This window comes from Clostridium sp. YIM B02506 (assembly GCF_022324845.1).
Taxonomy (GTDB): domain Bacteria; phylum Bacillota; class Clostridia; order Clostridiales; family Clostridiaceae; genus Clostridium_T; species Clostridium_T intestinale.
Genome location: NZ_JAKGTG010000001.1, coordinates 173,015 through 230,685 on the forward strand (window position 1 = coordinate 173,015; position 57,671 = coordinate 230,685).

At 32.0% G+C, this 57,671-nt stretch carries 59 protein-coding genes and 1 pseudogene (2 of these 60 running past the window's edge); 15 read left to right on the top strand and 45 right to left on the bottom strand.

Annotated elements, in window-relative coordinates; translation table 11 throughout:
* Both leuC and leuD read left to right on the top strand, forming a co-directional pair.
* Positions 1-998: the 3' portion of a 3-isopropylmalate dehydratase large subunit gene (leuC, locus tag L1S49_RS00750; protein ID WP_238902139.1), read on the top strand. Its footprint begins 403 nt before the window's first position; the window shows 998 of its 1,401 coding nt (coding positions 404-1,401); its start codon lies beyond the left edge, outside the window; the stop codon is at positions 996-998.
* Between the two features lie 13 nt (positions 999-1,011).
* On the top strand, positions 1,012-1,623 hold the full coding sequence (gene leuD, locus L1S49_RS00755) for a 3-isopropylmalate dehydratase small subunit (RefSeq protein ID WP_238902140.1): 612 nt from the start codon (positions 1,012-1,014) through the stop codon (positions 1,621-1,623).
* A 90-nt stretch (positions 1,624-1,713) separates the two neighbouring features.
* On the opposite strand, the gene L1S49_RS00760 is transcribed toward leuD, so the two are convergent.
* The 3 genes from L1S49_RS00760 to L1S49_RS00770 all read right to left on the bottom strand — a co-directional run bounded on the left by L1S49_RS00760 (position 1,714) and on the right by L1S49_RS00770 (position 3,914).
* Positions 1,714-1,935: a hypothetical protein gene (locus L1S49_RS00760; RefSeq protein ID WP_238902141.1), complete on the bottom strand. Its 222-nt coding sequence runs from the start codon at positions 1,933-1,935 to the stop codon at positions 1,714-1,716.
* A 100-nt stretch (positions 1,936-2,035) separates the two neighbouring features.
* Positions 2,036-2,974, bottom strand: coding sequence for an FAD:protein FMN transferase (locus L1S49_RS00765; RefSeq protein WP_238902142.1), 939 nt, complete (start codon positions 2,972-2,974; stop codon positions 2,036-2,038).
* The gene (locus L1S49_RS00770) at positions 2,967-3,914 is read right to left on the bottom strand and encodes a LysR family transcriptional regulator (RefSeq protein ID WP_238902143.1); all 948 of its coding nucleotides are present in this window, start codon (positions 3,912-3,914) and stop codon (positions 2,967-2,969) included. The genes L1S49_RS00765 and L1S49_RS00770 overlap by 8 nt, the downstream gene beginning before the upstream one ends.
* 173 nt (positions 3,915-4,087) lie before the next feature.
* Between L1S49_RS00770 and L1S49_RS00775 the strand changes: the two genes are divergently transcribed.
* Together L1S49_RS00775 and L1S49_RS00780 are read left to right on the top strand one after the other, a co-directional pair.
* On the top strand, positions 4,088-4,690 hold the full coding sequence (locus L1S49_RS00775) for an NADPH-dependent FMN reductase (RefSeq protein WP_238902144.1): 603 nt from the start codon (positions 4,088-4,090) through the stop codon (positions 4,688-4,690).
* Between the two features lie 13 nt (positions 4,691-4,703).
* Positions 4,704-7,127: a flavocytochrome c gene (locus L1S49_RS00780; RefSeq protein ID WP_238902145.1), complete on the top strand. Its 2,424-nt coding sequence runs from the start codon at positions 4,704-4,706 to the stop codon at positions 7,125-7,127.
* 100 nt (positions 7,128-7,227) lie between these two features.
* Here the strand turns inward: L1S49_RS00780 and L1S49_RS00785 are convergent, their stop codons facing one another.
* From L1S49_RS00785 to L1S49_RS00805, 5 genes are all read right to left on the bottom strand, one after another.
* Entirely contained in the window at positions 7,228-8,139 is a 912-nt protein-coding gene (locus L1S49_RS00785) for a ketopantoate reductase family protein (RefSeq protein WP_238902146.1), read from the bottom strand.
* A 73-nt stretch (positions 8,140-8,212) separates the two neighbouring features.
* Entirely contained in the window at positions 8,213-9,232 is a 1,020-nt protein-coding gene (locus L1S49_RS00790) for a saccharopine dehydrogenase NADP-binding domain-containing protein (RefSeq protein WP_238902147.1), read from the bottom strand.
* A 56-nt stretch (positions 9,233-9,288) separates the two neighbouring features.
* On the bottom strand, positions 9,289-10,725 hold the full coding sequence (locus L1S49_RS00795) for a methyltransferase domain-containing protein (RefSeq protein ID WP_238902148.1): 1,437 nt from the start codon (positions 10,723-10,725) through the stop codon (positions 9,289-9,291).
* A 222-nt stretch (positions 10,726-10,947) separates the two neighbouring features.
* The gene (locus L1S49_RS00800; RefSeq protein ID WP_073019330.1) at positions 10,948-11,169 is read right to left on the bottom strand and encodes a DUF1659 domain-containing protein; all 222 of its coding nucleotides are present in this window, start codon (positions 11,167-11,169) and stop codon (positions 10,948-10,950) included.
* A gap of 103 nt (positions 11,170-11,272) precedes the next feature.
* Positions 11,273-11,701, bottom strand: coding sequence for a hypothetical protein (locus tag L1S49_RS00805; protein ID WP_238902149.1), 429 nt, complete (start codon positions 11,699-11,701; stop codon positions 11,273-11,275).
* 337 nt (positions 11,702-12,038) lie between these two features.
* On the opposite strand from L1S49_RS00805, the gene L1S49_RS00810 reads away from it, so the two are divergent.
* The 3 genes from L1S49_RS00810 to L1S49_RS00820 all read left to right on the top strand — a co-directional run bounded on the left by L1S49_RS00810 (position 12,039) and on the right by L1S49_RS00820 (position 12,979).
* Positions 12,039-12,266 carry a DUF1659 domain-containing protein gene (locus L1S49_RS00810; RefSeq protein ID WP_238902150.1) on the top strand — a complete coding sequence of 76 codons (228 nt, stop codon included), beginning with the start codon at positions 12,039-12,041 and terminating at the stop codon, positions 12,264-12,266.
* Between the two features lie 38 nt (positions 12,267-12,304).
* On the top strand, positions 12,305-12,517 hold the full coding sequence (locus L1S49_RS00815; RefSeq protein WP_238902151.1) for a DUF2922 domain-containing protein: 213 nt from the start codon (positions 12,305-12,307) through the stop codon (positions 12,515-12,517).
* A 120-nt stretch (positions 12,518-12,637) separates the two neighbouring features.
* Positions 12,638-12,979 carry a helix-turn-helix domain-containing protein gene (locus L1S49_RS00820; protein WP_238902152.1) on the top strand — a complete coding sequence of 114 codons (342 nt, stop codon included), beginning with the start codon at positions 12,638-12,640 and terminating at the stop codon, positions 12,977-12,979.
* 109 nt (positions 12,980-13,088) lie between these two features.
* Here the strand turns inward: L1S49_RS00820 and ugpC are convergent, their stop codons facing one another.
* A complete protein-coding gene (gene ugpC, locus L1S49_RS00825) occupies positions 13,089-14,195 on the bottom strand; it encodes a sn-glycerol-3-phosphate ABC transporter ATP-binding protein UgpC (RefSeq protein WP_238902153.1) in 1,107 nt (368 codons plus the stop codon).
* Positions 14,196-14,304: 109 nt separating this feature from the next.
* Entirely contained in the window at positions 14,305-14,952 is a 648-nt protein-coding gene (gene pgmB / locus L1S49_RS00830; protein WP_238902154.1) for a beta-phosphoglucomutase, read from the bottom strand.
* 102 nt (positions 14,953-15,054) lie between these two features.
* Here pgmB and L1S49_RS00835 point away from each other — a divergent pair, with 102 nt between their 5' ends.
* Complete coding sequence (locus L1S49_RS00835; protein WP_238902155.1) at positions 15,055-16,068, top strand: LacI family DNA-binding transcriptional regulator; 1,014 nt, start codon at positions 15,055-15,057, stop codon at positions 16,066-16,068.
* Positions 16,069-16,090: 22 nt separating this feature from the next.
* Here L1S49_RS00835 and L1S49_RS00840 read toward each other — a convergent pair whose 3' ends face one another.
* The 12 genes from L1S49_RS00840 to L1S49_RS00895 all read right to left on the bottom strand — a co-directional run bounded on the left by L1S49_RS00840 (position 16,091) and on the right by L1S49_RS00895 (position 31,955).
* Complete coding sequence (locus L1S49_RS00840) at positions 16,091-18,271, bottom strand: glycosyl hydrolase family 65 protein (RefSeq protein WP_238902156.1); 2,181 nt, start codon at positions 18,269-18,271, stop codon at positions 16,091-16,093.
* Positions 18,264-20,576 carry a glycosyl hydrolase family 65 protein gene (locus L1S49_RS00845; RefSeq protein ID WP_238902157.1) on the bottom strand — a complete coding sequence of 771 codons (2,313 nt, stop codon included), beginning with the start codon at positions 20,574-20,576 and terminating at the stop codon, positions 18,264-18,266. Before L1S49_RS00845 ends, L1S49_RS00840 begins: the two co-directional genes overlap by 8 nt.
* An 8-nt stretch (positions 20,577-20,584) precedes the next feature.
* Complete coding sequence (locus L1S49_RS00850; protein WP_238902158.1) at positions 20,585-21,466, bottom strand: carbohydrate ABC transporter permease; 882 nt, start codon at positions 21,464-21,466, stop codon at positions 20,585-20,587.
* A gap of 15 nt (positions 21,467-21,481) precedes the next feature.
* Positions 21,482-22,417: a sugar ABC transporter permease gene (locus L1S49_RS00855; RefSeq protein WP_238902159.1), complete on the bottom strand. Its 936-nt coding sequence runs from the start codon at positions 22,415-22,417 to the stop codon at positions 21,482-21,484.
* A 91-nt stretch (positions 22,418-22,508) separates the two neighbouring features.
* Entirely contained in the window at positions 22,509-23,924 is a 1,416-nt protein-coding gene (locus L1S49_RS00860; RefSeq protein ID WP_238902160.1) for an extracellular solute-binding protein, read from the bottom strand.
* A 265-nt stretch (positions 23,925-24,189) separates the two neighbouring features.
* On the bottom strand, positions 24,190-24,771 hold the full coding sequence (locus L1S49_RS00865) for a DUF2271 domain-containing protein (protein ID WP_238902161.1): 582 nt from the start codon (positions 24,769-24,771) through the stop codon (positions 24,190-24,192).
* 224 nt (positions 24,772-24,995) lie between these two features.
* On the bottom strand, positions 24,996-25,925 hold the full coding sequence (locus tag L1S49_RS00870; RefSeq protein ID WP_238902162.1) for an ATP-binding cassette domain-containing protein: 930 nt from the start codon (positions 25,923-25,925) through the stop codon (positions 24,996-24,998).
* Positions 25,915-26,994, bottom strand: coding sequence for an ABC transporter ATP-binding protein (locus tag L1S49_RS00875; RefSeq protein ID WP_238902163.1), 1,080 nt, complete (start codon positions 26,992-26,994; stop codon positions 25,915-25,917). Before L1S49_RS00875 ends, L1S49_RS00870 begins: the two co-directional genes overlap by 11 nt.
* Before the next feature lie 13 nt (positions 26,995-27,007).
* Positions 27,008-28,054 (bottom strand): oligopeptide ABC transporter permease, encoded by a 1,047-nt coding sequence (gene opp3C / locus L1S49_RS00880; RefSeq protein ID WP_238902164.1) that lies wholly within the window; start codon positions 28,052-28,054, stop codon positions 27,008-27,010.
* A complete protein-coding gene (locus L1S49_RS00885) occupies positions 28,047-28,988 on the bottom strand; it encodes an ABC transporter permease (RefSeq protein ID WP_238902165.1) in 942 nt (313 codons plus the stop codon). Before L1S49_RS00885 ends, opp3C begins: the two co-directional genes overlap by 8 nt.
* 120 nt (positions 28,989-29,108) lie before the next feature.
* Positions 29,109-30,746, bottom strand: coding sequence for a peptide ABC transporter substrate-binding protein (locus L1S49_RS00890; protein ID WP_073019291.1), 1,638 nt, complete (start codon positions 30,744-30,746; stop codon positions 29,109-29,111).
* Positions 30,747-31,196: 450 nt separating this feature from the next.
* Positions 31,197-31,955 (bottom strand): hypothetical protein, encoded by a 759-nt coding sequence (locus L1S49_RS00895; protein ID WP_238902166.1) that lies wholly within the window; start codon positions 31,953-31,955, stop codon positions 31,197-31,199.
* A 110-nt stretch (positions 31,956-32,065) separates the two neighbouring features.
* Here L1S49_RS00895 and L1S49_RS00900 point away from each other — a divergent pair, with 110 nt between their 5' ends.
* Positions 32,066-32,656 (top strand): TetR/AcrR family transcriptional regulator, encoded by a 591-nt coding sequence (locus L1S49_RS00900; RefSeq protein ID WP_238902167.1) that lies wholly within the window; start codon positions 32,066-32,068, stop codon positions 32,654-32,656.
* Positions 32,657-32,736: 80 nt separating this feature from the next.
* Here L1S49_RS00900 and L1S49_RS00905 read toward each other — a convergent pair whose 3' ends face one another.
* From L1S49_RS00905 to L1S49_RS00920, 4 genes are all read right to left on the bottom strand, one after another.
* A complete protein-coding gene (locus tag L1S49_RS00905) occupies positions 32,737-33,609 on the bottom strand; it encodes a PhzF family phenazine biosynthesis isomerase (protein ID WP_238902168.1) in 873 nt (290 codons plus the stop codon).
* A 135-nt stretch (positions 33,610-33,744) separates the two neighbouring features.
* Complete coding sequence (locus L1S49_RS00910) at positions 33,745-34,572, bottom strand: exodeoxyribonuclease III (protein ID WP_238902169.1); 828 nt, start codon at positions 34,570-34,572, stop codon at positions 33,745-33,747.
* Between the two features lie 263 nt (positions 34,573-34,835).
* Positions 34,836-35,435, bottom strand: coding sequence for a DUF2271 domain-containing protein (locus L1S49_RS00915; protein ID WP_238902170.1), 600 nt, complete (start codon positions 35,433-35,435; stop codon positions 34,836-34,838).
* Between the two features lie 163 nt (positions 35,436-35,598).
* Positions 35,599-37,545 (bottom strand): alpha-L-arabinofuranosidase C-terminal domain-containing protein, encoded by a 1,947-nt coding sequence (locus L1S49_RS00920; protein WP_238902171.1) that lies wholly within the window; start codon positions 37,543-37,545, stop codon positions 35,599-35,601.
* 193 nt (positions 37,546-37,738) lie between these two features.
* Here L1S49_RS00920 and L1S49_RS00925 point away from each other — a divergent pair, with 193 nt between their 5' ends.
* Positions 37,739-38,524: an AraC family transcriptional regulator gene (locus L1S49_RS00925; RefSeq protein ID WP_238902172.1), complete on the top strand. Its 786-nt coding sequence runs from the start codon at positions 37,739-37,741 to the stop codon at positions 38,522-38,524.
* Between the two features lie 24 nt (positions 38,525-38,548).
* Here the strand turns inward: L1S49_RS00925 and L1S49_RS00930 are convergent, their stop codons facing one another.
* Both L1S49_RS00930 and L1S49_RS00935 read right to left on the bottom strand, forming a co-directional pair.
* On the bottom strand, positions 38,549-39,427 hold the full coding sequence (locus L1S49_RS00930) for a HAMP domain-containing sensor histidine kinase (RefSeq protein WP_238902307.1): 879 nt from the start codon (positions 39,425-39,427) through the stop codon (positions 38,549-38,551).
* A 203-nt stretch (positions 39,428-39,630) separates the two neighbouring features.
* Positions 39,631-40,305 carry a response regulator transcription factor gene (locus tag L1S49_RS00935; protein WP_238902173.1) on the bottom strand — a complete coding sequence of 225 codons (675 nt, stop codon included), beginning with the start codon at positions 40,303-40,305 and terminating at the stop codon, positions 39,631-39,633.
* 166 nt (positions 40,306-40,471) lie between these two features.
* Between L1S49_RS00935 and L1S49_RS00940 the strand changes: the two genes are divergently transcribed.
* Together L1S49_RS00940 and L1S49_RS00945 are read left to right on the top strand one after the other, a co-directional pair.
* The gene (locus tag L1S49_RS00940; RefSeq protein ID WP_238902174.1) at positions 40,472-41,413 is read left to right on the top strand and encodes an ABC transporter ATP-binding protein; all 942 of its coding nucleotides are present in this window, start codon (positions 40,472-40,474) and stop codon (positions 41,411-41,413) included.
* On the top strand, positions 41,413-42,123 hold the full coding sequence (locus tag L1S49_RS00945; RefSeq protein ID WP_238902175.1) for an ABC transporter permease: 711 nt from the start codon (positions 41,413-41,415) through the stop codon (positions 42,121-42,123). The genes L1S49_RS00940 and L1S49_RS00945 overlap by 1 nt, the downstream gene beginning before the upstream one ends.
* A 131-nt stretch (positions 42,124-42,254) precedes the next feature.
* Here L1S49_RS00945 and L1S49_RS00950 read toward each other — a convergent pair whose 3' ends face one another.
* The 10 genes and pseudogenes from L1S49_RS00950 to L1S49_RS00995 form a co-directional block, all read right to left on the bottom strand.
* Complete coding sequence (locus L1S49_RS00950) at positions 42,255-42,587, bottom strand: TetR-like C-terminal domain-containing protein (protein WP_238902176.1); 333 nt, start codon at positions 42,585-42,587, stop codon at positions 42,255-42,257.
* 1,100 nt (positions 42,588-43,687) lie between these two features.
* Positions 43,688-43,921, bottom strand: coding sequence for a heavy-metal-associated domain-containing protein (locus L1S49_RS00955; RefSeq protein WP_016174972.1), 234 nt, complete (start codon positions 43,919-43,921; stop codon positions 43,688-43,690).
* 73 nt (positions 43,922-43,994) lie between these two features.
* Positions 43,995-45,848, bottom strand: coding sequence for a heavy metal translocating P-type ATPase (locus L1S49_RS00960; RefSeq protein ID WP_238902177.1), 1,854 nt, complete (start codon positions 45,846-45,848; stop codon positions 43,995-43,997).
* A gap of 44 nt (positions 45,849-45,892) precedes the next feature.
* On the bottom strand, positions 45,893-46,081 hold the full coding sequence (locus tag L1S49_RS00965) for a hypothetical protein (protein WP_238902178.1): 189 nt from the start codon (positions 46,079-46,081) through the stop codon (positions 45,893-45,895).
* A 300-nt stretch (positions 46,082-46,381) separates the two neighbouring features.
* The gene (locus L1S49_RS00970) at positions 46,382-47,131 is read right to left on the bottom strand and encodes a Crp/Fnr family transcriptional regulator (protein ID WP_238902179.1); all 750 of its coding nucleotides are present in this window, start codon (positions 47,129-47,131) and stop codon (positions 46,382-46,384) included.
* A 254-nt stretch (positions 47,132-47,385) separates the two neighbouring features.
* Positions 47,386-47,610, bottom strand: coding sequence for a helix-turn-helix transcriptional regulator (locus L1S49_RS00975; protein ID WP_238902180.1), 225 nt, complete (start codon positions 47,608-47,610; stop codon positions 47,386-47,388).
* Positions 47,611-47,854: 244 nt separating this feature from the next.
* A pseudogene (locus L1S49_RS00980) lies at positions 47,855-47,968 on the bottom strand (DNA recombinase); the annotation flags it as partial.
* A 13-nt stretch (positions 47,969-47,981) separates the two neighbouring features.
* The gene (locus L1S49_RS00985; protein WP_238902181.1) at positions 47,982-48,236 is read right to left on the bottom strand and encodes a hypothetical protein; all 255 of its coding nucleotides are present in this window, start codon (positions 48,234-48,236) and stop codon (positions 47,982-47,984) included.
* Positions 48,237-48,571: 335 nt separating this feature from the next.
* Entirely contained in the window at positions 48,572-49,939 is a 1,368-nt protein-coding gene (rlmD, locus tag L1S49_RS00990) for a 23S rRNA (uracil(1939)-C(5))-methyltransferase RlmD (RefSeq protein ID WP_238902182.1), read from the bottom strand.
* A 200-nt stretch (positions 49,940-50,139) separates the two neighbouring features.
* On the bottom strand, positions 50,140-50,469 hold the full coding sequence (locus L1S49_RS00995; protein WP_238902183.1) for a helix-turn-helix domain-containing protein: 330 nt from the start codon (positions 50,467-50,469) through the stop codon (positions 50,140-50,142).
* Positions 50,470-50,662: 193 nt separating this feature from the next.
* Between L1S49_RS00995 and L1S49_RS01000 the strand changes: the two genes are divergently transcribed.
* The 3 genes from L1S49_RS01000 (at position 50,663) to L1S49_RS01010 (ending at position 51,893) form a co-directional block, all read left to right on the top strand.
* Positions 50,663-50,989 carry a dimethylsulfonioproprionate lyase family protein gene (locus L1S49_RS01000; RefSeq protein ID WP_073019255.1) on the top strand — a complete coding sequence of 109 codons (327 nt, stop codon included), beginning with the start codon at positions 50,663-50,665 and terminating at the stop codon, positions 50,987-50,989.
* Between the two features lie 16 nt (positions 50,990-51,005).
* Positions 51,006-51,386, top strand: coding sequence for a VOC family protein (locus tag L1S49_RS01005; protein ID WP_073019253.1), 381 nt, complete (start codon positions 51,006-51,008; stop codon positions 51,384-51,386).
* A gap of 195 nt (positions 51,387-51,581) precedes the next feature.
* The gene (locus L1S49_RS01010; RefSeq protein WP_238902184.1) at positions 51,582-51,893 is read left to right on the top strand and encodes a hypothetical protein; all 312 of its coding nucleotides are present in this window, start codon (positions 51,582-51,584) and stop codon (positions 51,891-51,893) included.
* 64 nt (positions 51,894-51,957) lie between these two features.
* Here L1S49_RS01010 and L1S49_RS01015 read toward each other — a convergent pair whose 3' ends face one another.
* The 7 genes from L1S49_RS01015 to L1S49_RS01045 form a co-directional block, all read right to left on the bottom strand.
* Positions 51,958-52,692, bottom strand: coding sequence for a hypothetical protein (locus tag L1S49_RS01015; RefSeq protein ID WP_238902185.1), 735 nt, complete (start codon positions 52,690-52,692; stop codon positions 51,958-51,960).
* A gap of 156 nt (positions 52,693-52,848) precedes the next feature.
* The gene (locus tag L1S49_RS01020) at positions 52,849-53,211 is read right to left on the bottom strand and encodes a DUF1540 domain-containing protein (protein ID WP_238902186.1); all 363 of its coding nucleotides are present in this window, start codon (positions 53,209-53,211) and stop codon (positions 52,849-52,851) included.
* Positions 53,212-53,266: 55 nt separating this feature from the next.
* The gene (locus tag L1S49_RS01025; RefSeq protein ID WP_238902187.1) at positions 53,267-53,707 is read right to left on the bottom strand and encodes a MarR family transcriptional regulator; all 441 of its coding nucleotides are present in this window, start codon (positions 53,705-53,707) and stop codon (positions 53,267-53,269) included.
* Between the two features lie 501 nt (positions 53,708-54,208).
* On the bottom strand, positions 54,209-55,540 hold the full coding sequence (locus tag L1S49_RS01030; RefSeq protein ID WP_238902188.1) for a DUF4179 domain-containing protein: 1,332 nt from the start codon (positions 55,538-55,540) through the stop codon (positions 54,209-54,211).
* A 13-nt stretch (positions 55,541-55,553) separates the two neighbouring features.
* Entirely contained in the window at positions 55,554-56,087 is a 534-nt protein-coding gene (locus L1S49_RS01035) for a sigma-70 family RNA polymerase sigma factor (protein WP_238902189.1), read from the bottom strand.
* 370 nt (positions 56,088-56,457) lie between these two features.
* Positions 56,458-57,150: a DUF4956 domain-containing protein gene (locus tag L1S49_RS01040; protein WP_238902190.1), complete on the bottom strand. Its 693-nt coding sequence runs from the start codon at positions 57,148-57,150 to the stop codon at positions 56,458-56,460.
* On the bottom strand, positions 57,093-57,671 hold the 3' portion of the coding sequence (locus L1S49_RS01045) for a polyphosphate polymerase domain-containing protein (protein ID WP_238902191.1). It continues 216 nt past the right edge of the window; 579 of the gene's 795 nt are visible here — the last part of the coding sequence; its start codon lies off the right edge, out of view; its stop codon occupies positions 57,093-57,095. The genes L1S49_RS01040 and L1S49_RS01045 overlap by 58 nt, the downstream gene beginning before the upstream one ends.

Consider the following 57,671-nt stretch of genomic DNA (forward strand, 5'->3'; position numbering starts at 1 on the left):
GTGCTTTCGGTGCCTTAGCCTTTGGTATTGGTACAAGCGAAGTTGAACATGTACTTGCAACTCAATGTTTACCTCAAAAGAAATCTAGAACTATGAAAATCGAAGTTAAAGGTTCCTTTAAATCTGGAATTACAGCTAAGGATTTAATTCTTGGAATCATAAGCAAATATGGAACAGACTTTGGAACAGGATATGTTATTGAATTTACTGGAGAAGCTCTTAAGACAACTACCATGGAGCAGAGAATGACTATTTGTAACATGGCTATAGAAGCAGGAGCAAGATCTGGTTTATTCCAACCTGATGAAGTTACTTTTGAATACTTAAAAAATAAAGACTATGCTCCAAAAGATGAAGCTTTCGAAAAAGCTGTAGAAGAATGGAAAACTTTATGCTCTGATGAAGATGCAGAGTTTGATACAGTTCTTGAATTTGACTTAGATACCTTAGAACCACAGGTAACTTGGGGAACAAGTCCAGGAATGGGAGCAGGAATTAACGATTTAGTACCTTCTCCAAAGGATTTTAACGATTTAGATAAACAAAAGTCTACAGAAAAGGCTTTAGAATATATGAACCTTACCCCTGGCACTCCTATGAAAGATATAGAAATAAACTATGCATTTATAGGTTCTTGCACTAATGGAAGAATTGAAGACCTAAGAGCTGCTGCAAAAATAGCAAAGGGTCGTAAAGTTTCTCCAAAGGTTACAGCACTAGTTGTTCCAGGTTCAGTAAGAGTTAAAGCTCAAGCAGAAAAAGAAGGTCTTGATAAGATCTTTATAGAAGCAGGTTTCGAGTGGAGAGAGCCAGGATGCAGTATGTGTTTAGCTATGAATCCTGATGTATTAAAACCAGGTGATAGATGCGCTTCAACCTCAAATAGAAATTTTGAAGGTCGTCAAGGCCGTGGCGGAAGAACTCATTTAGTTTCTCCAGAAATGGCAGCTGCGGCTGCAATATATGGACACTTTGTAGATGTAAGAGATTTACTATAAGGAGGATTATTTTATGGAAGCATTTATAAAACACACTGGAATCGTAGCTCCTTTAGATAGATCAAACGTAGATACAGATGCTATAATTCCAAAACAATTTTTAAAGAGAATTGAAAGAAGCGGCTTTGGTAAATTCCTATTTTATGAATTTAGATTTGATGAAGAAGGAAAAGATATTGAAGATTTCGTTCTAAATCTTCCTAAATATAAAGGAGCTTCTATCCTACTTTCAAGAGCAAACTTTGGTTGCGGTTCTTCTAGAGAACATGCACCTTGGGCATTAGAAGATTATGGCTTTAAAGCTATCATAGCTTCAAGCTTTGCAGATATTTTTTATAATAACTGTTTCAATAACGGAATACTTCCTGTAAAACTTTCTCCTGAAGAAATAGAAGCCTTATTTCAAAAAACTGAAACTATCGAAGGTTATAAAATAGAGATAGATTTAGAAGAAAAAAAGGTAAAAGATAATACAGGATTAGAATTTAGCTTTGATGTAGAAGATTTTAAAAGAACTAAACTTCTAAATGGATATGACGATATAAGTCTTACTCTATTAAAAGAAGAAGAAATCTCTAAATTTGAAGCAACACATAATACTAATAAAACAGCAGCAACAATTTAAGTAAAAAGCAATCTTCTTAGAAGATAAAATAACTCTATTAAAAAACCTTGCAGAATAATTTTATTAAATCCTTCTGCAAGGCTTTTTTCTTTATTTTTCTCTTTTATCTTTTCCCTTAAATAAAAGATATATATTAAACAAAACTCCTAAAATACCAATAGGTATAAATATTATAAGTTTTAAGTTATTGGTTTTTTGCCATATTATAACCCCAACTATAATTGCAAATATGATTACAAGGCATAAAGTAAAAATGGTTATATTAATAAGCTTATTATTTAATGAGTTTTTTGACCTAAAATTATCTCCCATAAACATCTCCTTCAAGCCATTTTCTAATACCATTATATTACTAATAAGGATGACTTATCAAGCTTCAAGGGTTACTTCTTAGAGAGAATATTTCTATCTATTAAGTTGTTATTGGATATATCTTTCCCTTAAGATTCTCTGTATGTGCTAGGTTTCCATCCACAGTTATTACAACCGCACCCATATTATTAATTTTATTAACTCTACGTATAATTGAGGTGGCATCTAATCCAAAAAGCTTTGTAGTATATATATCGCAGTCCACGGATTTATCAGCAATAATAGTTAAAGAAGCTACGTTACTTTCTATTGGATATCCTGTTTTACTATCAAATATATGGTGATATTTACTTCCGTTTTTTTCAAGTACTCTCTCATATATACCTGAGGTTACAACGGATTGATTTCTTATTTTAACAAGTGCTACCGAATTTCCTCTTGGCAAAAAGGGATTTTGTATTCCTACTTTCCAGTCACCACCTTCAGATGGTGATTCTCCAAAAACAAGAACATTACCTCCCATATCCACCATAGCTGAAACAGCTCCATTTTCCTTAAAAAATTCCATAACTTTATCAGCAAAATACCCCTTAGCTATGGCTCCAAGGTCTATCTCCATGCCTTCTTTTAGTAAATAGACACTCTTTTCATCATCATCTAGTTGTATATTCTCAGGTCTTAAAAGTTCTAATACCTTTTTTATAGACTCTTTGTCTGGCACATGTGCCTCCTTAAAACCTATTCTCCATAATTTTATCAACGGGCCTATTGCTATATTTAAATATGTACTTTCGGATAAACTATGTTTTTTCCCTGTTTTTATCAGCTCATACAGCTCCTCATCCACTTTTTGTGGAGCTAGTGCAGCTGCTTTTTTAAGCATCCCAAGCTGTGAGTTATCGCTATTAGCGCTAAAAACTTCTTCATAATGAATAAGCATATCACAAGCTTTTTCAGCTAAGTTTTCAGCATCTTTTCCCTTTATATAAAGCGTTATTTTTGTTCCCATTAGATATATAATCTTTGTATACTCATCCATTTTGTTCTCCTATATTAAAACTATTCTGCCCATGAGTTAGAAATGCATCTATAAGGTCTTTATCAATACTCGTAAGTTTTCTTTCACTTAGATATGCAATAAAATAATCTATGCTAAGCTCATCCATAGGAACCTGATATATATTATATTCAGAGGGGCTCTCCTTTACATAGACACTTTCTGGTATAAAAGTCACTCCCAAATTACTCATTGCAAGATTACGTATAGTATAAATCTCTGTACTTTCCATTATGATTTTGGGCTCTACCTTATAAACACTTAATAGCTGATCTATCTGTTTTCTTATTGCAGAACCCTTAGAAGTAAGTATCATCTTTTGACTCAATATCTTGCTTATGTCCATAGTCCCCTCTGGAATAATGGCTACATCTTTCTGATATAGATCACAAGAGCGCGGAATAATAGCACGGTATCCGTGTTTTCCCCAGCTAACTGAATTTAAGTTTGGAGAAATATTTCTTGAATTTTGTCCAATCCAAAAATCCAACTCACCATTTTGAGTAAGTTTCTCATTTTTATCTGGTAAAGCCTCCGAAAGCTCTACTCTATAGTTTGGATGCATACCTAAAAATTTTGGTAAAAAGAGAGGTAAAAGGTAGGTTCCAAGACTAGGAAGCACTCCTATCTTTATAACCTTACTACCTATATCTGACACATCTGATATTTCCCTAAGTAGTTTTGCATAGTTATTTTCTATTGAAGTTAAATATTGATAATATATCTTCCCCTGCTCAGTTAAACGATATGGAAGTTTACTACGGCTTATAAGCTCACAGTTTAACTGCTCTTCAACTCTTTTAATAACCTGAGTTAAATACGGTTGAGAAATATAAAGTGATTTAGCAGCTTTTCCATAATTACTGTACTTTAAAATAGCATCAATATAATACAAAATATCCTGAGGATAGCCTTTTGACATTTCATTCATCCCTTTGTGAAACAATTAACTTGTTTATTCTTGTTTTTGATTATAACAAATATGTTATCAAACATCAATAAATAACTATTAGATATAATATATGGAGCATGTTAAAATTATATCAAACATACTACTAAAATTATGAAATTTTGATGTACAGAAAGGGGATTACCATGAAATATTTAGCAATCGTAGGCACCAATTCAGACGTGTCAACTAATCGTATGTTACTTCAATTTATGCAAAAACATTTTTCTAATGAGGCAGATATTGAAGTATATGAAATCAAGGATTTACCTCCATTTATTGAACTTGAGGATTCTGATATTATTCCTCAAAAAGTAGAAGAATTATCTGATAAAATCTTAAAAGCCGATGGAGTAATAATAGCAACCCCAGAGTATGATCATGCCATACCTGCTGTTTTAAAAAGTGCTCTTGAGTGGATTAGTTACACTAGCCAAGCACTTACAGACAAGCCTCTTTTAATAGTAGGAGCTTCTCTTGGTACACTTGGTTCTTCTCGTGCACAAGCACATCTTAGACAAATACTTGATTCACCTGAGCTTGCTGCTAGAATCATGCCAAGCAGTGAGTTCCTTTTAGGAAGATCACAAGGTGCATTTGATAGCACAGGAAATCTTATATATGCTGATAAGTTAGCAGAACTTGATGAAATTTTTAGAGAGTTTGTTCTATTTACTGATATAACATCAAAACTTTTAGCAGAAAAAGTTTTAAATAAAAAAGTTAAAAAATTCACGTGGGAAGAGTAGGAGGATTAGTATAATGAAATTTATAGCAATTGTTGGAACTAGTGCAAAAAAATCATATAATCGTAAACTCCTTCAGTTTATGAAAAAATACTTTGATTCAAAGGCAGAAATAGAAATACTTGAGATTACAGACGTTCCTATGTTTAATCAATCTGATAATCAATCCTCAAGTGAAGTTATACAGATGTTTAACAATAAGATTATAGCAAGTGATGGTGTTATTATAGCTACTCCTGAATATAATCATTCAGTACCATCTAGCCTTAAAAGCTTAATTGAATGGCTAAGCTTTGACCTTCATCCACTTGCTGGAAAACCAGTAATGATCCTTGGTGCTTCTCTTGATACTCAAGGTTCATCTCGTGCGCAACTACATCTTCGTCAAATCCTAGATGCACCAGGGGTAGATGCAAATGTAATGCCAGGATATGAGTTTTTACTTGGAAATGCGAACAAAGCATTTGATGAGGAAGGTAATCTAAACAATGAAAGAACTATAGATTTTCTTGAAATATGTTTCCTACGCTTTATGAGATTTGCAAAGATTGCAAATCAGCTTAATGAAGAAGAAGAGTTTACCTTTACTCCAGGAGTATATGAGGTAAGTGCAATAGGTCACAGTGGAAGTCTTCCAATGAAAGTATCCTTTAGTGAAAACAGAATAGAGAGTATAGATATAAATACAGATGGAGAAACAGAAGGTCTTGCCGATGTAGTTTTTGTAAGAATACCAGATAAAATAATCGAAGGACAAACATTAAATGTTGATGCTCTTTCTGGTGCTTCTGAAACTAGTACTGCTGTATTAGACGGTGTAGCTAAAGCAGTTAAGCTTGCAGGAGTTAACCCTGATATACTTAAAAGACGTCCAAAACCTGCTAGCAGCCTTATAAAAGAAGATGAAGAATATACTTGTGATGTAGTAGTTGTAGGCGGAGGCGGTGCTGGACTAAGTGCAGCTGCAACAGCACTTCAAAATGGTAAAAGTGCTATTGTTCTTGAAAAATATCCAGCTGTAGGTGGTAATACCATACGTTCAGGTGGTCCTGTAAATGCTGCAGATCCAGAATGGCAAATGAAATTTGATGAAAATCCAGGAGAAAGACATACTATCGAAGCATTACTAGATACAGATGAAAGCTTAATTCATCCAGAATATTTAGATGACTTCCATGCACTTAGAAAAGAGTTTTCTGACTATAAGGAGAAGTTTGCCACACAAAAAGGACATCTATTTGATTCTCCACTACTTCACAGAATGCAAACATATTTTGGTGGAAAAAGAACTGACCTTAATGGTAACTCAATATACGGACAATATGACCTAGTAAAAATCCTTACAGACAGAGCTTTAGAAAGTGTTAAATGGCTAGAGGAAATAGGAGTTGAGTATGATAAAAGTATAGTATTCGCTCCAGTTGGTGCACTTTGGCGTCGTGGTCATAAGCCTACTAAAAGCCATGGTTCATCATTTATACTTGCACTAACAAAATATGTACAAGATAACTCAGGAAAAATCATTACAGATAGTCCTGTAAAAGAATTTATCATAGAAGATGGCGAAATAAAAGGAGTTATAGCAACTGGTGTTAATGGTCAAAAGATAACTGTTCATGCAAAAGCAGTAGTGCTTGCAAGTGGTGGTTTTGGTGCAAACACAAAGATGCTAAAAGAATATAACACCTATTGGAGCGATATTGCTGATGATATAAAAACTACTAATTCCTACGCTATGACTGGTGATGGAATATTACTTGGTAAAACAGTAGGTGCTGCACTTACAGGAATGGGCTTTACTCAAATGATGCCTGTAGCAGATCCTGAAACTGGTGAACTATTCAGCGGAGTTCAAGTACCTCCTGAAAACTTTGTAATGGTAAATAAAGAAGGTAAAAGATTTATTAATGAATTCTCTGGAAGAGATGTTTTAACAAAAGCTGCTATAGAACAGGGTGGTTTATTCTACCTTATAGCTGATGATGAAATAAAGAAAACAGCTGCTAATACAAGTCAAGAAAAGCTAGACCGTCAGGTAGAAGCTGGTACTTTATTTAGAGCAGATACCCTAGAAGAGCTAGCAGTAAAAGTTGGTATGGATCCTGCAGTTCTTATAGATACTATTAATAAGTATAACTCATATGTTGATGCTGGATTTGATCCTGAATTCCATAAGGATACATTTAGCTTAAAAGTGGAGAAAGCACCATTCTATGCTACTCCTAGAAAACCAGCAGTTCATCATACAATGGGTGGACTTAAAATAGACACTAACGCTCATGTATTAGACGAAAATGATAAACCAATTAAAAACCTTTATGCAGCTGGAGAAGTTGCTGGGGGTATCCATGCAGGTAACCGTCTTGGTGGTAATGCATTAACCGATATATTTACCTTCGGAAGAATTGCTGGAAAAACTGCCGTTGATGAAATGAAATAGTTAAACTGTAAAAAAGCCAGATACAAATACACAGAGCCGATAACACGCATAAGTAAAAATGCGGTTATCGGCTCTATTTTTCCTTAAATTAAAGATATAATTAATATCCACTTTCTATAGCTTTAACTCTATCATAAAAATTCTTATTGATAGGGGTTTCTAGTAAGTACTTTTTCCCAAGCTCAAGAACCGCTCCTGAAAACAAGTCTACCTCACTTAAGCGTTTTGCCTCCATGTCTTGAGCCATAGATGGTTTTCCTGTTTCACTTAAACCATCTAATATATTGAGCCAATAATTTAAATCCTCTTCTGTAAGATTAATCCCTTCTTTTTCAGACAATAGAATAACTTCTCTCATAGCTCTAATCATGGTATCTCTAGCTTCCCCTTGAACTTGAATTGTTCCATAATTTCCTCTATATAAAGCAACAGTTTGATTAACTCCAACATTAAGCATAAACTTGCTCCATAACCTTTTATACATGTCCTTTTGAACCTCATGCGGTAACTCTACACTTTTAAAGAAATCCTCAACTAAGCTTACCTTTTCTGAAATAACACCAGCTTCTTTTTCACCAAAACATATCATCCCCATATTTTTATAAGTTAGCTTGTTACCTTCCCTTACTGCATCCATTCCCTGAGCTACAGAATATAGAACCTTGTTCTCACCATAAGCTTCTGCAATTAACTTCTCACTAGTTATTCCATTTAATAAAGATAAAATTATTGTATTTTCCCCAACTTGATTTTTTATATCCCTTATAGCATCCTTAAGTACACTATATTTCACAGCAATTATTACAAGGTCAGCAGGTGCTGTTTTCTCCTCTGGAGTTATAAAATTAAAATCACAAAGCTCATCGTTACAGTATATATTTGAATATCTTTTTATTCTATCTTCACTGGCTATAATTCTTAAATCCTCTTTCTTCATTCTTTTAGATAAATGATTACCAAATAATATACCAAGAGCTCCAAGCCCTATAATAGATACAGTTTTAATTTTCATATAAAATTAAGCCCCCTTCAAATTAGTCTACAATACCATTATATAACTAATCAGAAGAATTTCTCAATATTGGTTATTTCGTTTCTATATCAGCGAATGTCAGCTCAAATGATTCATTATTAATAACTTCTTCAAGGTTCATAATATCAGAAATTCCCAGTATGCCTTTTTTAAAATCCATAGTCGCCATTCGTCTTGCTGCTTCTGCAGCAATTAGCCCAGTGAATCTACCCTCGTTATGTCCCCATGCGCATATTCTCTTTTCATCAGCTTGAATGGATACTATAAAAATATCTGTCCCAAATTTAGGTTTTCTTAAAAACTCTTCAGCAAGCTTGTAAATCCTTTTATATTTTAACAAGCCAAGCAAACCAATTTTTTTACTTCCATAAATAAGGGCTGTTATATTTGGCTGATCAAATCCCAAATATGTTATGAAGTTCTTATTCTTATACTTTTGGTTTAACATATGCTGATCAACAAAATTAAAATTATAGGTTCTTAAGCTATTTCCTTCAGTTATTATTGTATTTTTCAGTTGAAATGGTCTTATATATCCAAGGGTTTTATGGGGGTATCCTTTTAAGAAATTATCTAAAGTCCATTTGATAGCCGCATCTCCATGCCTTTCTCCCAAACCTAAAACAAGCTGAATGTCTATACTTTCTGCCAAAGGATAGCTACGAACAAATTCCTCTGCCATAAGATTTGTAAGTCCTGGGGCTAATCCAACGCCTAATAAAATTCTGCTTAATCCTAAAAGCTTTAACCCCCTTATTTTCTCAATAAATTCCGAGTTTGCAGTTACATCCATATAATCAATTCCATGTCTATCACAATATTCAACCAACTTAGTATTTTCCTGATCCACACAAACAATAACCCATCCAATACCTTGCATTTTCTCAAAGTCAATGTTATGAATATTCATCTCACAAATTTCTGCTTCTATCTCTTGCTTTTCTAAAAATCTTTTTATCTTTTCTCCGCTTCGACCAGCCAAAACCAAATTATAGTTTTTAAGCTCTCTTGTAATATATTGACCTACTTTACCATGTCCCCCTATAATCATAATTTTATTCTTTGTATCCATTAACACACTCCCTTTACTATAAAACTATTATAGGAATACCCTTGATAAGCAATCACTTATGAGTGATTTTGAATTAAACTTATTGCATGCTCTAAAAAACCTTTAATAGATTCTAATTTATCACTAGGGGTATTATCCAGAAAATCAAAAAGAGCTTTATCATATTTATCATGGTATTCTTCATGAGCATCATAGGCAATCTTCCCTTTTTCAGTCAAATAAATCAAATAGCGTTTTTTATCTTCTGGATCATCTTCTTTAGTAATCAGACCACGTTCACTCAATTTTTGTAAAGTCTTATGAACCACAGGTCTGGTTATTCCATATTTCCGTGCAAGTTCAGCACTATGGATACCTGGATAATCCCCTATTGTTTTAATCATATGAATTTCTCCACGGTAAAATTTCATATCCTCACTTCCAAAATCAAGCACATTTGTTTTACCATTTGCAATTCTCTCTGTCAGCTCAATAAATGAATCAATAACCCCTCTAGCATCCACTGAAGAATTACTGCTACCCTTTTGATAAATAAGCCCTTCAAACATAGATACTTTTATCTTATCTGCTACAGTAAGACCAGCTTTTTGGAGTGCATTTTCAATCTCCTCTTTACTAGGTGGCAAAGGAATCCCTTCCAAAAAACCTGATAACCAGCTCAACATATTAGTGGGAACATTACCTTTTTTATCCTCATAACTCCCTACGATAAAAAGATATCCACCATCCTTTAAAGCATCAGATACTTTTTGCAAAAATATAGACATATCACCCTCTACAAAATTTAAGATACCTGAGGCAATAATAAAGTCATAAGGTCCTCCCAAAGGATCAGAATTAAAGTTTCCTGATACCACTTTGATATTTTCCTGAACTTTATGTTGTCTCACAATTTCCTTTGTGACTTCAGAAACAGCCTGTGTTTCTATAATCGTAGCTTTACTATTTGGAAACTGTTTAACAAACTCAATATCCAAAATTCCTGCTCCACCCCCAAGATCCAGAATGTTTAGAGGCTCATTACTATTTGGATATAACTTCATGATTTCATCAATAAACGCCTGTACTCTTCCAGTATACATTTCTGGAATACTTAAACGTGCAAGCTCCGAAAAATCGTAACCATTCCTACTAACAGTTTGAGCAGTCTTTACCTTTTCTTCAAGTTCTGCAAGAGATGTCATTTTCTCTCTAAATAATAGAGTATCACCTAAAAAAACTTGGCTATTTCTAGATAAGAAATCTTTTGTTTCTGGTGTATTTATATAAAAGTCTCCTTGTTTATTAACCAATCCACAGGAAATCAGTGATAAAAGCATGAATTCAATTTGATTTTTATCACATTTTATTGCCTTTGCAATATCTTCTGCGGTTTGTGGTGTATCTAGATAAGAAAAAATATTTAACCGTATTGCCGCAAAGAGTAACTGTCCCTCTTGGTAGTTGTGTATTATTTCATAATAACGTTTAGGACTATTTTCAATCTTATACATAAATAAAACATCTCCTTTGTCAGTGGATACCCTCTTTTAAATAGCATCAATTTATATTGTTAGTATGGCATACATATTATTCGTTTGTCAAGGAAACTTTGTTTCAAAAAAATTAGACTAATATTAGCGAAAATCATTTTATATAATAATTTTCACTTAATTAGTCCAATAATAATATTCGTTAATATAGTTACAATTAAATATATACTTACCTTTTCCTCTTTATAAATCTATAAGTGAATACTTCACTCCTTTAGATATATTGTATATAGGTGTATCTAAAAGCTCCCCTATTGCATGCCCAAGCTCAAATAACTCTTCATCAGTAATATCAGTGTTATTTACATTAATTTGAGTTTTCTTAAATATATCCTTTCCTTCCTTATTAAGTCCTGCTTTATACTCGATAACTAATACATTTTCAACTAAAATTGACTCTATCATATTATTGCTCCTTATTCCTTATATAATTGCACTTGTTAAAATCAAATACATATTATATATATGCATAAGAGCCTATTTTTGAACGACAAATATTGATCTTTTTTTATAAAGATTTATTCTTTTCTTTCAATAAAGCTCGAAAATAAGCTTCTCTTATAGCATTATCAACTATAGTATTCATGTGTATATCTATATTTTGATTCATTCCAATAAGTTTGTTTAACATTCCTACTGTAGATTTTCTTAATTGATAAGTTCTCCTAACATCATATCCTTCTCCATCAACTTCTGGAGTTTTACGTTTCCCCTTTCTTTTTATTAAGTCTTTTTTCTCTTCTGATTTATTTATTAAATTTTTATCATCAATAGTATTAGAAACTTTATTTTCATATGATGAACTTATAAGCACCTTAACTACTTCACCATCAATCTCTTCATCTTCTTTAATACCTATATATTCAGTGGTTTCTTCCTCTTGTTCTTTTGTGATATCCACTATTTCTTTTTCTGATAAATTTTCCTTTTTGACCATAATCATCACCTCTTAATAAAATAATATTCAATAAAAAGAAAATTTGAACACTTCTAATCAGCTTTTTAACTTTTTAAATGTTTAAATGTTTAAATGTTTAACTTTTTAAGCATTTAACTTTTTATTAAACATAATTATTAATCAAAATGAATTTAATGGAGCATTCCTGCGGAATCTCCTACAGCAATAAGGTGTTTAACTTTTTATTAATATAATGAATCTAATGAGGCTTGAGAAGGAACTCTTTTTTTGTCTCTTTTATGAATAAAACAATGCCATTTCATGTCTAATTTGAATATATTATCTCGTAATGCTTTTTTGAGAGGAGGTGATGAATTTGGCTATTCAAAAGATTTTAGATACCTCTAAAATTACCATTAAGGTCGAAAATGGCTTTAATGATGCAGGTAAGGCGATTTATAGAAACCTAGGTTTCTCCGGCTTAAGAGCTGATTGTAGTGTTGAAGATCTTTATACTCTTGCAGAGGCTATTAAGGGCATTTTAGCAAATAACACTGCTGAGTATTTATTAACCGAAATATCACAAATAGTTAATGTGGATTAACAATATTCAAAGCATTAAGCTGAAAGGAGGAATTTAAAATGACACAAACATTAGTTATGAGCTTTATAACTTCTAATGGTGGAAAGGCTTCTATGTCTATTTCCGGAGTAAAAGAGGATATAACCTCTGCTCAAACAGAGGCTTTAATGAATCTTATTATAGCTAAAAACTATTTCGATACTAAAAACGGAGCATTAGTTGCCATCAATAACGCGAAAGTCGTTAAAAAGGATGAAGCAAAATTGCTTTAATTAATTTTAGCTCAGCAAATTTTTGCTGAGCTTTTTATATAGATTTATATGACTTCTTTATAATAAGAAGAAAGTTTGTTATTATTAATTTATTATATAAATTTAATAGAGGTATTATAAATGATTGAATATAAAGATAAAAGCTATGTGTGTTTATTGGATTTTGCAATGGATCTTGTTAGAGGAAAATGGAAGGCATTAATTTTATGTCATCTATATAATGAGCCTATAAGATTTTTAGAGCTTCAACGTAAGGTTAAAGGCGTAAGCCAAAAGGTATTAAATGAAAAACTTAAGGAATTAGAAAATGACGAGTTAATAGCCAAAGTGGTATATCCTGAGGTTCCTCCTAAGGTTGTGTATCATCTTACTCCTAAAGGTGTGGCTCTTACTAAGATACTTAAACAAATGGAAGACTGGTCTATTGAATATTATCCTGAACTGAAGAACAGCTGCAATTAAGAAAATTGATTGATAAATTTAATAAAAAATAATCTGTGCACCTTATATAATGAATAGTTAGAGGGGTATTCATCTCAACTTATACACAGATTATTTTTAAAACATTAAATTAGAATATAGTATCTTGATTTTCTTCGTTAAATAAGTGAACTTTATCTAAATCTATTGCAAATTTTATATTATCCCCTATAACTTCTCCTTGATGTTTAGCTGTTTTTATTGTAAATGCCCTATCATTTGCTTTTATGTGAAGCAAGACTTCTGCTCCTAAGTTTTCTACTACTTCTATTATCCCATTTACAATATAACTTCTATTACCCTCTTGTTCAGTTACAATTTTTATATCTTCAGGCCTTATTCCCAATATGGCTTGCTTTTCGATATAATTAGAAGCTTTGATTTTATTAGCCTTGTCCTTATCTAGAGCAACTTTTTGCCCAAATACTTCAACTATAATATTTTCATTTTCTTCTTTTACATCTCCATATAAGAAATTCATTTGAGGACTTCCTATAAATCCAGCGACGAACATATTTGCAGGATGATTATATATTTCAGTTGGAGTATCTACTTGTTGAATTATTCCATCCTTCATAACTACTATTTTACTTCCTAAAGTCATAGCCTCAACTTGGTCATGGGTTACATATATAAATGTAGTTTGAAGATTCTGATGTAATTTAGCTATTTCTATTCTCATCTGGTTTCTTAATTTAGCATCTAGGTTTGATAGAGGTTCATCGAGTAAAAATACCTTAGCCTCTCTAACCATAGCTCTTCCCATGGCTACTCTCTGCCTTTGTCCCCCAGAAAGTGCTTTAGGTTTTCTATCTAATAAGTGCTCTATATCAAGTATCTTTGCTGCATCTCTAACTTTTTTATTTATTTCATCTTTTGGTATTTTTCTTAATTTCAACCCAAAAGCTATATTATCGTAAACTGTCATATGAGGATACAATGCATAGTTTTGGAATACCATTGCTACATCTCTATCCTTGGGAGCTAAGTCATTAACTAATTGACCATCTATGTATAGCTCTCCCTCTGATATTTCTTCAAGTCCTGCAACCATTCTTAAAGTAGTAGATTTTCCACATCCAGAAGGACCTACAAATACTATGAATTCTTTATCTTCTATCTCTAAATTAAAATCCTTTACTGCTGTTACATCCTTTGAATATCTTTTATAAATGTGTTTTAATGATAAACTTGACATGTCTTATTCCCCCTCAATATTTTTTCCTCTCATCTGACATACTAATTTAACTATATCATTGTAGATTTATATCATCAAACTAGAAAATAACTCCTCCTTGTAATATAGCTTAACTAAGAAGTTCATCCCAATCTACATTGCTTTGCATGGTTAATGAATTATAATCTGCACCTAACTGTTTATGCTCTGGTCCTACTCCTAATGATCTCATATGACATGCTCTCGCTGCCACTATTCCAGATTTAGAATCTTCTACTACCAAACATTCTTCATTTTTTAGGTTTAACTTTTTAGCGGCTACTATAAAAACCTCTGGGTCTGGCTTTGACTTAGTAACATCTAATCCACAGCTTACTTCATCTATATATTTATTTAATCCTGTTTTTTCTAAAATAAGAGGTGTATTTTTACTTGCAGAACCTATTCCTATTAATACACCCCTATCTTTAAGCATTTCTAAAGTCTCTATAACATCTATTAAAACTGCCTGAGAATCAAGGCTCTCTAATAATTCAACATAGTACTTATTTTTTTCTTCAGCAAACTTTAATTTATCTTCACGAGAATAGATGGTTGTCCCCTTTGACAGTACTACCTCTAAGGATTCCATTCTGCTTACTCCCTTTTGTCTTTTATTATCTTCTTCTGTGTAATTAGTGATTCCTAATTTGTGGGCTAATTTCTTCCATGCATAAAAATGCATCTTATCTGTTGAAACTAATACTCCATCAAGATCGAAAATTACTCCTTTAATCATTCTGCTATCTCCTTCTGATTTTTTACTATACAATTTCCTGTTTTAATGATAAAATATACCAAAGGTTTAACCTTAAACTTCCCAAGGAGGTGACGTATAAACATGGCAACAATCAAAGATATTGCCAAAACCGTTGGCGTAAGTTGTACAACAGTTTCTAATGTAATTCATGGAAAACCTGGTCGTGTTTCAGCAGAAACCATTATTAAAATTAATAAAGCTATCGAGGACTTAAATTATGTTCCAAACATGTCAGCTCGATCTTTAGTTTCTAACTCATCAAAGGTTATAGGTGTTATAAATCACATAGTAACTACTCGTGATAAGAATTTTATGGAGGATCCATTTCATTCTATATTCATAGGTGCCATAGAATCTACCTTGCGTGAAAATGGGTATTATCTAATGCTCCGTACCGTAGAAACAAGTCAAGATTTGAACTTTTTTCTTAGAAACTGGAATGTGGACGGGTTAATTCTTACAGGAATTTATGAAGACGATTTTTATAGTGTTTTAACTAAATTAAATATTCCCGTTGTTTTAATAGATAGTTATGTTTCAAATCCGAATATCTGTAATGTAAGCCTTGAAGATTTTAATGGAGGTTATCTTGCTACTAAGTACCTTATCGATCATGGTCATAGAAGCATTGCATTTGCATCCCCATTTATAAAATACAAAGGTGTTGTATCAGAACGTTTTGATGGTTATAAAAAAGCTCTTTCAGAGGCTAACATAGAATTTAATAAGGATCTTGTGTTTGAACAGGAACTTGATACTCCAACAGCAATTGCTTTAGGCAAATCTCTAGCTAAGCGAGATGACTTTACTGCTATATTTTCTACAGCTGATATATTAGCTGCTGGTATTATAACAGGTCTTAAACAAGCTGGTAAAAAAGTTCCTGATGATATTTCTATAATAGGGTTTGATGATATTAATCTATGTAACTTAATATCCCCTGCCTTAACTACTATTCATCAAGATGCTCATTTAAAAGGCAAGCTTTCTGTTAATTACATAATAGATAAACTTGAAAATAAACCTATCCACCAAAAGGAAACAATTCTCCCAGTTAGAGTTGTTGAACGTGATAGTGTAATGTCTATATCTTAGAATTCAGTAGAGGGAGCTTCCTCTACTGAATTTGTTTTATATCAGCTTTATTATTTTCTATATTTACTTGATATAGTTTGTTTAAATAGGATATTTTAAAATTTAAACTCTTCCAACCTTCTGGCATACAAGGTCTTGCCTTAACTACACCATCTTCAAAATATATACCTCCAAAGCCTTCTACAACTGTCATATAAGCTCCTCCAGATGAAGCTGGGTGAGTTCCCCCTATATATATAAGTCCTGCCCACTGTTTACCTCCTCCAAGAATATCAGGAAGCGCTGACTTTAAGAAAAATGGATATGCTCTATCAGGAATTCCACACTTACAGGCTACTAAAGCATACATGCAAGCACTTAAGGATGATCCATGTTCTGTTCTAGGCTCATAATATTGCCAGTTCTTAAGCATTACTTCTTCTGAGTACTCTTTATGAAATAAATTAAGCATGGTTATTACATCTGCTTGCTTTATAACCTTTGTATCTGAGGCAATTCCATATGCTCCACCCCAGTATTCCTTGTCATTTAATAATCTCTCTTTTAACTTATTTATCTCTATATCTTCCAAACTTTCATACCCATCAAATTGTGGAATTATAGATGTTTTATCCTCAGGTTTAGGTATATATATCTTACAGCTTGCATCCGCAAACTTTGATTCTAGTTCTTCTAATGAATATTCTTCCTCAAGCTTCCACTTATTTTTCTTTATCATTTTTATTACATCTAAGGAACTTTCAAAGGTGAACTTAGCCATTTTGTTAGTATAAGCATTATTATTAACTCTTTCATGATACTCATCTGGTCCTATTACATCTCTAAGTTCATATACTTCTGAGCCCACTTTAGTAAGCAATAAATCATGATAGAAATTTGCACATTCAATTATTACTTTATATCCACCTTCTGTGATTAAATCATAATCTCCAGTTCTATTGATATACTTCATAATTCCATAAACAATAGCTGAAGAAATGTGAATCTGCTTATCTTTAAAATATGTCCTCATTGGACGTCCTGTAAATACATCTGTTACATTGTAATCTGAACATGCATCATATCCATTTTCTTGGCTTTCCCATGCATAAAAGGCTCCCTTATATCCGTAAGAACTTGCCTTTTTCATAGCGCCTTCTAATGTATCTATTCTGTATTTAAGTAAGGTTTTTGCTACCTCTGGTTCAGTGTTTAAGAAGAAGTCCAGCATAAACATCTCTGTATCCCAAAATATAGCCCCCTTATAAGTTTGTCCTGATAATCCTCTTGCTGGAATTGATAAACTTTTAGAATGTCTAGGTGCTATAGAATGTAGATGATATATGGAATAATTAATCCCCTCTTCCGCCTTATCATCACCATCTATGATAATTTCTGAGGTATACCAGATTTTATCCCATTCCCTTTTATGTTCTTCTAATAATTCAAAATAACCCTTGTCCCATATATTTCTTACAAGTGCTACCGATTCTTCTATTGGATTCTTACAATCTTTACTGGTATATACAGTAATAAACTTATATATTTCGTAAGTAAATCCCTTTTTTGCATCTATACTTATCTTTCTAAGAAGCTTATTATCCTTCTCAACTTTCTCTTTTTTTGCCTCAAAATTGCACTTAATTTTTTCACTGACACAAACCCTATCTTTATTTTCATGAGTTAAGGCGTTGGAAATTAATACATCCTCTTGTATTGAGTACCTAATCTCATCATAGTGAGGTCCATTAATATCCCACACCTCTCCATCTATTCCTGTATATATATTTAACTCTCCATCATAATCTGAAGTAACGCTATATTTCATAAGAATGCAATGCTTGTTAACCATTGATGCAAATCTTTCCACCTCAATGCTCAAAGTTCCTTTATCTGTATCAAAACTAGTTTTAGATTTAAATAAACCATATCTATAATCTAATGCTAGTGTATTAGTAGAAGGCTCCACATTCGGCAAACGGTACTCTTGTCCATCAAATTCAACATAGGTGAAAAGAGCATTTGGCGCATTTAATGGTTCTCTCCAAGCATCTCCTACCTGATCATAAATTCCAGATAAATTTATAGCTACAAACTGCTCCTTTTCATACTCTGGAAGAGTACCTCTTATCCCAAGATATCCATTTCCTATAAGAAATTTATTGCCGTTTGCTGATATTTTATCCTTGTTATACGAATTCTCTTCTATCAACCAACTAATCATTTTCCCCTCTCCATTCGCTTGGAATATTTATTCCCCTTTTTTCTTCACTTAAAGTTATGATTTCTTCATACACTTCAATTTGAATTTCTGTACCATTTAAAGTATAAAATGCTGCATTTTCTTTATTAACTTCCACTACTATTACATCATCCTTATAGCATAGTCTAAAAGAATATCCATTCCATTCTTTAGGAATAGAAGGTTTAAAACTTAGTACCGCTTTATCTGAACGCATTCCTCCAAACCCATATAGAATATTCATCCAAGCTGCTGCTATAGAGGTTGTATGTAAACCTTCATGTGTATTACGATTGTAGTTATCTAAATCCATTCTAGTTGCAAATCCAAAAAAATCATAAACCTCTCTATGCTTCTTTAATTGTGCTGCTAATATTGAGTGTACTGATGGTGAAAGTGAACTTTCATGAATACATCTTGGCTCATAGTATTCGTAGTTAGCTCTAAGTTCCTCCTCTGTAAATCTGCTGTTATATAAAAGCATAAACATAAGAACATCAGGCTGCTTAATCATGTCGTTACGGTAAATTCTATCGTAAGTCCAGTTATGATATAATGGAAAATCTTCTACGGGAATCTTGTCTACATCTATATGAGGTAAATTGAAAAATCCTTCATGCTGCTCAAAAAGCTTTGTTTCTTTATTATAGGGAATGAACATTTTCTCCCCTATTAAGCACCAATTTTCTAATTCTTCTTGTTTAACGTTTAACTTTCCCAGGATATTATCATATAAATCTTTATTTTTACTTTCTAATCTCTTTAAAACATCTAGGGTATACTCAAGTGTAGTTTTACCCATATAATTTGTATAACAATTATTGTTTACCATCATCTGAAACTCATCTGGTCCCATTACCCCATAATATCCATATCTTGATTTATCTGCACTCCAATCACCCCTTGTAGCAAGCATTCTGCTTATTTCTATAAGAAGTGGTGCACCTGTTTCAAATACGAATTCTTCATCTTTAGTTATATTCTCATAATGCCATATCCCATATGCAACTGCTGTTGATGGTTGAAGCTGTAGACTTGCATGCTGCCATAGGTTACAACATTCTCTTCCACTTATAGTTGCTATCGGAAAAAATGCACCTTCACAATCTAACTGCTTTGCTCTTGCCTTAGCCTCTGGTAATGTAATTAATCTAAATCTTAATAATTGTTTGGCTGCTTCTAGGTTGTTAAAGATGTAGAAAGGTAAACAATATGCTTCAGTATCCCAAAAAGAGTTGCCGTTATATGCTTCTCCCGTTAATCCTTTTGCTCCAATTACATTACTTTGATCTGCTCCATGATAAGTTTGGTGCATTTGGAATATACAAAATCTTACGCCCTGTTGATTTAACTCATCTCCATCTATAACAATATCTGATTCAAGCCAGACTTTTTTCCACCACTCTATACTTATATTTTTAATCTCATCATATTTAATTGATGTGATATTTTTCTTTTCTTCTTTACATTTAGATATAAATTCATCAAGTGAATCTTTATCATTCTTATTTACTAGATTGCTAATAACTTTAGTAAAGGTAGCTTTTTCACCATCTTTTAAGCTGATTTTAAAGCTTTTTAATATTTTCTTTTCCTCACTAATATCTTCTTCTTTTTCATATATACAATCAAAAGCACAAGTAGAAAAAACATTTTGCTTTGTATTTATTGTAGTACCAAGTATACTTAGCCACCTATCTCCACCACTATTTTCACTACATTTCCATAGGTTTTTACCTGCCATGTGATGAATATTTGTAAAATCTAAACCTGATATGATTGTTATATCTCCATTAAAATTTATAGGCGTAATATTTATTCTCTGCCCTGCCAAATTAGCATCTTTCATTGATAAAAAACGTTCAAATTCTAACTTTACTTCTTTTCCTCCATTTACTTCCCATATAAATGAACGAGTTAAAAGCCCTGCCTTTAAATCAAGTTCTCTTCTAAAATCTCTAAAACTACTTTTATTTAAATCTAAAACTTCATTGTCAAGAATTATACGTGTATATAGCCAATCTACTGAATTAACCATAAACTCACTATCTTTTATTATTCCTTTATATGAGGAACCTGTAACTTCTTGTGATTCATACACTCCATTAAAATAACTTCCAAGCAGGCTATTTCCAGTATACCCTTCTTCAAAATAACCTCTCACTCCCATGTACTCATTTCCCAGAGAGTATATAGATTCAGAAACCTCTGAATAATCTTTATTAAATCCTTCTTCAATGATTTTCCACGAGTCTGTAACATAGTATTTATCCGCTATTTTTGCCATATTTAATTCTACTCCTTTACTGCACCTGCTGTGGCACCATCTGTAATTTGTTTTTGGAATATTGTAAATAGAATAATTGGTGGAATAATCGAAAAGGCTACTGCTCTTAACATATCTACTGCATTAACTTTATTAGAGGAGTGATATGCAAATAACTTAACCATGATTGTCTCTTTTTGAGTACCATTAAGTACTAGATAAGGTAATAAGAAATCTGACCAAGCTGCAGTAACTGTAAAAATAACAACAACCATTACTATAGGTCTAGATAAAGGTAATATTACTCTTAAAAATATTTGAAGTTCTCCACATCCATCTAATTTAGCTGCTTCTATTAACTCTTTAGGCAACCCTTCAAAAAAGTTTTTAAACAGTATTACATAAAATGCATTAGCTCCAAATACCAACCATAGAGGTAGAAAAGATCCATTTAAACCAACTTTGTTAATATTAACAAATAATGCTACTATGCTTGTTGTAGCTGGAATTAATAAACTCCACATAACTAATCCTAATATTATTTTGTGCCCTTTAGGCTTGATTATAGCTAACACATAAGCTAAAAGACCATTAAAGGTTACTGAACACAAGGTTCCCCCAATTACTACTATAGTTGAATTTATATAATATCTAACAAATTTTAAGTTATTCCAAGTATCAACATACTTTTGAAAATTAAAAGTTGAAGGTAATATAGTCGCATCTTTTCTAAATTCACTAATATCCTTAAAGCTAGCTAAAAACACCCATACAGAAGGAAATAAGCATACTATAAGTATTAATAAACACAGTATAAAAATTGTTATAGAAAGTATTTTTGTTTTTAATGATTTTATATCATAATAACGAATTGCTCCATCTGATTTTTCTTTATACTTATTAAAAAACATCTTATAACTCTCCTCCTACCCTTCTTTATTTGAGGTTAACTTAAAGTAAAGTACACTTAATACCGCAAGTATTATACATACAATAACTGATAAAGCTGCCGCTACTGGGAAATTATAATCCTTAAATGCAAAATTATATACTAATTGCATAATTGAAATACTAGCATTATTAGGACCCCCATTAGTCATAACCATTGGCTCATATAAAATTTGAAAGACTGCTATTATTTGAAGAATGAACATTGTCTTACCAAGTGAAAACAACTTCGGTAATGTTATATATCTTATTCTTTGTAGTACTGAAGCTCCATCTATGGTTGCAGCTTCATATAGTTCAGGATTAATACTGCTTATACCAGCTAAATAGATTAAGGCTGTAGCTCCTGCACTTTTCCACGTCATACTCATAACAATAAGAGGAATTGTCCAACCGGGATTAGTTAACCATAGCTGAGAATCTACTCCTATTTTTCCAAGCAAAATATTTAAAGTTCCTGTTCCACCAGGTTTAAATAAAAATCCCCACATTATCACTGTGGCAAGCCCTGGCATTATATTAGGAAAATAAATTCCTACTCTAAATAATCCTTTGAAGTGAATAGTCTCACTTATAAGAATAGCCGCTAATATAGGTGCAAAAAAACCTATAACCAACGACCAACCAATGTAACTAAAAGTATTTTTAAGTGCTGCCCAAAAATCAGGATGAGCAAATACGGTAAAGTAATTATCTAATCCTACAAATTTAACCAGTCTAATTCCATTTGCTTGATATAGTGAAAGTTTAATATTTTCTAATAAAGGCTCCCATATGAAAAAAGAAAATAAAATAAGTGTTGGCAACATAATAGCCCACCCTATTAAATCTTTTCTTTTTAAAACCTTTTTCTTCTTTACTGTAATTTCTGGAGTTGCACAGATTTGTAAATCATTCGTCTCAACTTTTCGCATTCTTCCCACTCCCTAAGATTTTTAAGAATCCAAATAGGTTGTCTTATAAAGAAAACCTATTTGGATAACTAGACATATAAAATAACTATTTTTATTTATTTACTTTTTCATCTAAAATCTTTTGGTAATTAACATTAGCTTGTTTCATTAAAGCAGTAACATCAGCATTTTTGTCAGTGATAACTGCTTGTATAACTTTTGTAAGTTCTGAGTATAAATCTTGAGCTGATCCTGGTTCTTCTACGCGAAGGTTTCCTTGCTTGTCTATAGCATCAAAATATGAAGCATATAATTTATCATCAACATTTTTGTTATCTTTTAATACTTTTGCTTCAGCATCAAGTACTTCCTTATTAACCCAAGCAGGGAATCTCTTAATTACAGGAATTCCTGTTTCTACTTTTCTCTTAGCATCAGCTTCCATACCTGCTATTGAATCTTCTGTTGCAACTGGTGCCTTACCCATAAGCTCAAGATAATCTAAAGCCGCATTGATTTCAGCTTCAGTAGCATCCTTTGAGAACATATATGGAGTTCCACCAGATAATGAATATTGAGCTCCATTAGGTCCTGCTGGCATAGCAAATATAGCTAAATCTTCTGCAGGAAGTCCATTATTTTCAGTAGGTTGCTCAACAGCATCATTTGCAGCTATATACATAGCAGCAGCTCCAGTTCCTAAGTTAGAGAAACCTGTTCCCCAGTCTTCATTTGTAGGATCTGCAGTTAAAACATCATATTTCCATTTCAAATCTTTAACATAGTTCATTGCTTCTATAGCTTCTTTACTATCAACGTGAGATTTATATTTACCATCAGCTTCTTGTGTAGTTAAAGTAGCTCCAAATGCCCAAGCTATATTAGAAAAATGCCAACCACCAGCTGCATCTTTAGCTAAAAGACATAGTCCAGCACTACCAGTCTTTTGTTTAATAGTTTGAGCTGTTTTAGCTAATTCATCCCATGTTTTAGGAATTATTGGACGTCCATCTGCATCAACTAGTCCGGCGTCTTTAAATAATTTAACATTAGCCATAACCCCTAATGCATATCCATCACGTGGAATACCATATATTCTTCCATTTCCATCTGATAAAAGTTTCTTAATTGATGGATTTATTGCTTCATCCCATCCACGCTTTTTCAATATATCTGTTATATCAGCAACATATCCACCCTTAATAAGTTTTTGAGGTTCAGTATACCATGTTTCAAATATGGTTGGTAAGTTTCCAGCTTCAGCCATAGGTACAAATGTCTCTGTAGTGTATTTGTAGTATGATGGAACAACTTCAACATCCTTATCTTTATCTTCTAATTTAGCCTTGTAACCTTCATGTAATGTAATTTCACTTGTCATTGTAGCTTCAGGCCATATTCCAAGTTTTAATTTAACCTTTCTGTCTGAAGTGTTTGCAGTATTGCCAGTTTGTCCACACCCCGATAATACTGACATTGCTAGTACTGTAGTAAGCACTATGCTAGAGAGTTTTTTAAATCTGTTCATAAACTTTCCCCTTCCTCATCTTTCTTATATGTTGATTGATTTAACGTTAAACTAAATATTTTGAAACATTTTCTTTAAGATTAATGATAGTAAGTTGTTAAGATTTAACGTTAAACTAATGATATCATTTACATTTTTTATTGTCAATATTATTTATAGAAATATTTACAAGTTTTATTTGCATAAAAAAACATTATATAAAAAAGAACCCTATATGCTACACATCTTCATATAAGATCCTTTTACTTACTTCTATATTTTTATATTATGGATTATATTTTGCTACAACCTCACCTATCATATCACTTTCTTTTGCTTCATTTCCTACATATTGAGGTTCTGCTTTTACAGTTGCTTCTTCTCCACCTATTTCTATCTTTCCACTATAAATTATTCTGCTAGTTAAACTTGTGGTTCCTTCCACAACAAATTTATAGCTTCCTTTTGGTATTTCTGCGCCATCTTTATCCTTAAGATCCCATATATAAACCATATCTCCTGACTTAGGTGTTGCTTCTGTAACTGCATCAATTTCCTTTGTCTTCTTTTTAGAGATGTTTGATTTTTTAACCCATGTAGGAATTGCATTTTCCTGAACCTTATATCCTTTTGTTGCTGTATATTTAGTTACGGATAAGGTTTTTATGTATTCTCCAGAATCACTTTCTATCCATACAGCAAATTGGTTGTTTGAGCTTCCACTTTGTCTTACATATGGAAATGATATTTCTAAAGTATTTGGAGTATTTCTTTCTAGTTTTTTTGAAGATTCTTTATTACCACATGCAACAAAAACAAGTGACATACAAATTATAAGCTGCACTGTTAATATTTTTCTAAAGGTCATACTTATTCCCCCTTATGTTTTAATTAATCACCTTAATATATTAAACCTAAATCTAGATATATATACTTTCAATTCTTATATATCTATTCCTAAAGAGCGTTTTACTAATAATCCAATTATAAAAGAAACTACTGCTACTGACAAACTAATTGAACTCATATCAAAAAAGTTTTTGTTGGTTTGTGCAAAAAAATCCCCCAGAAAGATAATCTGGAGGATTTTCACTATTTAGTTGACCAAGTTTTATATTCTTCATCTGTAGCTAATACATAATGACTTCCACTTACATGTTTTTGTTTTCCTTGTTCGTAACTTATTCCACTTGTTTTGTAATCATAGCTTTCTGATATTCTTGTTCTCTCAACAATAGGGTTTGGATGTGGTATTGCTGACAGTAGTGATTTTGTATAAGGATGAATTGGGTTTGTGAAAATTTCATCCTTTGTTCCTGTTTCTAGAAGATATCCTAAATGAAGAACCCCTATTCTATCTGATATATATTTTACCATGGATAAATCGTGGGCTATAAATAAGATAGCTGTATTTGTTTCCTCTTGTATATCTTTCATTAGATTTACTACCTGAGCTTGTATAGACACATCTAATGCACTTATAGCTTCATCTGCTATTATAAGTTTTGGGTTCATTATAAGAGCTCTTGCTATCCCTATACGTTGTCTTTGTCCTCCTGAAAATTGGTGAGGATATCTATTTGCATGCTCTTTTGATAGGCCTACTTTTTCTAATATTTTATAAACTTTTTCTTCTCTCTCTTCTTTGGTTTTATAAAGTTTATGAACGTCTAAGCCTTGAGCTATTATATCTAATACCTTTTTACGTGGATTTAAAGATGCCATTGGATCTTGGAATATCATCTGCATATTGATTCTTAAATGCTTTTTTTCCTTTTCAGATAATTTTCCTGATATATCAACCCCATCAAAGTTTATCTTCCCTGATGTTGGGTCATATAGACGAATTATTGAACGTCCTATGGTTGATTTTCCGCTTCCAGATTCCCCAACTAATCCATAGGTTTCCCCTGGAAATATTTCAAAATCTACTCCATTAACAGCTTTTACTGTGTATTTTCTGCTTATCTTAAAATGCTGCTTAAGTTCTTTTACTTCTAATAAAGGCTTTTTATTTTCCATCTAGTTTCGCCTCCCTTAACATTCTGTCTATTCTTGCTTTAAGTTCAGAAGGCATTTCAACCTTTGGTGCTTTTTCATGTAAAAGCCATGTTGAAGCATAGTGGGTGTCTGATATTTTAAACATTGGAGGTTCTAATCTGTTATCAATGTTTAATGCATAGATATTTCTTGGTGCAAAAGCATCTCCTTTTACTTCTTCAGCTAAATTAGGAGGGGTTCCTGGTATTGTATATAACTTATCATCTTTTGTGTCTAAGTCAGGCATAGCTGATAACAAGCCCCAAGTGTATGGGTGTCTTGGATCATAGAATATTTCATCTATCTTTCCTTTTTCAACTATTTTTCCTGCATACATTACAGCAACATAGTCTGCAACTTTTGCTACAACTCCTAGGTCATGAGTTATATAAATAACTGATATATTCATCTTCTTTTGAATATCTTTTATAAGTTCTATTATCTTTGCTTGAATAGTAACATCTAATGCTGTTGTAGGTTCATCGCAGATTAATAAATCTGGGTTACATGCAAGAGCTATGGCTATAACTACTCTTTGCCTCATTCCTCCTGATAATTGGTGAGGATAGTTTTTCAAACGTTTTTCTGCATCAACTATTCCAACAAGTTCTAGAAGTTCTATGGCTCTTTTTTTCGCTTCTTCTTTAGGGGTTTTATAATGCCATATCATACCTTCCATAATCTGAGCACCTATTGTCATAGTCGGATTTAAAGAAGTCATTGGATCTTGGAACACCATAGCTATACGAGTTCCATTTATTGTTGTTCTCATTTCTTTTTTTGAAAGTTTTAGTATATCTACATTAACTTTGTCTTTATCTTTATAATAAGAGAAGTTAATTTCTCCTGATTCTACTTGCCCATTACTGCTGAGTATACCCATAGCAGCCTTCATAGTTACAGATTTTCCGCTACCACTTTCCCCTACTATTGCTAAGGTTTCACCTTTATAAAGGTCTAATTCAACACCACGAATAGCACTAACTTTTCCTGAGGATGTTTTAAAGGATATTGACAAGTCTCTAATTGATAATATTTTTTCTTTTTCCATTTCTTCATCCTCCTTATGATTCTTTCATTTTAGGGTCAAATGCATCACGTATACCATCTGCAAGCATATTAAAGCTAAGCATTAATATAGCTAGTACTATAACTGGAGGCATTATCATATATGGATGGGTTGTAAAAGACTTAAACGAATCACTTATTAATGATCCAAGGGAAGCCATTGGAGGTGGTACTCCTAAACCAATAAAGGCCAAAAATGCCTCTGTAAATATTGCATTTGGTATTGAGAACATTGTGTTTGTAATTATTGCTCCTAAAATATTAGGTAGTATTTCTTTAAATATAATAAAGAAGTCTTTTGCTCCTAAGGTTCTTGAGGCAAGTACAAATTCCTGCTCTTTAAGTTTTAACATCTGGGCTCTTGCAATTCTACTCATACCTATCCACCCAGTTATCATAAGTGAGAAGGTGATTGTAGCAAGTCCCGGCTTTAATACAATAATTAAAAGAGTAACTATAACTAAGTTTGGTATACCGTTTAATATTTCTGCAAAACGTTGCATAGCATTATCAACGGCACCTCCAAAATATCCTGATATAAGTCCATAGCTTAATCCAAATAACATATCTATTAAAACTGCTATTAAAGCTATATATAATGAAATTCTGGTTCCCATCCAAGTTCTAGTAAATATATCTCTTCCTAGAACATCTGAACCAAACCAATAGTAAACATCTTTAAGTTCATTATTTTCTAAATATTTATTTGTTTCTACCTGTCCACCAGATGTATTCATGGTTTCACTACCATCAAAAACACCTAAACTCTCAAGTCCTGGAACTCTAGGCGCTAAATTTTGCTGTGAAATTATCTGTGACTCATATGTATGCCCATTAAGACTTACTCCGATTACAGCCATTAATGTTATTAGTATTATAAAAACTAATCCTATTACTGCTCCCTTATTTTTAACAAAGCGATTTAATACATCTTTAAAGTAAGGCTGACTAGCATAACTCTTATCGATATGAGATATATTTTCTTCCCCAACTAATTCAAAATCATTAGGTAGAAATTCTAGATTTTCATTTAGTTTACTCATGACCGTCCTCCTTTGCTAATCTTATTCTTGGATCTATAACTCCATATAAAATATCTACAATAAGCATAATTCCAATATACATAGCGCTATAGATAAAGGCTAAAGCAACTACTACGTTATAATCATTTGCTTGTATTGCAGTAACTAATAAACTTCCTATACCTGGTATTGAAAAGATTTTTTCTATAACCAAGCTTCCTGTCATTAATCCTACAACTAAAGGCGCAAGTACAGTTACTATTGGAATAAGTGCATTTCTAAGCTGGTGTCTAAATATTAATGCTATCCCATTTACACCTTTACTTTCTGCAAGTAACATATAGTCAGTTCCAAGCACTTCTAGCATTTCTGTTCTAGTAAATCTAGCTATTGTAGCTATGGTAAACATACATAGGGCTATAGTTGGTAATACCGCTGATTTAAATGGTGAATCTGCTGAATAAAGCAGCGGGAATATTGTCCATTTATATCCTAATGAATATGATAAAGCAAGGGCAAATACATAAGAAGGTAAACTAACACCTAAAACTGAAATTACAGTAGTTAATGTGTCCCATATTGTATTGTGCTTTAAAGCAGCTATTATACCTAAAACCAATCCTATTAATGCTCCAAGCAAAACAGCCTGTCCTCCAAGTCTAAGAGATATAGGCAAACGCATTGAAAGCAATTGAGATATTGGTGTATTTTTCGAAATTGTGTAGGAAACTCCAAAGTCTCCTGTGAGCATATTTTTCACATAATTAAAAAATCTTATAAATACCGGTTGATCTAATCCATATTTTGCATTTAATAAAGCCACTTGATCTACAGTTAATTTTTCATCATTAAATGGTGAACCAGGCATAAGTTCTAACATTAAAAATAATATTAATAAAATTGCTAATAAAGTGAGTAATGAAACTACTATTCTTTTGAGCAAGTATTTTTTCACGTTGAATTCCTCCTTCTCGGAATACTTAAGTAGCTAATCTGTCTGCTAAAGCTTCTTTTAAGCAATATTACAGTGGTTATAAAATAACCACTGTAATATCTTATTAATGAACATAACTTACTATTTCTTATCGACATTCTTGAAGATTCTATTGATACCAACAGAATGGAATTCAATACCTGATACGCCATCTTTAATCATAACAGCATTACCCTTTTGGTAAACAGGGAAAATAACTGCTTGATCCATTACTATCTTTTCTGCTTTCTTTAATTCTTCCCATCTCTTATCAAGATCTAAAGCAAGATCTCCGTCTTGAGCAGATTTTATTATTTTATCGTAATCTGTGTTTGACCAGAAACCATAGTTGTTAGGGCTTCCTGTAGTCCACATATCTAAGTATGTCATTGGATCTGCATAGTCTGGTCCCCAACGAGTTAATCCAAGTTCAAATGTTCCTTCTTGCATTCTCTCAACTCTGTTCTTCTTAGGCATTACTTCTAACTTAACAGTAACTCCTGGAAGATTTGTTTGTATTTCTGATTGAATGAATTGAGCTACATTTTGAGCTGATTCAGTATCTTCAACTACCATCTTATATTCAAATTTATCTTTACCTAATTCTTGTTTAGCTTTGTTATAGAATTCTACAGCTTTAGCTTTATCAGTTTTTAGATAAGTGCTTGCTGTTTCACGATAGTCTTTTCCATCTGGACCTGTTGCAAGTAAGCTTGGTACTGCAAAGTCTGCTACTATAGAACCATCTTTTAATATGTTATCAACAACAGCTTTTTTATCATAAGATAATGCAAGAGCTTTACGAAGATTTTCATTTTCTAATCCAGCAACCTTTTGGTTAGGAGAAATATACCATAGGTATCCTGCCATAATGTTGTGGAATTCTTTATCAGCTTTAAATTGTTCTACTTGTTCTCCAGCAAGTGTTGCAACATCTAAATCTCCATTTTGATATGCAAGCATAGTTTGTTGAGCTTCTTTGATTACTTGATATTGTATACCAGCTAATTTAACCTTGCTAGCATCCCAATAATCTTCATTTTTCTTTAATTCTATTGTTGTTGCAGCTGGTTCATAAGCAGTAATTTTGTATGGACCATTGCTTAAAATAGTATCTGGTGATGTAGCGAATTTATCTCCGCTCTTTTTAAAGAATTCTTCATTAACTGGTAAAAATGAAGGGAATGACAATAATGATTCGAAGAATGGAACTGGATGTGATAATTCTACTACTAGAGTTTTATCATCCTTAGCTGTTACTCCTAATTCATCTAACCCTTTTTTACCTGTTGAAATATCATCAGCATTTTTGATTCCTGCTATACCAGCTATAAATGCATATTCACTAGCTGTTTTAGGATCAACTAGACGCTTCCAAGCAAAAACGAAATCCTTTGCAGTAACTGCAGTTCCGTTAGTCCATTTAGCATCCTTTAATGTGAAAGTATATTTTAACCCATCTTCACTTTTATCAACCTTATCAGCCATTGCCAAAATAGGTGATCCAGCTTCGTCTACAGAATATAATCCTTCTGTAACTGCGGCCATTACTTCAAAAGAAGTACCATCTGTTGCGATTTGTGGGTCCATTGATGCAACTTCAACATCAAGATGTACCTTTAATGTTTTTCCTGATCCTGCTGCGTCTGGTGTGCTTGTACTTTTTCCACCACAAGCTATTAAACTAACTGATATTGTTAGTGTAGCTACCAGAGACAATATCTTTTTAATATTTTTCATTGTATCCCCCCTAAAACTTCTTAAAAAAAAAGATAGAACCTGCCTGTCATTGCAAAACTCCATCGTCTTATTTATTATTATATATTCAATTTTCTCCTTGTCAATAAGTGTATCTATTAACCTATTGTTCATTTTTATAATATTTTTATATAAATTTTATAATTTTCTTAACGATTTGCAAATTGGGGGTTTATTAGTTATAGTATTTTTGTGGAAATTTTAAATTTATTTACTTAAAATTTCCTAATCACTAAATTTATCAAAATAATAAATTTTATCAAAATAATAAAAATGCAGTTATAACATCATATTTTTAATAAACGTTATAACTGCATATTGCTATATTATTTATAATATACATTTTTGAATATTAATATGTTAAAAGTTAATTTTCAGCATTTCTGTAAATAAATCAATCTTTTATATCAATTGTTTCTCTACATAAGATGTCTAATCAGTAATTTTTTGATACGCGTTTTGTAAGTTATCGTTTATTACTATTGCTTCACCATTACTTTCTAATTTAGACTCTTCTTCTAATATTTTTGCTTCATACTTCCATCCTTCTGGTAGTTCCAGTACATCACCTAGATTTTCTAAATCATCAATTTTTAAGTTTTTATCTATATTTTGAGAATATGATTGCATTCTATATCTTTCTCCCTTAGGCGATATTAACTCATATACCATATTTCCCTTAAAGTAAGTATACACAGTATCTCTTTTAACTGTGTTCTCAGTATATGATGACTCACCTAAACCTTTTTCAAATATAGTTTTTTCTAGAGTTGCTCTTTGTGTCATTTGTATTCCACCAAAATCGGCTACTTTTCCATTTTTCGTATTCCCTTTTGCATCTATTGTATTAACTACCCAATTCCTTGGTCCATTAAGTAATACCTTCATAGCACCATATTCCTTAGCTAACTTTTCGGCATCAATTTTTTCCCATAATTCTTGTGGCAATTCATTTGAATCAATTGAATTATATACCTCAATATATAACTTTGCTCCTTTTCTATAAACAGGTATAATTTCTCCATACCTTAAGTTTCTCCAATCCTTTGGATGCTCAACAAATTGAGTTTTTTCTACTGCGGGGATATGTTTTGCAAGTTCATCAGTATTACCTCCAAATAGGTATAATACAACTCCAATTAGAACCGTAACTATTGTAGCTAATATTATAATAGTTTTCTTCTTAATCATTTTAAAACTTCTCCCTTCTTTTTTAAGATACATTTGTTTCATAAAAAATTATATGATATACTTTTGTCCATGTAAATATAGTTGATTTTTATGAAACAGGAGTGGATAAAATGTATCATATCAAGAATGACAAGCGTTCAATACAAACCTCAAAATTTATATATAATGCTCTAAGTTCGTTATTAGAAGAAAAGAAGTATGAAGATATTAAAATTACTGAAATTATAGAAAGATCTCAAGTTAGTCGTGCAACTTTTTATAGAAACTATGATTCTTTAGATGATATATTACGTTATGAACTAGATCAGAAATTTATTAAATTAAGTGAATATCTATATGCTAACTATAAATCTAATAAAAATACTAACAAAGTACATCCATTATCTTTACTAAAACCTTTTTTAAGATTTTGGTATTTAGACTCTCTAATACTAGAACAACTTTTAGAAACTAATAAAAAAGAAATAATAATTGATAATATTTTAAGGACAACTAAGAACTTACTAGAGAAATCAAATATAGAATATAAAGAGAACATATTTTATGACTATATGTTAAATATTAGATCTAATATTATTTTCAGTGTCTTAGAAACATGGGTCTTAAATGACAAAAACCTTTCACCAGATGAACTTTACAAATTAACAATAGATCACTTAAATGAATCATTAACTGCTCGAATCAATGTTAATATGGATTAAAACAAACGTAAATTCTTTACATACAATGACAAAAGAGATCTTATTGTAGCAGAAACAAAACGCTTGGTTAATGAATTAATCTATATCTCAATAGTCATTTCATTTACATACACAGCACTCCCAGAAATTTCAACCTTAATATTATCCTCCTCTTTTATATGGACTAACACCTTTCCATCCCTGCCTATTTCTTGCCCTTGTTCCACAATCAACTCTGCTTCACTAACATTTGGATTTATATACTTTAAATAATAAGCTCCCATTACTCCAGATGCTGTACCTGTAACAGGGTCTTCTATGGTTCCAGAATACGGAGATGAAAAATGCCTAGCATGCATATGGCTTTCTTTATAAATTGTCTCTAAACAAAAAGGATGTATTGATGCATTAGGTTTTTGTTTAAGTATTTTAGGAAATAGACTATTATTAGGCTTCATACAAGAAAATGCTTTAAGACCTACTACAGGTACTAATAGAGTCCATATTCCTGTACTTCCATATACTATAGGAAGAGTTTCATCTATATCTTTGACTTGTATACCTACTGCATCTGCCAAAGATTCCTTGGATCCAGTATATACCTCAAATTTTGGCGGGCTTTGAGTCATCCTTATATTTGAATTCTCTATTTTTATAGGAAGAACTCCTGCTTTAGTATCAATAGTCAACAATTCAGTATCTTTAAGCAATCCTTTTTCTTTCATACAAAATAAAGTAGCAACGGTTGCATGCCCACAGAGATTCATTTCGCTTCCTGGCGTAAAATATCTAATTTCTAAGTCCGCTTTTTGTGATTTTATAACAAATGCTGTTTCATTAAATCCCACCTTATACGCAACTTCCTGCATTTCTTCTTCTGTGAGATTCCCTTGACTTATAACTACGCCAGCTGGATTTCCTTTACCTGGCTCCTTACAAAAAGCATCATAATGATATACTATTACTTTTTTCATAAATTCTACTCCCCCATCTACACTGATAAACTGTCCTAAATAAATGATGATTCATCAGTAGAAAATAAAACCGGATCTTCCAGGAGTAATGTCCTCTCCCGAAAAATCCAGTTAATGCTTGCAATTCTTTATATACTACAAATCAATTTCAAGTAATATTGGTCCATGGTCTTGTCTTGTACCTGAATCAACCATTTCAGATTTTATAACCTTATCCGCAATACTATTACTAACTATCCAATAGTCAATTCTCCATCCAGAATTGTTAATTTTACTAGTTTTAGCTCTCTGAGCCCACCAAGTATAAACATCTTTTATTTCTCCGTGAATATAACGGAAAGTATCTGTAAACCCTTTTGATAAAAGATTTGTGAAACCTTGACGTTCCTCATCAGTAAATCCAGGTGAATTACGATTGCTATTAGGATGAGCCAAGTCTATTTCCTTATGAGCTACGTTGAAATCACCTGTTGCAATAACATATTTATCTTTATCTAGGCTTGCTAGATATTCTGCATATTTTATATCCCAAATCTGACGTTCTTCCAAACGATTGAGTCCATCCCCTGCATTAGGAGTGTAAACTTGAGTTAAGAAAAAGTCATCAAACTCTAGAGTAATTATTCTTCCCTCATAGTCCATGGTACTTGGTGCACCAATTGCTGGATAGGTAACAACTGGTTCTAAATTCTCCTTATATAAAAACATTGTCCCAGCATAACCCTTACGTGCTGGCTCAACTGAACTGTTCCAAACAACTTTATAATCAGGAAACATCTCCTGCAAAATTTCTAAATGTTTTTTAGAAGGGCCATTACTTGGTAACTTTGTTTCCTGTAAAGCAACTACATCTGGATTATGTTCTATAAACGAATTTAATACATTTTTAGATAACAAAGCTCGTTCTGAGGCACTTGTTAGTGCTGCATTTAATGAATCAATATTCCATGAAATAAATTTCATTACTTATCCTCCTTTATTGACAGATCTATCTCATAAATTCTATGAATTTATCAACAAACTAACTGTAAGTTTTGCCTAAGTTATTGTAGAATCTTATAAATTATTGTATCATAATGTATTTACCAAATAAACATAAAGAAAAAACCATTAAATGTAATATATGCATTCGATGGTTTAAATCCTATTTTTTCATAATAATCTTGAATTGTATAACATTGGTTCCAAAATACGTAGATTAAAAATGCCTACTTCTCCATTCTATACTATTTATTATATACTGCTTTTACTTCTCCTATCATATCGCTTTCTTTTGCCTCTTCTGTAGAATACTCAACCTTCGCCTCAGAAGATGAATCAATTCCTCCAACTTCAATCTTTCCACTATAAAGTACACGGCTTTCCCACTTTACAGTGCCTTCAACATAATAATTATATACACCCTTTGGCACTTCATTTCCATCTTTATCTTTACAATCCCAAACATATACTAGATAAGCTGACTTCTTAGGAGTAGACCCCGTAACAGTATCAATCTCCCGTGTACTTCCATCACTTATATTAGATTTTTCTACCCATGTAGGAATAGCATCTTTTCTTTTCTCATATCCTTTAGTTGCCGTAAATTTTGTAACAAAAATAGTCTTTATATATTCTCCTGATTCATTTTCTATCCAAACCGCAAATTGATTAGTTGCATACCCTTTCTGTTTTACATAGGGAAAGGAGATTTCTAATGTCTTAGAAATGCTGTCTTCTCCTTGTTTTATTGTAGGAACTGAAGATGAATTATTATTACTACAAGCTGAAAAAATAATATTTATAACTATTAAAAATAATAAAGTAATCCCTTTTAAAGCTTTCATATCTTCCTCCTTTAATAAATTAATTAATTTATATTTTAACATATATTTTAACATATATTTTCCAACACATTTATTAAGATTATTTTACATTTAAAGAACATAAATAAAAAAGACTTTGAAATTTAATTCAAAATCCTTTTTAACTAACTAAGTTTAATGCTTTTTATACATCCTTACAATACATCTTAATCACATAAAATGACCTTGGATTTACTTCATAACTCATGTTGTTTTTTACTTTAATATCATATTTTTTAGGAGCTACATTAAATGGTTCATATATAGAATTAACATCTTTTTTTTGCCCTTCCATAATATACATTTCTCCATCTTCAGCTAATGAGAATTTAGTTTCTAACTCAACATGAACAGCATGTTCCAAGGTATTAACAAGCTTTACTATTATATATTGTTTTTCCTTATCATAAGAAACAGTAAATGGTATCTCTTCCACATCATTTATTATTTCTGGAAGATTTGTTCCCATAAGTGTGCTATACATCTTTTGAACATAGTAGCTTGGACTTCCGTAAGAATCCTCCCCATTAAAAAATACCATGTCATGTGACCATTGCATATATCCAAGCCTTGCAAAAAGTGGTGCATAAGAAGCAAGTACAACAACATCCGCATTTCTTTCTATTCCTGTAAGAAATGCGGCTTCTGACAAAGCTGCTTCCCAATCATTAAAGTCAGGTCTATTCATTTCAAAACCATAATGAGCAGCATATTCACCTGCAAAAACTTTAATATCTCTTGGATACTTATCATAAAAATGTACATTATCACAAAGCCACTTTGGTTCTACATAATAGTGTTCATCAACTGCATATACATAACTAGGATTATCATTTACTCTATCATTATAATAACTCCATGCATCACTATATTTTTTAGAACTGATATCAGGTCCAGCAGAACCAATCAGTTTTATATATGGATACTTTTCATGGATTGCTCTTTCGAATATTTCATATCTTTTGAAAAAGTCTATATTCTCTGTTTCCCATTGCTCATTACCGATACCTATCATATCAAGCCCAAATGGTTCACTGTGACCCATTTGTTCTCTTATCCTTCCCCATCTCGAATCTACAGGTCCGTTTGCAAATTCTATTAAATCAATAGCATCCTGTACAAATTCCTTAAATTCAGGATCATCAATTTCAACTTTTTCAGAAGACATAAATTGACACGCAAGTCCTACATTTATAACGGGGATAGGCTTAGCTTTAAGATATTCACATAAAAGAAAATACTCATAGTATCCAATTCCTAAGCTCTGATTATAATGACTGTATTCGCTTGTGTAATTATTTTCTTCTGTACTTCCATGAACAGCCCAACGATTCCAGTTTGCTTTCCTCTCTTCTACCTTTCCTATACTTCTTTTCCATTGATAACGGCTATCTAGAGTATTGCCTTCTACGATACATCCTCCTGGAAATCTTAAAAATCCTGGTTTCATATCTTTTAGCATCTCAGCTAAATCTTTTCTAAAAAGATCCAAAACAGCATCAGAAGATACCATTGATATAAAATCAAAGCAAACTTTTCCTGGCTTACTCAGTTTCACAATAAATTCCCCATATGAAATATCTTCATTAGAGATTAAATCTGCTTGATATCTAACCCATTCAGAGCTTACAGATTCTGTCACAACCACATTGGCTCTTATTTTCTCGTCCTTTACTACAAAAACCTCAATTCCACCCATATAATCTTCTGTTCTTGCATAAAAAGAAATATGATATGTCAAATCTTTTTTCATACAGATTCCATCATAAGCTTTATTAGTAAAACCCATCTGGTTTTCAGATGCTCTAAACTCCAAGTAATGTGGATTTATATTATTTTGTGGTTTAGTTGATTGTATATTTAGTTCAGCACCATTTGCATCTTTTGGATAAGAGCCCCAACCATAAAGCCCATCAAATATTATCTCATAATTATCTTTAAATCCCCTAGACTCCACAAATTCAAAAGATCTATTTTCAATCATTTCTGCATACAACCCACCATCTAAGCCATAATTTATGTCTTCAAAGAAAAGACCTATCATTCCTTTATTAATATCTTTACCTAACTTATCTGTTATTTCAATTCTCATAAACATCACCCTTCAAAATAATTAATAAATTTTAATTTTTTCCACTCATTTATGTAATCAGTATACGTTGTCATATATTAAATATCAATTAAGTATCATGCGCTTGTACTAACATATTGTGCAAATTTTATATTGACAATATGTTAGTACAAAAATACAATAAATGTATCAAATTTTTAGGGATGGAATATATATGCATATAATAAATATAGGCTACAATCATAGCCACGATGCTGATTTCAATATAAGTAGACCCAATGGTTCTGGAAACTATCTATTGCTCCTTCTAAAAACTCCTGCCATATTCACATTAAATGGCTATGAAATTATAACAAGACCTGATTCCTTCATACTATACAGAGAGGATACCCCTCAGTTCTATCGCTCACTTGGTTCTCAATTTCAAAATGATTGGTTTCACTTTAAAATAGATCCAGAAGAAAAAGATTTATTTAACAACCTTGGGATTCCTCAAGATGAAGTAGTACACATTGGTAATTTAAATGAACTTTCAATAATAATAAATAACTTATGTTATGAAACCTATTCATCAAACTGTTACAAATACAATACTATCGAATTATATCTAAAACTATTCTTTTTAAAGCTAAGCAACAAAATACATAACTCAAATAATGAAATTATAAACACCCATTACAATAAACTATCTATTATACGGACAAAAATATATAATCAGCCATATATTAATTGGAATATTACTGAACTGTCCCATGAACTAAATATGAGTAGGTCTAGTTTTCAGCACTTGTATAAAAAATTATTTGGAATAAGTGCAATTACAGATGTAATTCTAAGCAGAATTGAGCATGCCAAATACTTACTCTCCTCAACTGATATTCCAATCAAAAAGATATCAGAAATGTGTGGATATAATAATGATATTCACTTTATGCGTCAATTTAAAAAGGTAACGGAAATGACTCCTACTAAGTATAGAGAAAAAAAGAATAAGATTTAATTAATCTTATTCTTTGTACCAAAACTATAACACCATATTATCTATCTTAGCATCTAAGCCTAGCGGCAATTTCACAATAAAAACACTACCTTTCCCAAGCTCACTTTGTACTTCAATTCTTCCTTCACATAATTCTATAATTTTCTTAACTAACGTCAAACCTAATCCATTTCCAGCTACTGAGTGAGATGTGTCTCCTTGGAAAAACTTATCAAATATATGACTTATAGTTTCATCACTCATTCCACATCCGTTATCTTCAAGCCGAAATATTACCTTTTGTCCACTCCTCCATAGGCCTACTTTTATTACTCCATTAGTGTTCGTGAACTTAATGGCATTTTCAAGAAGATTAACCCAAATCTGATGGATTAAATTTTTTTCGCCAAGTATTTTAATTCCATCTTCGAGTCTAATGTCAACATGAATGTTTTTATAGCTCCACTTTGGTTCTAACATTACAATTGCAATTCTAATTTGTTCATCTAAACAATAGATAGTTTTTCCCCTAATAATCTCTGTACTTTCTATTTTTGAAAGGTTAAGAACGTTAGTTGAAAGATGAACAAGGCGCTCTGATTCTTGCACTATTATATTCAGGTATTCCTGCTTTTCCTCCTCACTAATATCATCTGCCTGTAATAGTTTTGCGAATCCACTAATTGAAGTAATTGGAGTTTTGAACTCATGGGAAAAGTTTCTTACAAAGTCACTACGCAGAGTTTCTATACCTTTTAACTCATGTACCATCTTATTGAAACTCCCAGCAAGTGCATCCAATTCAAATACAAAACTGCCCTTTACCATGACCGAGAAATTACCCTGAGATACCTTTTCAGTGGCTTTCATCATGTCTCTAATTGGTTTAACAGAGCGCAGACTTAATACTGTTGCTATTACCACGCCCAAAAAAATACTGATATATGCCATTATAGAGATTGCTCGACTTGGACTTGCAGTACCTTCTAAATCCATGATTCCTAATTTAATTAGCAAATAAGCTATCAATCCAGCCGATAAAATAGACAGTAACATAACTAGAAAAACCAAGATCACCAAGGAAACAACAAGACTAATCTTCTTTGTGAATCTATTTTTTATTTGTTTCATACTCGCCTCTCAATTTTATATCCCAAGCCGCGTACAGTAACAATTTCAAAATCTTGGTTATCTCTAAATTTATCCCTCAATCTATTTATATGAACATTCAAAGTATGCTCGTCTGTTTCAGTTTCCAATCCCCAAAATTCATCCATTAGTTGATTGCGCGTGAAGATCATATTGGGATAACTCATGAGCTTAAAAAGAAGTTGAAATTCTTTCTTTGGCAAAGCAAGTTGTTTACTTTTCCATGAAACAGTAAGCGTATTGTAATCTGCTGTGGTTTCCCCCATGACAACTCTGTGTTCACTGGCAATTTGTGCTCTACGTAAAAGCGCCTTTACTCGGAATAGCATTTCTTGTTCATCAAAAGGTTTCGTCATATAATCATCAGTTCCGGCAAGAAAACCCTTATGCTTATCTTTAGTCTCCTGGTTAGCTGTTACCATCAGTATTGGAATGTTCTCTCCCACACTTCTTAATTGCCCGCAAAATTTATATCCATCCATACGAGGCATCATCAGATCCAAAATAATCAAATCAAATCGCTTTGTTTCCATCCTATCAAGGGCCTCAAGTCCGTCTTTTGCAGTATATGCGTTATATCCGCCACGCTTTAGAACTGCGCACATTAGTTTTTGTGTATTTATATCATCTTCGACAATTAAAATATCAAACACTATAGTTCACCTCCATTATAAGTATTATATCACCTACAAAGTAAACTAAACATCAACTGAAATTTGAGCAAAAATTGATGTTCAGTTGATGTTTTAAAATTAAAGTTCATTATAGCGTTAATTTAAATAAAAACGTAAAAAGAAATTCACAAAAGGAGTGTTTAAAATGGGAAAATTAAGTAGTGACGCCTTCGCTGCAATACAGTTGGATAGTCTCACAAAAAATTTTGGTGATTATCGTGCCGTTAGTGATCTTTCACTTGAGGTAAATAGTGGAGAAATATTCGGATTTCTTGGTTTGAATGGAGCTGGTAAATCAACCACAATTAAAATGATGCTGTCATTGCTAACCCCTTCGTCTGGCAGTGTCTATATGCTAGGAAATAAAGTTAATTCTGGAAGTCACAAGTTGTGGGAACAAGTTGGTTATTTAGAGGATGCCACTTATTATCCAGGGCTTACTGTAATAGAAAATTTAGATATTGCCCGTAGGATGCAAATGATATCTGATCGCCAATCTATTACCAGAGTGATACAAAAACTAGGTTTAGAGCCTCATAAAAATAAGAAAGCAAAAAATCTTTCTTTAGGAAATAAGCAAAGGCTAGGGTTAGCTAAAGCAATGATTCACAATCCAAAAATTTTAATTTTGGATGAACCTATCAACGGCCTAGATCCTGCTGGTGTCGTAAAAATCAGGAAAATGCTTTTAGATTTATCAAAAAATTTTGGAGTTACTGTTTTTATATCTAGTCATCAACTGGAGGAACTTTCAAAGCTGGTCGATCGAATTGGCATTGTCCATGAAGGGAGATTAATTCAGGAAATTAAAATGGCACATCTAGAACAGTCTTTACAAAAACATATGATTCTAGATGGACGTAATAAAAATGCAATGAAACATATACTCACAGAACACGGATATAACTTTGAAGAAAATACAGATGGCCGCTTGTTGCTTTTCGATGGCTCCGTAACTGAAAAGCCTGAAAGATTAACTGAATTGCTGGTTCGCTTTGGACAGCCCCCAACACAACTAAACATCGTTACAGAAGATTTGGAAGGTTATTTTTTACGAATTATTCAAAGTAAAAGGAGGATTCACTAATGAAGATATTGTCATTTATACATTGTGAGGCCATTAAAGTATTACGTTCAAGTGTTTTTTGGATTGTTGTTGTCGCATTTGCCACTATGCCAATTATGCTTGGTCTAGTAACATATAATAATTCTGTTAATGCAGGATGGGAACCTTATTTAACTGATTTACTTGGTTCAATCACTGCCATTTTGGTTATTGGATTCTCTTTCACCTCATGTTGGGTTTTCGGACGGGAGTATACAGATAAAACAATCAGTGAATTGCTAGTGAAACCTGTATCTAAACTTTATGTGGTAATCTCAAAGTTCATCATAATTTTTCTTTGGGATGTATTGATGGCCTTTTTCATGTTTGCAGTTGTATTCATTATGGGTATTTTAATTGGACTTAATGGTGGCACATGGTTGCTTATCATGAATAGCTTTTTTACTTTTATGGTAGCATCACTGCTAACTATGGTTGTTAGTACAATAAGTGCCTTATTGGCAAATGTCAGCAAGGGATATTTAGCACCTATTGGACTTGCGTTCCTTATTGTGGTCATTTCCAATGTCGTTGCGCAGGCTGGACTTTCAGCTTACTTTCCTTGGACAATTCCGGCATTATTTATTTCAAATGTTTCTCTTGGTATCACTAGCATCTCCATACTTGCGATTACTGGAATAACAGGATTTGTTGGAACAGTCGCATGGTGGAGGTTTGCAGAACAGCAATAGGTTTAATTAATCTTTTGTATAAGGATGATAGGGTATAATAACTACTTTCTCCACAGACTATATATTGCCTGTATAGACTGTGGAGAATTTTATCATTCACCAGGAGTAACTTCTATGCATGAAATGGCGCATTAATAAAAATCTTTCGATACTGCTTCTGTCGCTTTATCAATAAAAGCAGCAATTTTGCTGGGACTTTCCTTCAGTCCACTATTAACCCACTTTTTTATTATGGCTATACTGCCATATGCGGTAAATGTATACCATTGATCAAATAATTTTTGATCAAAATATGTAACTTCTTTACTCCATTTCTCAATATTTAAATCGTGGCTGATATAAATAATACGTTCTAATAATTTTTTGTCCCCATTCTCTGAAAATAATACTTCACATATATTACTATTTGCTTTTATATACTTGCAAATTTCATATGATAGTTTAGCAGATGCTTTAAGGTTCATAGTATGTTCCACAACCTGTCTGATTTCTTCATATAACTCATCTTCAATATTTGATAGAAGTTCAAACTGATTCGCATAATGCGAAGCAGAATTGTTATTATTGCTAGGCTGGTGTGGAATTTATATTTTGAACAAAAAGTTTTTCCTAAAAAATGAAGTATTGCAAACAAGTTAGATAAATATTTCAATAAGTAAGCAGTAAGGGCTTGCTGCCTGTTTAGAATGTGTGGTGTGTTTTTAGCCCTTAGCTGCCTTTTAAGATAAAACAGATAGGAGATAACCCCTTAATTAGCAGGCAATGAAAATCTTAAATGTCCTCTATAAAAAGTGGCAAAAAAATCGGGCTGTAAAATGAATTTTTAAAGCCCGATTTTCACATCAAAACAGCTACATATGTAGTCAACCCGTCTTATTTCCCTTTTGGATCACTATTCGTCATCAATACTACTGTCTCAACATGTGTTGAGAAACCCACGTAGCTGTCGAAAATTAGAAGGCTGAATATTTTTATGAGACATTCCCTTTGAGGAAACATATCCAAGATTGAACCTTGTATGTAGGAACATATCAGTCAATGTATGTATTCATTACATAATACCTTTGATCAAGTGCTTAAGTGATGACAAGCATGGGAGCGAATGGATGTTAAAAGCCAAAAATAGCATTACAAAGAAGGATATCAAAATTCTTTGGCGTATGTATGGTCGAACAATTGAGTTCCTTGGCTTGCGTGCTGAACGGCGCTTCAGTATCAACTTCACTTTGATTTTCTTGGCAATATTTAAAGGCCGCCCTTTTGTAATTTTAGGCATTTTATGCCCAAACTTATCTTACAAAAGTTTGGCCGTAACTAGATCTATACGGATATTCACAGACTTTTACAAAACTAAATCTCAATTGCGTTTCATAGAAGCTGTAAGTAGTATATAATCATTTCGTAAAAAATAACACAGAAAACATTGTTTGCGCACGTACCTTCGTCCTAATTTACTCTGCTCTAAATGGCGAAATGGAACTAAGTATTAAAGTACATTATCAACAAAATTATAAAGATGATCATTCAACGACTTCTACTATACAGACTTAACTGATTCGCCACTTTAAATTTTTTTTACTTGGGATTTTAGTACTTCATATCCTAATTTATCAATAGAATTTTCGATATCTTTTATCGATACTTTTTCATCGTCAAATTCTGCTCTTACCTTGCTTGAATTAAATAGTACCTTTACGCTCTCTTTATTTACCCCTTCTAAGGATTTCACACCGTTTTCTATTTTTTGCATACAAGATGGACAAGTTAATGTTTCTAATTGAATCGTTGCTTTTTGCATATTTCATTTCTCCTTTGATATATTTATCTATTTTAAATTGATTTAGATTAAAAATTTTACGAAAATTTTATTTTCATAATTTATAGCGAAGAAGTCTCATAGCATTTAGAATTACTACTAATATACTCGCTTCGTGTACTAACATACCGATTGACATATTCATCCATTCACTAAAGAATACGCTGGCAAGCAGGACTAATACAACTCCTACTGCAATAATTATATTTTGAAGCATATTATTAGCTGTTGCTTTTGTTAAACCTAGTGCATGTGGCAAGCGGCTGAAATCAGAGTTCATTAAAACAACATCTGAAGTTTCAATGGCTACATCTGTTCCACTTCCCATAGCAATTCCTATTTGTGCTAGAGCTAGTGAAGGACTATCATTTACTCCGTCCCCAACAAATGCAACAATTTGACCTCTTTCTTGCAGTGCTTTAATATATGCTGATTTATCTTCCGGCAACATGTGCCCGTGGGCTTCGGTGAGTCCAAGTTCACGCGCCACCAAATCCACGGTTCCTTGATTATCACCTGAAAGAACGACTAGATTTTTAACACCAAGTTTTTTCAGTTGTTGAAGATCTTCTTTGACACCAGGACGAATTTGATCACGAATTCCTATCAATGCCTTTAATTCACCATCAACGGATGTTAGAACCAGTGAATTTCCATTCTCCTCGAATCTGGCAATATCTCCTCGAACTTTTTCACTTAAAAGAACATTTTCTTGTTCCATCAATGCGACATTCCCGACCGCAACTCTATGACCTTCTACATGAGCTACAATTCCTCCGCCTTTGACAACCACCGTTTTTTCAACGGTATATGATTTTGTATCTCCAATATATTCCACAACCGCTTTTGCTAATGGATGATCGGATTCCTTTTCAACACTTGACAGATAAGCTAATACTTCGTCTACATTATCTGCATAAATTTCTTTATCCGCTACTTTAGGATTTCCTATTGTTAATGTTCCAGTTTTGTCAAATACCATGGTGTCTAGTCTGCTAAAATCACTAATTACCTCGCTGCCTTTTAGAAGAACACTATGACGTGCTCCATTACCAATACCTGCAACATTTGAAACAGGGACACCGATTACCAATGCTCCTGGGCATCCTAAAACTAATATCGTGATTGCAAGTTCAATATCCCTTGAAATGAGCCCTACAATAAAAGAGAGACCTAAAACAGCAGGGGTATAATATTTAGAGAATCTATCAATAAAGCGTTCTGCCTCTGATTTTGAATCCTGTGCTTCTTCCACTAACTCAATGATTTTACCAAAAGTAGTGTCTTCACCTACACGGTCAGCTGTGATTTGCAGTGTGCCATTTTCTAAAATTGTTCCAGCATATACTCCTGAATCTTTCTTTTTGCTTACTGGAACTGCTTCACCTGTAATACTTGCTTCATTAATGTGCCCTTCTCCTGTCAACACTGTACCATCAACTGGAATTTTTGCACCCGTTTTAACAAGTAATATATCACCGACATCAACCTCTTCTATTTCGACTTCTTCAAACTCACCATTTTTCAGTTGCTTTAGAGCAACTTCTGGCGCCATTTCAGTTAATTCTTTTATTGCAGAACGTGTTTTATTAAGTGTCCTTTGTTCTAAATAAGCTCCAAATAGAAATAAGAACGTAACGATTGCCGATTCTTCATAGTTCTTGATTATAAAAGCTCCGATAACTGCAATAGTAACTAAAACATCGATACTGACAACTTTGACCTTCAATGCTTGATACGCTTGGATAGCAATCGGTATAACTCCTAAAACGGAGGCAATTATTAGTGACCATATGGCTATAGGTTCGTTTTTAAATCCTAATTTACTAACATATGCAATTATTATTAAAATTGCACTTACTATGGTAATATGATTCTTCTTTCCTAAAATGAATTTTTGCATATTCATGCTCCTACCTCTTATAATCTTTAGTAATCTAGTATTGATTTATTTTATGATCCAAAGGCTCTATCTATTTCTGCCAACATGTTATATACTGCTTCATAGCTTTCACAAACATCATCTGGAACTGTATAATTATCTGTAATTTCACGTAACTTTACAAATTCATCTACTAAGTCAGGTTTTCCCGCTCCTGCATCTTTTACTTTTTTTACAAGCCTATCAAATACTTTACGCACTTGGTGAAATTCCGGGTGATTACCGCCATGAACTCGTGCTACAACTGGGACATATTGTGCCAATAGTTTTAAATGAGTTTCCTTTTCTTGATTAAAATTTACTTGTTTTGACATGTTTTTTCCTTCTTTCTTTTATCTTTGACTTGATTACATCATACAAGCGATTAAAAGAAATTAAATTGACCTAAATCAAGTTTATGCATTTTTGCGTAAATATTTGCGTTTTTTGCCTAAAAATATAAAACAGTTGAAGTTTTGAAGTGACTCCAACTGTTTTATATTTCATTTTATGACTATCATTTATACTAACAACAAACCATCTAAATCCAAAATCTCAATCTTTCTACTTGCTTTTTGTTTTATATAACCTTCATTCTCAAAATCAGCCAACTTTCTACTTACCGTTTCAGGTGTAGTTCCTAAGTAAGAAGCTAAATCCTTTCTATTCATTGGCAATTCAATTTCCATTGAACCCTCACCATCATCCATACATTCTGCAAGAAACAGCGCTAATCTAGCATCCACCTTTTCTGTAGTGAATCTGGTTGTTTGTTTTTCTGATGTTTCCAATCGGTTAGAAAATTCTGATAAGAACTTCAAAGATATCGTAGGGTACTTTAATAAAAATTCTTGTAAATCATTTTTACTAATCATACACACATCGGTATTGCTCATTGCTTCTGCATACGCTTCATGGATTGATTCACGAAACAAAGCTAGTTCTCCAGTAAAATCTCCAGGATTTAAAATTCTCAATAATTGTTCTTTTCCAGACTCAGATAAACGGTAGATTCTAATTTTACCCTTACTTACAACATATAAGGCATTGGATGTATCTCCCTCCCGATAAACCACTTGACCCTTTTTATATGAAATTGACTTCATCACTTTCATAATTTCATCCATCTGCTCTTCTTCTAAATGATTAAAGATTGGAACGACACTGATACATGAAGCTTGTGAATCTGATTTATCTCTGTGATGATGAGTGTGAGAGGAAGTATTACACCCATTTTTTCTTATATCTTGTTTGGAATCCTTTTTCGACATTTAGATACTCCTTTCATAACTTCTTGTAGACTTGTTTATCTCTTCCAAATATTCATGAGTCCAGTAAATGCAAATAGATTAATTCGGAATTGTAATTGGGTTATCGCCATAGCCTAGACTTTCCATTGAAATTTTGAGATAACCTATTTCTTGCCTAATCCCTCGTATTGCGGTCATTATTTCTTCTTTTGTTTTTCTTTGAGATACTCTTCATAGTACCCTTCCGAACCAAACATAGTAGTAGGCTGCCTTCTTTACTCATTTCCTGTCTTTATTTCATTGCCATTGAGTAAAGTAAAAGTCTGCTCAAACTTGACACCAAGCACATCCGCAGTCGCTTTCAATTCATCCAAGGACACCGTTTCACGTTTTAATTTCTTACTAAAATTCTGCGGAGTCTGTCCAATACGTCTGGCAAGCTCTGAAATGCTTATATTCATTTGTTCACATAGTTCTTTAATCATTTCTGCCGTAGTCATACTGCACCTCCAGTTTACGCTAAGAATATTATAAACCATTTGGTTGATAATCACAATAGTTATTAAAACATTATTATATTTGAACAAACACAAGTAAAGGGGCTGGGAAATAAGTCCAAAAAAGATAAATAACCGCATGAATCAGCTATATAAATGCTGATATAATACGGTTACCATTTTATGATTATAACTAAAATAACAATTTTATTTAGTTTTTCCCCAACCTCCTATCTCGTTCTGTTTTTCATATTTCCATTTCAATACCGGATTTAAAGGATATGACGAAATGGTCTTTATAGACTATGACATTTTGGATTAACTTCCTAACTAGCTTCCTAGTATAGTTCGAAAAAACAAAAGAAAGCTGAAGATTAGCCTTCAGTTTTTTCTTTGTATAATTTCAGAACTTCTTCTAGGAAATCTTTATAATTCTCAATTGGTACATTACTTAGTCTACTACCACCGTGTCTTTCTATCAGTTCTTTGACTTCAATGACATATCCCATTTGGCTTAATTTAGACAAATAAGAATAGGCATATCCCACCACTTCAAACGGTCCTTTGCCATCTACATATATGACATGCTCATTTACAATTTTTTCTTTGATTTCTATTACTCTAGCCATCATCCATACCTCCATTTCTTGGTATGTACATATAGCCATACTAATCACGATATATCAAATAATAGACTACTCAATATCCAAAAATAAACATGGTAAATTCGTAGTCTATTTTTCATTTTAACCTGCCATCTTTCCTGTAGCGACAACCCCCAAAACGCAATCTTGTAGTGACACCCTACCCCAAAAGTAATCCTGTAGTGTCACCTCTACCAATTTCAAGTGAGTTGATATGTTTCCGAAAAGAAAAAATCGAGATCTCAGACCGATATGACTACCAATCTAAAAATCTCGATTATCCTCAAAACCTTATCTATCAGGCTTTTTGTAGCTTATCCTTACTTTTTCCGTGACAGCAGTGCTACTGTCTCAACATGAGCCGTCTGAGGAAACATATCAACTGGCTGAACCTTCTCAGTTTTATATCCAAGCCCGTCTAAAATATTTAAATCCCTAGCCAAGGTACTTGGATCACAGGATACATATACAATTCTTTTAGGATTAATAGATGTTATTGCTTCAAGTAAAGCTTTCTCACAACCTTTTCTTGGTGGATCTACAACCACAACATCTGCCTTTATTCCTTTAGTTATAAGGTCTGGTATTACCTCTTCTGCCTCTCCTACAAAAAATTCTACATTATCCACATTATTTGCTTCTGCGTTTTTCCATGCATCATCTATGGCTTGTGGTACTATTTCAACCCCATAAACTTTTTTAGCTTTTTGTGATAGAAATAGGGTTATTGTTCCTGTACCGCAATATGCATCAAATACAGTTTCTTCTCCTGTAAGGTCAGCAAATTCTAAAGCTTTAGAATAAAGCACTTCTGTTTGTGTTGGATTTACTTGAAAAAATGATAATGGGGATATATTAAACCTAAAGTCTCCTATATAATCAGTTATAGTATCCCTTCCCCAAATAGTTCTAGATTTCATCCCAAGTATTACGTTGGTTTCTTTGTCATTTATATTTTGAACTATAGAAGTTATTCCTTCTATAGTATTTGTCATGAGTTCTATAAACTCTTTTTTATATGGAAGCTCAGTGGAGTTTGTTACTGGAACTATCATTACCTCTCCAGTTTTAAATCCCTTTCTTATCATAATATGTCTCATGATACCTTTAGGATTATATCTTCCATCTACTGTAGCTGGAGTTATGTTGTATTTCTTCATCCACTTTTTAGTTAGCTCTACAACCTTATCCCCAATCTCATCTTGAATATGACAGGTTTTCATATCAATAATATCATGACTTCTAGGAGCATAAAAACCTATCTTAAGCTCCCCATTAACTAATCCTATAGGTAATTGAACCTTGTTTCTGTATCTAAAAGGATTCTCCATTCCAATAGGCTTTAGAACTATATTTTCATCTAATTTTCCTATTTTAGTTATACAATCCTTAACTCTTTCCTCTTTAAAATCTATCTGAGCCTTATAGCTTGCATGTTGAAGCCTACAACCTCCACACTTTTCATATATCCCACAGACAGGAATTTCTCTTTCTGGAGATTCGTCTATAATTTCTAAAAGCTTCCCATATGCATATGTCTTTTTTGTTTTTACTATTTTGACTTTAACTTTTTCGTTTTTTAATGCACCCTCTATAAATATTGGATAGCTACCAATCTTAGCTATTCCTTCTCCTTCATATCCTTGAGAAATTATGTCTAAAACATATTCTTTATTCTTTTCAACCAAATCTATCACCCTTGCGCTTTCCTAAATTCGATAATATTAGAATATCAGTTAACATTTTTTCATGCAACTATTATCCACACTTACTTCAGATTTATTCACAGCTTAATCAACAAAAAAGGTAAAAGCCTTTTTATTAGTATATGCTTTTACCTTTTCATTATTATATTAATAATTTAACATCTATTTTACTCTAATTACATTTATAGATTTGCATTATTATGCTTTATATGTGAAAGACCCCATGTATTCATAGAATCCAAAATCGGCTTTAATGAGTATCCAATCTCAGTCAATGAATATTCTACTCTAGGAGGAACCTCTGCATAAACCTTTCTTTCTATTATCCCGTCAGACTCCAACTGTTTAAGTTGTTGAGTTAACATCTTCTGGCTTATTCCATTAATTCCTTTACTTAATTCTAAAAATCTTTGAACCCCTTTATTTAATAGGTTTCTAATAATTAAAACCTTCCACTTATGTCCAATCAAATTAACTGTATGCTCAATTGGACAATGTTTATCACATGGCATTTTATTCCCCACCTCATCTTTATTCAATACATACCATTTGGTAAGTACTTAACTAAAAAGTGCCTTATTGCAAAAAGAAAGTTGCTATACTATGATGATTTTACAGCAGTTAATATATAAATTCAAGCGCTTGTATCAGTTCATTATGATTGCTGAATATTAGATATTATAACCATATAAAGGAGAAATAGTAATGCAAAAAATTAATATTGATAACATTACAGACTTTGTAGCTGATAAAAGTGCACGTAAAGGAATATTTAAAGAAGGTCAGCTAGATACAGGTCTTTTACTCTACACCCCTGGACAGACCACCCCTGATCATAAGCATTCAGACATTGATGAGGTGTTTTATATAATTTCTGGAGAAGGTACCATTACCATAAATAATGAGCCAATCTCTATAAAGGAAAAAGATATTATTTTTTCACCACATGGTGAAACTCATGGATTTAATAATACATCCTCATCCAATTGGGTTGTATTACAAATCAAGATCCAACTACCAAAAGATAATTAATAGGAGGTATTAATTAATGTTTACTCACATTGACCATGTAGCAATCTCTGTTAAAGATAGAGAAAAGTCTATTGAATTTTATGAAAAAAACTTTGGTTTTAAAAAATACTTCGAACATGATGTCCCTGGCATACCTGAGATTGAAAAAGTTGTCTATCTTAAATTAGGGAACACAATTTTAGAACTTGAGCATTGGACAAACAATAAAATAAATTCAGGATCACATTTTTGCCTTATTAGTGATAGCTTTGATGAAGACTACTCTAAATTAGTCGTGGCTGGTGTACCCATAGTGGCTAAACCACATATTCCTAGTCCAAGAACCCCTGAAGAAAAAGGCTGGAAACGAGTTGTCTTTAAAGGTCCAGATGATGAATACATTGAATTTAGAGGTTAAACTAATTAAACTAATTAGTTTATAGTGAAGTTTTTCAGTGCTAAAAATAACTCTGCTTAAGCAAAAGAGAGAATCCTCCTCATATCCTAGGTATTTTATATGCTATTTGTAAATATCTCGGATTTTTCAATTAGTATAGTAAGTAAAATTATGGTATAAATATATTATAATTTAATACTTTTAAGGAGGATAGATATGAGAACTGTTACTCAATTATTTATATTGATTGCTTTTATTATAGCTCTCCTTGCTATTTTTCACCTATATTCACGTTTTTTAAGCAAACTTTCTCAAAACTCTATAAAAAAGAAGCTTGCTAAAGGAAAAATAAGTGATAAGCAACTAATAAAGTTTTATAAACTTTCTGATAAAGGTCGTAAAAATAAATGGATGGCAATTCTTATCTATGGAATTTACTATAAATCCTATTTGCAAATGCAAGAAGGAACCTATCAGATTTATAGAAATGAAATAGAAAACAGAGGACTCTTAAACGAAGTAAGTTAACTTCTAAAATAACATACTTTAAAGCAATACAAGCCCCTATGTTCAAGTAACGTAGAGGCTTCTTTTATTCTAATTCTTCAATCAGCTTCTTAGCCTCAGATATGGATAAATCCGTATGCTCACGAATTAACTTAATTGCTTTAATAATCTCTTGCGCTTTTTTTAATTCTAATACGCTTTCCTTAACTTCTTCTGGAAGAATCAATCTCTTTGCCTTTTCTTCTTCTCTTCGTTGTTTTTCCATATCCATTTTAAGTTCTAACTCTGAAGAAATTGCCTCCTCTTTAACATAAAACTTCGGCTGTCTTTTATCCATTATTTTTACCACAGCTCCAAGGATAGTCGCTAATACTGAATATAAAACTAAATATTGAATAAGCCTATAAATATATATATATACTGTATTAAGTTTAATAACCTGTCCACTATCTTTAATAAGGCTGATTTTACTTGTAATACTATATTCACCTGGAGCATAATTAAGAACATTGGTATCAATCTGTACTTTTCCAAAAGGTGATAGTATCCACTCAATTGGTTTATTATAGATTGGGTTTCCTGCTGCATCCATAAGCGTTCCAAATATCACAAATATTCCAACAAGAATAACAACATTCCTTTCCCATGTTAGGTTACTTTTAAGAACTATCAACACAAAAATCAATAATAGCATTATGCTTTTAAAATAATGATTAAATAGAAATAAATTTATCACTATCGGAAAAATAAATCCGATTAATACTATTAGCCCTATTACTATCAAACCAAAAAATAATAAAATAGCTAAATTCTTTTTCATCTAAATCTCCCTTCATAATTAATATATTTTACTACTTAATATGGTTTTCGTATTTAAAACATACAATCTTTACCTATACAATATTTTTGAATATTAAAAAGGTAAAAGCTTTTATCATTATATGCTTTTACCTTATCTTTATTGTATATTAAAATTTTATCCCTCTATAAAGGTTTCACAAGCTGTTCCATAAGAGCTTTTAGCCTCTGGTCCAAATATAACTAAATTGTCTGCTGAACATTCTCCTCTTTTGTTATATGCACATTTTCTTGCTTCACATTTAACCTCTGGAGACATTAATATTCCGCTATTATTTGAAAACATCTGTTTTAATTCACCAACATAATTAGTATTGCCAACACTAGTAACAGCATTTTTAAAACTTTTTTCAGCAAATGTACCACACTGAGTTCCTGAAGAACTAGAAGCATCATGTCCTGTAACTAATATCACATTTGCAGAACATAATCCAGATATGTTGTTAACACAATCCATAGCACTACATCCAAGTTTATTCATAAAATCCAGCTCCTTCTTTTATATTTCATATCTATTATCTACAAAAGAAAGGCTTTTATTCATTATCCAAGTTTTTTATAAAAGTTTCTAAATACTTTTCTAATAGCTTTATTTCTTGGCTAGACAAACCCTCTGCTGCCTTTTTTATAGTCTCATTACTTATCTGCTCAAGCTCTTCCATATTATATAAAGCCTTTTGCGTTAATAGTAAATAAAAACTTCTTTTATCCTTAGGATTTTTAATTTTTTCTATCCATTCCTTATTTATAAGTCTATTAATAACTCCAGACAAAGTTGCTTTATCTAAATTTAATCTTCTTCCTATTTCTAAAGGGGTTAGCTCTTCTATATCCCCCTTTAATTCTTCTATATTATAAATGTCCTTCAAAACAGACCACTGAACTGCTGTTAATCCCAAATTCTCTAAGGATATATTTATTTTATTCTTTAAAAGTTTTGATGATCTATTAATTAACGTACCTATATTATTATCCATATTATCCTCCATATGGTTAGTATACAAACTAATAATATATTAAAAACGTCTTTCCATCAATAAAAACCTCTGAATTTCTAATTTCTATACTAGTATCACTTTTCTTTTTAACTTTTTAAATGTTTTTCTTTTTTTCTTTTTAAATGTTTAAACATTTAACTTTTTAACTTTTTATTAAACATATTATTTTAATGAATCTAATGAGGCTTGAAGAGAAGCCTCTACAGCAATAGGGTGTTTAACTTTTTATTAAACATAATATTTAAGTAAAATGACTCTAATGAAGCTGTGGAACGCTTCTACAGATAAGAAGTGCTTAACTTCTTAATAAACATAATTGTCCATCAATGACTTTAATGAGGCTTGAGAAGAAGCCTCTACAGATAGAAGTTAAAAGGATCTTAACGGAGCCTGGGAAACGGCTCCTACAGATCAGAAGTTAAAAGGATCTTAATGGAGCCTGAGAAACGGCTCCTACAGATCAGAAGTGCATTATTTTTATTAATCTAGGTTTACTGTAAATTTTAAATCATCATATGTTTTTATTGTCTTAGATATATCCTGACATTCTATTGTGTAGTTTTTGGTTTTGTCTATTTTTTCAAATACAGCACTATATTCTCCCACGTTTTCTTCTTTTGGGAATGTAATTCTATCATAATTCTTTCCACTTTCTTTATCTTTTATATTAGTTAGATTAACTAAGAATCCATATTTAGTCTTATAGTAAATTTTTGTTCCTTCCTCTGTTTCTTCTATCTTATTTATAACCACATCACCATAGTTTTCTATACTAATTTTACTCTCGCCTTTAATATTCAGGTCAGTAGTTAGCGTTTCAACATTACTTTTGTATGTTTGAGTAAATGGAATAAATGTTAAGCTTTTGCTATCCTCATATTTTTCTTTAAAATTATATGAAGAGTAATAATTCTCAGCATCTCCTGAACCAGATCCTGATTTCATTTGAAGCATTCTTCCTTTATCATCTACAACTATATAGTTTATATCAGTTACATTCTCTTCATTTTTTGAGGACGTATAAATTACCGTATTTATAGGTGTTGTAATTACTTTATTTACTTTCATATCTGTAGCTAACTTGTTTAAGTTTTTATCTACGTTTATTTCTTTTACTTTACCATTTACTTTTTCACTTGCTACTTGAATATTAAAATCCCAATCACCTTTTATCTCTCCAAGAAACTCTTTTATGTTAAGAGTAAGTGTAAATTCATCTGGAACTTCTACGTATCCTCCTAGTAGCGTTTTATCTTGTACGTCCTTTGGAACTTCATCTTTAGACACCTTAAAAGTCTCTACTCCTATATAAGTTTTATTACCATCTAAAAACTTTCCACTTCCACCCGAAGAAAAAGTTGTTAGATTACCATTTATAAAAAAATCCTTTTCTAAGATATGTGGACTAGATTTCATCGGCTCATCTCTTTCAACAGTATAAGCAACATTTAGATCTATTCCATCATATACTATACTTGAAATTGTAACTTTAACACCATTACTCTCTTTAGTAACATTTATATCTGATGCATACTCATCATACTCTTCGTAAACCCCATTATCTAAAAGCTTAAATATAGACCCTATTATAGGTATGTTTTGAGCATAGGCTGGCATTGTTATTCCTAAGGTTAGAAATACTACAAATATCGCAGCTACTGATATAGCTATTTTCAGCTTAGTTTTTTTCTTTTTTCTTGTATTTAAATTTACTAAAGTATCATTAATCTTTGACTTTATGTCTTCTGGAACTTCTATAGTTTCTTTTTTAAGCTCTCTTTTTATGATTTCATCCATGTAATTTTCATTCATCACTAATTCCTCCTTACCTATCCTTTACTATCTCATAAAGTTCTTTTCTTGCTCTTGTAAGTCTGGATCTTACTGTCCCTTCAGGAATATTTAATATCTTTGCTATGTCTTTTTGGGCTATATCTTCATAATAAAATAGTAGAGTTACCATTTTTAAATCCTCATTTAATGAATCTATAGCTTTGCTTAAGTCTAGGTTCTCATAGTTATCTAAATGTGTTTTTTCATTTTCTATATTTTCTATTGAAATCAACTTCCTATTTTTCCTTATTATAGAGTTACTTTCGTTAATCAAAATTCTTATAAACCAAGTTTTAAAATATTCTTCTTTTTTAAGGGAGGATATATTTTCATAAGCTTTTATTATGGTATTTTGAATAGCATCTTCTACATCTTCTTTTGAGGATAGTATTCTACTAGCAACTCTATAAAGGGTTTGTTCATGCTCTTTTATTAAAAAGGTAAAAGCTTCTTTATCACCATTCTTTATCGAAGTAATTACTGACTCTTTTTTAGCTTTAATTTTTATGAAAGGTATTACCTGCATCCTCTCTCCCCCTATTTCTATCATTCCTTAGCTAAGGTTACACTTATTAGATGTATTTGCTATGGAAAATGCTCGCAACATTTACAAAAATTATTTTCTATAAATTGCTTGTACCTAAATATAGTTCGCACGCTAATTAGTTGTTTATATAAATATGATATTTTTCATTGATTTTTCTTAAAAAACTACAAAAAAAGAGCACCTTTCGGTGCAAGTAAATTGAATCAGTTGCCATTAGATTCTTATTTTATCTAACTCGGCTATGAAAACGCGCATTTCCATAACATTGATATTATAGCCTAAAACTGCCATGTTTAATTGTTAACATTCTGTTAATTTTATTCTAAAGGGGATAAATTAAATATTTTTCTTAGTATTCTGTAGCTTCTGGAGCCATAAGTAAAGCTATATTTAGGTTTCCATTTCTACAACGTAGCTCGTCTAAAAATTTCTTTTGACTTACTGTTTTGTCCATGGTTATTGTATATACCAATTCAAATAAGCTTCCCAAATTAGTTGTTTTAACTTTTTTAAGCTCATATCCTGTTGTGAATTTCTCAAATACATCATCAAAAGCGCCTTCGTAGTCTAAATCTTCCGGAATAGATATTTTTAATAACTTTTCTGATACATTTTTATTCCCAAAGTTTATTAAACTTAATATAAACATAAGTGCACAAAGGATTGCTGTAAATAATATTGCATAACCTATAAAGCCAGCTCCTGTAGCTAATCCCGCTGCCATAGCAAATAACACATATGATATATCTTTTGGGTCACCTGGGGCACTTCTAAATCTTATTATTGAAAATGCTCCTGCTAAACTAAAGGCTCTAGCAACATTACTTCCTATCAATAATATTATTATAGCAACTACAGCTGGCAAAAGTACCATGGTTAGTGCAAAGTTTTGTGAGTATAACTTTTTACTGCTTGTTTTCATATAGGTGGTACTAATTACCCCTCCTAGGATAAATGAGGCCCCTATTATTAATAATGCAGTTACTAAAGATATTGTGGAATCAGTTGTTGTGGTTGTTGAGCTGAATATTGATTCAAGCATATGTTAAGTTCTCCTTTCGCATCCATACTATTTTTTATCATATTTTTATATTCATTACCGTATTTTGAAAAACTTGAGCTATATAATTTATATTCAGAAAGTAATTTTGAAAACCATAATGGCACAGTGTTTTCTGCTTTTACTTCCATAAGCCATAAATCATCTTCCACTAAAATATTTCCATAATCACCATACTCAAGTTTTAAATCATATCTTCTGGTTCTTATATTAGTATCAAAAGTTACTCTAAACTCACGATTTTCTTTCTCAAAATAAGCTATTCTATCATAAGCTATATAAACCTTTGGTTCTAAATCATATATCTTCAATATATAAGATAGTTCCTTTAATACCTGCTTGTTCATATATTCCTTATACTCTGGCTTAATACCAGTATCTAAGAATTCGTAGGCTTCATCTAACTTCAAGGTTGTTCTCCTTTTGTTAACTATGCCTTTAAACTTCTTCTTAACCTCTAAGTATACTTTGTCATTTTCTTCAGGTACTCCATAAGATCTTAG

What these genes read in the sequence shown, in the direction of transcription:
- leuD (WP_238902140.1), top strand. Translation starts at nt 1,012, where the DNA reads ATGGAAGCATTTATAAAACACACTGGAATCGTAGCTCCTTTAGATAGA.
- L1S49_RS00760 (WP_238902141.1), bottom strand. Translation starts at nt 1,935, where the DNA reads ATGGGAGATAATTTTAGGTCAAAAAACTCATTAAATAATAAGCTTATT.
- L1S49_RS00765 (WP_238902142.1), bottom strand. Translation starts at nt 2,974, where the DNA reads ATGGATGAGTATACAAAGATTATATATCTAATGGGAACAAAAATAACG.
- L1S49_RS00770 (WP_238902143.1), bottom strand. Translation starts at nt 3,914, where the DNA reads ATGTCAAAAGGCTATCCTCAGGATATTTTGTATTATATTGATGCTATT.
- L1S49_RS00775 (WP_238902144.1), top strand. Translation starts at nt 4,088, where the DNA reads ATGAAATATTTAGCAATCGTAGGCACCAATTCAGACGTGTCAACTAAT.
- L1S49_RS00780 (WP_238902145.1), top strand. Translation starts at nt 4,704, where the DNA reads ATGAAATTTATAGCAATTGTTGGAACTAGTGCAAAAAAATCATATAAT.
- L1S49_RS00785 (WP_238902146.1), bottom strand. Translation starts at nt 8,139, where the DNA reads ATGAAAATTAAAACTGTATCTATTATAGGGCTTGGAGCTCTTGGTATA.
- L1S49_RS00790 (WP_238902147.1), bottom strand. Translation starts at nt 9,232, where the DNA reads ATGGATACAAAGAATAAAATTATGATTATAGGGGGACATGGTAAAGTA.
- L1S49_RS00795 (WP_238902148.1), bottom strand. Translation starts at nt 10,725, where the DNA reads ATGTATAAGATTGAAAATAGTCCTAAACGTTATTATGAAATAATACAC.
- L1S49_RS00800 (WP_073019330.1), bottom strand. Translation starts at nt 11,169, where the DNA reads ATGATAGAGTCAATTTTAGTTGAAAATGTATTAGTTATCGAGTATAAA.
- L1S49_RS00805 (WP_238902149.1), bottom strand. Translation starts at nt 11,701, where the DNA reads ATGGTCAAAAAGGAAAATTTATCAGAAAAAGAAATAGTGGATATCACA.
- L1S49_RS00815 (WP_238902151.1), top strand. Translation starts at nt 12,305, where the DNA reads ATGACACAAACATTAGTTATGAGCTTTATAACTTCTAATGGTGGAAAG.
- L1S49_RS00820 (WP_238902152.1), top strand. Translation starts at nt 12,638, where the DNA reads ATGATTGAATATAAAGATAAAAGCTATGTGTGTTTATTGGATTTTGCA.
- ugpC (WP_238902153.1), bottom strand. Translation starts at nt 14,195, where the DNA reads ATGTCAAGTTTATCATTAAAACACATTTATAAAAGATATTCAAAGGAT.
- pgmB (WP_238902154.1), bottom strand. Translation starts at nt 14,952, where the DNA reads ATGATTAAAGGAGTAATTTTCGATCTTGATGGAGTATTAGTTTCAACA.
- L1S49_RS00835 (WP_238902155.1), top strand. Translation starts at nt 15,055, where the DNA reads ATGGCAACAATCAAAGATATTGCCAAAACCGTTGGCGTAAGTTGTACA.
- L1S49_RS00840 (WP_238902156.1), bottom strand. Translation starts at nt 18,271, where the DNA reads ATGATTAGTTGGTTGATAGAAGAGAATTCGTATAACAAGGATAAAATA.
- L1S49_RS00845 (WP_238902157.1), bottom strand. Translation starts at nt 20,576, where the DNA reads ATGGCAAAAATAGCGGATAAATACTATGTTACAGACTCGTGGAAAATC.
- L1S49_RS00850 (WP_238902158.1), bottom strand. Translation starts at nt 21,466, where the DNA reads ATGTTTTTTAATAAGTATAAAGAAAAATCAGATGGAGCAATTCGTTAT.
- L1S49_RS00855 (WP_238902159.1), bottom strand. Translation starts at nt 22,417, where the DNA reads ATGCGAAAAGTTGAGACGAATGATTTACAAATCTGTGCAACTCCAGAA.
- L1S49_RS00860 (WP_238902160.1), bottom strand. Translation starts at nt 23,924, where the DNA reads ATGAACAGATTTAAAAAACTCTCTAGCATAGTGCTTACTACAGTACTA.
- L1S49_RS00865 (WP_238902161.1), bottom strand. Translation starts at nt 24,771, where the DNA reads ATGACCTTTAGAAAAATATTAACAGTGCAGCTTATAATTTGTATGTCA.
- L1S49_RS00870 (WP_238902162.1), bottom strand. Translation starts at nt 25,925, where the DNA reads ATGGAAAATAAAAAGCCTTTATTAGAAGTAAAAGAACTTAAGCAGCAT.
- L1S49_RS00875 (WP_238902163.1), bottom strand. Translation starts at nt 26,994, where the DNA reads ATGGAAAAAGAAAAAATATTATCAATTAGAGACTTGTCAATATCCTTT.
- opp3C (WP_238902164.1), bottom strand. Translation starts at nt 28,054, where the DNA reads ATGAGTAAACTAAATGAAAATCTAGAATTTCTACCTAATGATTTTGAA.
- L1S49_RS00890 (WP_073019291.1), bottom strand. Translation starts at nt 30,746, where the DNA reads ATGAAAAATATTAAAAAGATATTGTCTCTGGTAGCTACACTAACAATA.
- L1S49_RS00895 (WP_238902166.1), bottom strand. Translation starts at nt 31,955, where the DNA reads ATGATTAAGAAGAAAACTATTATAATATTAGCTACAATAGTTACGGTT.
- L1S49_RS00900 (WP_238902167.1), top strand. Translation starts at nt 32,066, where the DNA reads ATGTATCATATCAAGAATGACAAGCGTTCAATACAAACCTCAAAATTT.
- L1S49_RS00905 (WP_238902168.1), bottom strand. Translation starts at nt 33,609, where the DNA reads ATGAAAAAAGTAATAGTATATCATTATGATGCTTTTTGTAAGGAGCCA.
- L1S49_RS00910 (WP_238902169.1), bottom strand. Translation starts at nt 34,572, where the DNA reads ATGAAATTTATTTCATGGAATATTGATTCATTAAATGCAGCACTAACA.
- L1S49_RS00915 (WP_238902170.1), bottom strand. Translation starts at nt 35,435, where the DNA reads ATGAAAGCTTTAAAAGGGATTACTTTATTATTTTTAATAGTTATAAAT.
- L1S49_RS00920 (WP_238902171.1), bottom strand. Translation starts at nt 37,545, where the DNA reads ATGAGAATTGAAATAACAGATAAGTTAGGTAAAGATATTAATAAAGGA.
- L1S49_RS00925 (WP_238902172.1), top strand. Translation starts at nt 37,739, where the DNA reads ATGCATATAATAAATATAGGCTACAATCATAGCCACGATGCTGATTTC.
- L1S49_RS00940 (WP_238902174.1), top strand. Translation starts at nt 40,472, where the DNA reads ATGGGAAAATTAAGTAGTGACGCCTTCGCTGCAATACAGTTGGATAGT.
- L1S49_RS00945 (WP_238902175.1), top strand. Translation starts at nt 41,413, where the DNA reads ATGAAGATATTGTCATTTATACATTGTGAGGCCATTAAAGTATTACGT.
- L1S49_RS00950 (WP_238902176.1), bottom strand. Translation starts at nt 42,587, where the DNA reads ATGAACCTTAAAGCATCTGCTAAACTATCATATGAAATTTGCAAGTAT.
- L1S49_RS00955 (WP_016174972.1), bottom strand. Translation starts at nt 43,921, where the DNA reads ATGCAAAAAGCAACGATTCAATTAGAAACATTAACTTGTCCATCTTGT.
- L1S49_RS00960 (WP_238902177.1), bottom strand. Translation starts at nt 45,848, where the DNA reads ATGAATATGCAAAAATTCATTTTAGGAAAGAAGAATCATATTACCATA.
- L1S49_RS00970 (WP_238902179.1), bottom strand. Translation starts at nt 47,131, where the DNA reads ATGTCGAAAAAGGATTCCAAACAAGATATAAGAAAAAATGGGTGTAAT.
- L1S49_RS00975 (WP_238902180.1), bottom strand. Translation starts at nt 47,610, where the DNA reads ATGACTACGGCAGAAATGATTAAAGAACTATGTGAACAAATGAATATA.
- L1S49_RS00985 (WP_238902181.1), bottom strand. Translation starts at nt 48,236, where the DNA reads ATGGCTAGAGTAATAGAAATCAAAGAAAAAATTGTAAATGAGCATGTC.
- L1S49_RS00995 (WP_238902183.1), bottom strand. Translation starts at nt 50,469, where the DNA reads ATGCCATGTGATAAACATTGTCCAATTGAGCATACAGTTAATTTGATT.
- L1S49_RS01000 (WP_073019255.1), top strand. Translation starts at nt 50,663, where the DNA reads ATGCAAAAAATTAATATTGATAACATTACAGACTTTGTAGCTGATAAA.
- L1S49_RS01005 (WP_073019253.1), top strand. Translation starts at nt 51,006, where the DNA reads ATGTTTACTCACATTGACCATGTAGCAATCTCTGTTAAAGATAGAGAA.
- L1S49_RS01010 (WP_238902184.1), top strand. Translation starts at nt 51,582, where the DNA reads ATGAGAACTGTTACTCAATTATTTATATTGATTGCTTTTATTATAGCT.
- L1S49_RS01015 (WP_238902185.1), bottom strand. Translation starts at nt 52,692, where the DNA reads ATGAAAAAGAATTTAGCTATTTTATTATTTTTTGGTTTGATAGTAATA.
- L1S49_RS01020 (WP_238902186.1), bottom strand. Translation starts at nt 53,211, where the DNA reads ATGAATAAACTTGGATGTAGTGCTATGGATTGTGTTAACAACATATCT.
- L1S49_RS01025 (WP_238902187.1), bottom strand. Translation starts at nt 53,707, where the DNA reads ATGGATAATAATATAGGTACGTTAATTAATAGATCATCAAAACTTTTA.
- L1S49_RS01030 (WP_238902188.1), bottom strand. Translation starts at nt 55,540, where the DNA reads ATGAATGAAAATTACATGGATGAAATCATAAAAAGAGAGCTTAAAAAA.
- L1S49_RS01035 (WP_238902189.1), bottom strand. Translation starts at nt 56,087, where the DNA reads ATGCAGGTAATACCTTTCATAAAAATTAAAGCTAAAAAAGAGTCAGTA.
- L1S49_RS01040 (WP_238902190.1), bottom strand. Translation starts at nt 57,150, where the DNA reads ATGCTTGAATCAATATTCAGCTCAACAACCACAACAACTGATTCCACA.